Source organism: Peptoniphilus sp. HMSC075B08, from assembly GCF_001815405.1.
In the GTDB taxonomy this organism is placed as follows: Bacteria; Bacillota; Clostridia; order Tissierellales; family Peptoniphilaceae; genus Peptoniphilus_A; species Peptoniphilus_A harei.
In genome coordinates, this window is sequence record NZ_KV820450.1 from 62,242 (window position 1) to 118,144 (window position 55,903).

General features: G+C 36.3%; 37 protein-coding genes and 1 other annotated feature. Of the genes, 21 read left to right on the forward strand and 16 right to left on the reverse strand.

Going from position 1 to position 55,903, the window contains the following annotated elements; genetic code table 11:
• The first annotated feature begins 268 nt into the window (after positions 1-268).
• Entirely contained in the window at positions 269-2,026 is a 1,758-nt protein-coding gene (locus tag HMPREF3023_RS05445; RefSeq protein ID WP_070701507.1) for a copper amine oxidase N-terminal domain-containing protein, read from the forward strand.
• A gap of 282 nt (positions 2,027-2,308) precedes the next feature.
• Here HMPREF3023_RS05445 and HMPREF3023_RS05450 read toward each other — a convergent pair whose 3' ends face one another.
• A complete protein-coding gene (locus HMPREF3023_RS05450; RefSeq protein WP_070701510.1) occupies positions 2,309-3,004 on the reverse strand; it encodes a class B sortase in 696 nt (231 codons plus the stop codon).
• A 10-nt stretch (positions 3,005-3,014) separates the two neighbouring features.
• Positions 3,015-10,829: a hypothetical protein gene (locus HMPREF3023_RS05455; protein ID WP_070701512.1), complete on the reverse strand. Its 7,815-nt coding sequence runs from the start codon at positions 10,827-10,829 to the stop codon at positions 3,015-3,017.
• 325 nt (positions 10,830-11,154) lie between these two features.
• Here HMPREF3023_RS05455 and HMPREF3023_RS05460 point away from each other — a divergent pair, with 325 nt between their 5' ends.
• From HMPREF3023_RS05460 to HMPREF3023_RS05475, 4 genes are all read left to right on the forward strand, one after another.
• On the forward strand, positions 11,155-13,683 hold the full coding sequence (locus HMPREF3023_RS05460; protein ID WP_070701514.1) for a ribonucleoside-diphosphate reductase subunit alpha: 2,529 nt from the start codon (positions 11,155-11,157) through the stop codon (positions 13,681-13,683).
• Between the two features lie 218 nt (positions 13,684-13,901).
• On the forward strand, positions 13,902-14,942 hold the full coding sequence (locus HMPREF3023_RS05465) for a ribonucleotide-diphosphate reductase subunit beta (RefSeq protein ID WP_070701517.1): 1,041 nt from the start codon (positions 13,902-13,904) through the stop codon (positions 14,940-14,942).
• A gap of 75 nt (positions 14,943-15,017) precedes the next feature.
• Positions 15,018-16,850: an ATP-dependent zinc metalloprotease FtsH gene (gene ftsH / locus HMPREF3023_RS05470; protein WP_070701519.1), complete on the forward strand. Its 1,833-nt coding sequence runs from the start codon at positions 15,018-15,020 to the stop codon at positions 16,848-16,850.
• 107 nt (positions 16,851-16,957) lie between these two features.
• Positions 16,958-17,914 carry a glutathione S-transferase family protein gene (locus HMPREF3023_RS05475; protein ID WP_070701521.1) on the forward strand — a complete coding sequence of 319 codons (957 nt, stop codon included), beginning with the start codon at positions 16,958-16,960 and terminating at the stop codon, positions 17,912-17,914.
• A gap of 85 nt (positions 17,915-17,999) precedes the next feature.
• Here the strand turns inward: HMPREF3023_RS05475 and HMPREF3023_RS05480 are convergent, their stop codons facing one another.
• The 5 genes from HMPREF3023_RS05480 to HMPREF3023_RS05500 all read right to left on the reverse strand — a co-directional run bounded on the left by HMPREF3023_RS05480 (position 18,000) and on the right by HMPREF3023_RS05500 (position 23,650).
• Entirely contained in the window at positions 18,000-20,003 is a 2,004-nt protein-coding gene (locus tag HMPREF3023_RS05480) for a C69 family dipeptidase (RefSeq protein WP_070701523.1), read from the reverse strand.
• A gap of 187 nt (positions 20,004-20,190) precedes the next feature.
• Positions 20,191-20,988 carry a metal ABC transporter permease gene (locus HMPREF3023_RS05485; RefSeq protein WP_070701525.1) on the reverse strand — a complete coding sequence of 266 codons (798 nt, stop codon included), beginning with the start codon at positions 20,986-20,988 and terminating at the stop codon, positions 20,191-20,193.
• Positions 20,975-21,649: a metal ABC transporter ATP-binding protein gene (locus HMPREF3023_RS05490; protein WP_070701527.1), complete on the reverse strand. Its 675-nt coding sequence runs from the start codon at positions 21,647-21,649 to the stop codon at positions 20,975-20,977. Before HMPREF3023_RS05490 ends, HMPREF3023_RS05485 begins: the two co-directional genes overlap by 14 nt.
• A 3-nt stretch (positions 21,650-21,652) precedes the next feature.
• The gene (locus HMPREF3023_RS05495; protein ID WP_070701528.1) at positions 21,653-22,948 is read right to left on the reverse strand and encodes a metal ABC transporter substrate-binding protein; all 1,296 of its coding nucleotides are present in this window, start codon (positions 22,946-22,948) and stop codon (positions 21,653-21,655) included.
• Between the two features lie 66 nt (positions 22,949-23,014).
• Positions 23,015-23,650, reverse strand: coding sequence for a ZinT/AdcA family metal-binding protein (locus HMPREF3023_RS05500; protein ID WP_070701529.1), 636 nt, complete (start codon positions 23,648-23,650; stop codon positions 23,015-23,017).
• 394 nt (positions 23,651-24,044) lie between these two features.
• On the opposite strand from HMPREF3023_RS05500, the gene msrB reads away from it, so the two are divergent.
• The 3 genes from msrB (at position 24,045) to HMPREF3023_RS05515 (ending at position 27,588) form a co-directional block, all read left to right on the forward strand.
• Complete coding sequence (msrB, locus tag HMPREF3023_RS05505) at positions 24,045-24,986, forward strand: peptide-methionine (R)-S-oxide reductase MsrB (protein ID WP_070701530.1); 942 nt, start codon at positions 24,045-24,047, stop codon at positions 24,984-24,986.
• Between the two features lie 263 nt (positions 24,987-25,249).
• Complete coding sequence (gene glsA / locus HMPREF3023_RS05510; RefSeq protein WP_070701532.1) at positions 25,250-26,173, forward strand: glutaminase A; 924 nt, start codon at positions 25,250-25,252, stop codon at positions 26,171-26,173.
• 11 nt (positions 26,174-26,184) lie between these two features.
• Entirely contained in the window at positions 26,185-27,588 is a 1,404-nt protein-coding gene (locus HMPREF3023_RS05515; RefSeq protein WP_070701534.1) for an alanine/glycine:cation symporter family protein, read from the forward strand.
• A 121-nt stretch (positions 27,589-27,709) separates the two neighbouring features.
• Here the strand turns inward: HMPREF3023_RS05515 and HMPREF3023_RS05520 are convergent, their stop codons facing one another.
• The gene (locus HMPREF3023_RS05520) at positions 27,710-28,606 is read right to left on the reverse strand and encodes an alpha/beta hydrolase (RefSeq protein WP_070701536.1); all 897 of its coding nucleotides are present in this window, start codon (positions 28,604-28,606) and stop codon (positions 27,710-27,712) included.
• Between the two features lie 213 nt (positions 28,607-28,819).
• Here HMPREF3023_RS05520 and HMPREF3023_RS05525 point away from each other — a divergent pair, with 213 nt between their 5' ends.
• The 4 genes from HMPREF3023_RS05525 to HMPREF3023_RS05540 all read left to right on the forward strand — a co-directional run bounded on the left by HMPREF3023_RS05525 (position 28,820) and on the right by HMPREF3023_RS05540 (position 38,683).
• Positions 28,820-29,404, forward strand: coding sequence for a helix-turn-helix domain-containing protein (locus HMPREF3023_RS05525; RefSeq protein WP_070701539.1), 585 nt, complete (start codon positions 28,820-28,822; stop codon positions 29,402-29,404).
• 247 nt (positions 29,405-29,651) lie between these two features.
• Positions 29,652-30,974, forward strand: coding sequence for a magnesium transporter (mgtE, locus tag HMPREF3023_RS05530; RefSeq protein ID WP_070701541.1), 1,323 nt, complete (start codon positions 29,652-29,654; stop codon positions 30,972-30,974).
• Between the two features lie 229 nt (positions 30,975-31,203).
• Positions 31,204-33,594, forward strand: a complete 2,391-nt coding sequence (locus HMPREF3023_RS05535) for an InlB B-repeat-containing protein (protein WP_070701543.1) — start codon at positions 31,204-31,206, stop codon at positions 33,592-33,594.
• Positions 33,575-38,683, forward strand: a complete 5,109-nt coding sequence (locus tag HMPREF3023_RS05540; RefSeq protein WP_083315527.1) for an S-layer homology domain-containing protein — start codon at positions 33,575-33,577, stop codon at positions 38,681-38,683. Before HMPREF3023_RS05535 ends, HMPREF3023_RS05540 begins: the two co-directional genes overlap by 20 nt.
• Before the next feature lie 349 nt (positions 38,684-39,032).
• Here HMPREF3023_RS05540 and HMPREF3023_RS05545 read toward each other — a convergent pair whose 3' ends face one another.
• From HMPREF3023_RS05545 to HMPREF3023_RS05580, 8 genes are all read right to left on the reverse strand, one after another.
• Positions 39,033-39,512 carry a DUF4825 domain-containing protein gene (locus tag HMPREF3023_RS05545; protein WP_070701545.1) on the reverse strand — a complete coding sequence of 160 codons (480 nt, stop codon included), beginning with the start codon at positions 39,510-39,512 and terminating at the stop codon, positions 39,033-39,035.
• A gap of 160 nt (positions 39,513-39,672) precedes the next feature.
• Positions 39,673-40,419: a 5'/3'-nucleotidase SurE gene (gene surE / locus HMPREF3023_RS05550; RefSeq protein ID WP_070701547.1), complete on the reverse strand. Its 747-nt coding sequence runs from the start codon at positions 40,417-40,419 to the stop codon at positions 39,673-39,675.
• A 16-nt stretch (positions 40,420-40,435) separates the two neighbouring features.
• Complete coding sequence (locus HMPREF3023_RS05555; protein ID WP_070701549.1) at positions 40,436-41,221, reverse strand: MBL fold metallo-hydrolase; 786 nt, start codon at positions 41,219-41,221, stop codon at positions 40,436-40,438.
• A 57-nt stretch (positions 41,222-41,278) separates the two neighbouring features.
• Entirely contained in the window at positions 41,279-42,127 is an 849-nt protein-coding gene (locus HMPREF3023_RS05560) for a hypothetical protein (RefSeq protein WP_070701551.1), read from the reverse strand.
• Between the two features lies 1 nt (position 42,128).
• On the reverse strand, positions 42,129-43,469 hold the full coding sequence (locus tag HMPREF3023_RS05565; protein WP_083315528.1) for a hypothetical protein: 1,341 nt from the start codon (positions 43,467-43,469) through the stop codon (positions 42,129-42,131).
• The gene (locus HMPREF3023_RS05570) at positions 43,450-45,258 is read right to left on the reverse strand and encodes a HAMP domain-containing sensor histidine kinase (protein ID WP_083315529.1); all 1,809 of its coding nucleotides are present in this window, start codon (positions 45,256-45,258) and stop codon (positions 43,450-43,452) included. The genes HMPREF3023_RS05565 and HMPREF3023_RS05570 overlap by 20 nt, the downstream gene beginning before the upstream one ends.
• The gene (locus HMPREF3023_RS05575; RefSeq protein WP_070701555.1) at positions 45,258-45,959 is read right to left on the reverse strand and encodes a response regulator transcription factor; all 702 of its coding nucleotides are present in this window, start codon (positions 45,957-45,959) and stop codon (positions 45,258-45,260) included. The genes HMPREF3023_RS05570 and HMPREF3023_RS05575 overlap by 1 nt, the downstream gene beginning before the upstream one ends.
• Before the next feature lie 22 nt (positions 45,960-45,981).
• Positions 45,982-46,467 (reverse strand): Lrp/AsnC family transcriptional regulator, encoded by a 486-nt coding sequence (locus HMPREF3023_RS05580; RefSeq protein ID WP_070701557.1) that lies wholly within the window; start codon positions 46,465-46,467, stop codon positions 45,982-45,984.
• A gap of 211 nt (positions 46,468-46,678) precedes the next feature.
• Here HMPREF3023_RS05580 and HMPREF3023_RS05585 point away from each other — a divergent pair, with 211 nt between their 5' ends.
• The 9 genes from HMPREF3023_RS05585 (at position 46,679) to pepV (ending at position 55,861) form a co-directional block, all read left to right on the forward strand.
• On the forward strand, positions 46,679-47,251 hold the full coding sequence (locus HMPREF3023_RS05585; protein WP_070701559.1) for a GNAT family N-acetyltransferase: 573 nt from the start codon (positions 46,679-46,681) through the stop codon (positions 47,249-47,251).
• 3 nt (positions 47,252-47,254) lie between these two features.
• On the forward strand, positions 47,255-48,268 hold the full coding sequence (locus HMPREF3023_RS05590) for a DnaD domain protein (protein ID WP_070701561.1): 1,014 nt from the start codon (positions 47,255-47,257) through the stop codon (positions 48,266-48,268).
• Positions 48,243-49,199 carry an ATP-binding protein gene (locus HMPREF3023_RS05595; protein WP_070701563.1) on the forward strand — a complete coding sequence of 319 codons (957 nt, stop codon included), beginning with the start codon at positions 48,243-48,245 and terminating at the stop codon, positions 49,197-49,199. Before HMPREF3023_RS05590 ends, HMPREF3023_RS05595 begins: the two co-directional genes overlap by 26 nt.
• A gap of 25 nt (positions 49,200-49,224) precedes the next feature.
• A complete protein-coding gene (locus tag HMPREF3023_RS05600; protein WP_070701565.1) occupies positions 49,225-50,421 on the forward strand; it encodes a pyridoxal phosphate-dependent aminotransferase in 1,197 nt (398 codons plus the stop codon).
• On the forward strand, positions 50,414-50,695 hold the full coding sequence (locus HMPREF3023_RS05605; RefSeq protein WP_070701567.1) for a hypothetical protein: 282 nt from the start codon (positions 50,414-50,416) through the stop codon (positions 50,693-50,695). Before HMPREF3023_RS05600 ends, HMPREF3023_RS05605 begins: the two co-directional genes overlap by 8 nt.
• A gap of 119 nt (positions 50,696-50,814) precedes the next feature.
• A complete protein-coding gene (locus HMPREF3023_RS05610; protein ID WP_070701569.1) occupies positions 50,815-52,419 on the forward strand; it encodes a potassium/proton antiporter in 1,605 nt (534 codons plus the stop codon).
• Between the two features lie 22 nt (positions 52,420-52,441).
• On the forward strand, positions 52,442-52,846 hold the full coding sequence (locus HMPREF3023_RS05615; protein WP_070701571.1) for a hypothetical protein: 405 nt from the start codon (positions 52,442-52,444) through the stop codon (positions 52,844-52,846).
• A gap of 46 nt (positions 52,847-52,892) precedes the next feature.
• Positions 52,893-53,115, forward strand: a binding site (T-box leader).
• Between the two features lie 70 nt (positions 53,116-53,185).
• Positions 53,186-54,298 carry a 5-methyltetrahydropteroyltriglutamate--homocysteine S-methyltransferase gene (locus tag HMPREF3023_RS05620; protein ID WP_070701573.1) on the forward strand — a complete coding sequence of 371 codons (1,113 nt, stop codon included), beginning with the start codon at positions 53,186-53,188 and terminating at the stop codon, positions 54,296-54,298.
• Between the two features lie 183 nt (positions 54,299-54,481).
• A complete protein-coding gene (pepV, locus tag HMPREF3023_RS05625; RefSeq protein WP_070701575.1) occupies positions 54,482-55,861 on the forward strand; it encodes a dipeptidase PepV in 1,380 nt (459 codons plus the stop codon).
• Positions 55,862-55,903: the final 42 nt, after the last annotated feature.

Genomic DNA, 55,903 nt, shown 5'->3' on the forward strand with positions numbered 1-55,903 from the left:
CATAAAGACTCTAAAGACATTAATATAGGGATATAATTTTAAAAAATTATAAAAATTTAAATAACTTAGACAAAGATCTTTTTTATAAAATAGATTATTAAAGAAAAACACAAAATAAAAGGCAAAATACAATAATAAGTGAGAAATAAGAATAATATATTCTTATATTGACACTTCGCAATTCTTGCAAGTATGCCATTTGTAATAGTCTTTTAGTTGAAATGATTTTTCTTTTATAATACAATAAAGAACAAATAGGAGGTATACTATGAAAAAGAAAATTTTAACTATTTTTCTTGTACTTATTGCAGCCATAACACTTGGTGCTTGTAGTGCAAACACAACAGCCTATCTAGACGCTTCCCAAAAGGTAGCAGACTGGAAGGGCTCAAAAGTTTCTGGACAACTTGAATACAATGTTGAAGTAAAAAACCCAGAAACTCAAGAATTAATGAAGATGAACTTCCCTGTAAGCCTAAAGGGCGAACAAGTGGGAAAAGACAAGGCCCACGTTGTAATGAATATGGACTTCTCAAAGTTCAAAAAAGAAATTGCAAAAATGTCAGATAACCAAGAAGAAATTGCTGGCCTTAACAAAGACGTGCCTGATGTTATCAAGATGGACCTTTATGTAAAGGGCAATGAAGTTATCTTTTCAAAAGACATCTTTGCACTTGGAAACGACTCCTTCAAGGACATCAAGGAAGACTACATCTCAATTGCAGATGAAGAAAATGGTCTTTCACCAAAGGCTGCCCAATACTTCAATTCAGAAGAATTTAAGACTGACCTAATCAATCTAATGAACCTTGCAACAAAGGACCTTAAACAAGAAATTGACTTCAAGGTTGAAGGCAACACTTACACATTAGATGCAAGCAGTGATGCTATAATTGATGAATTCATCAAGTCAGCTGACGGTGTTATGAAAAACTGGGACGCAGTTTCAACATCTGTCCTAGCAATCATTGACAAGGCTGGCCTTCCAATGGATGAAGAAGAAAGAAAAGATTTCAAAGAACTTAACAAGGAATACAAGGCAGAAGACCTTAAAGAAGCAGCTAAGAGCATAAAAGAAATGATCAAGGGATCAAAAATTTCTCAAAAGACAACTTTTGAAGAAAACAAACTTGTCCAAGACCTAGCAATGCAAGTTAATGTTGCAGACTTCGTAAAAGTTTCTGTTAAGGGAAAAATGGACACTGTAAAAGATGAAAATGTAAAGATCAACTTCCCAACTTCAGTTAAAAAATTAACTACAGAAGACTACATGAAGTTAATCATGCCAGAAGTAAGTCTTGTAACAGTAAGAGTAAATGGCGAAGACATCACTTTTGAAGATCCTGAAGCTCTTCCAAAGATTATGAATGACAGAACTATGCTAGCAGCTCGTGCTTTCTATGAAAAAATTGGCGCAAAAGTTGATTGGAATGGAAAAGACAGGACTGTAACAGTTACAAAAGATAATGATAAGATTGTTTTAAAAATCGACTCTAACAAGGCCCTTGTAAATGGAAAAGAAGTTGCACTTGACTCTCCAGCAGTTATTATCAAGGACAAGACTTATATCCCAGTTAGATTCGTATCTGAAGCCTTTGGTTACAAGGTTAAATACGACAAGAACGAAGGAATGCCAATAGTTGACATCTTTAACATGACTGAAAAAGAATTAGAAGCTAAGCTTGCAGAAATCGAAAAAGAAGATAACTACAAGATGATTGCTTCCATGAAGTCAACTGGCCAAAAAGATGAAGAAATTGTTGAAACTTTAAAAGAACTTTATGAAGGCGAAGAATTAGAAAAAATCCTTGCAGCTAAGGCTGAACTTGACAAGAACCCTGAACTTCTAAAGAAATACCAAGAAGAAAATAAAAAAGAATTGGAAGAAATTTTAGGAGAAGACAAGGAAGAAGTTAAAGAAGCTGACAAGAAAGAAACTAAAGAAGTTAAAGAAGAAAAAGTAGCTGAAAAGACAGAAAAATCTGCTGAAAAAGTAGCAAAAGTTCTTTTCTCAGTTGTAAAATAAGTAAAAAATTATCCCAAGAGCAAGCCTCTTGGGATTTTTTATGTCTATTTTCAAGTTACATATTTTTATTTAAAGACAAGTTAGACTTTTTATTTTCATAGTCTTTAACAATTCCTTGATTAGGCTATCTTTCTTATTAAAAAATATCAGGTCGCCATTAATTAATAAAAATCAACAATATGTTAGCTTTTGGATATCTTACATAGACCTAGGAAATATATATAGGACAAATATTAGAGGTTATAAAAAGACAAAGAAAAAGCCCCACACGGGAGCTTTCTTTTAATCTTCAAGGACAGTCACAAGGACTAGCCTTGAATTTCTTTTTTCATAGGTGCAGGTCACAAGGTTTATAAGCTTGTCGTCTTCCTTTAACTCATAGCCTGTGTCGTAGACTGCATGACTTCTTATAAATTTATAAAAGTCCTGCCTCTTGTCAAAGGAAGAGAAATCCCTGGGGTCCAGCATAGTTTCGCCAGATATAATGCCGGCAAGGACTGCCTTTGTCTTTAATTTTGACCCTTCCCTATAAATCGTGAAGTCATCATGACAAGGCTGGCCCTTGAAGTCATTTAGGGACCCAAACATGGACCTGTTCTTTGTCATGTGACCATAAATAAGTACAAAGGGTTCATCTAATGAATTGTTTCTATAATCCAAAAAGATTGCCCCAAAAATATTTGTATCTCCATTAGCTGCAGTGCGAAGATATTTTTCATTATCTTCACACTGAACTAGTGGATAGTCAATACTTCCCTCTCCAGACTTTATCCAAGCGACTATGTCCTTGTTAAGAGTCTTTAAATGCTCAAAATCAATTTCGTCACTTTCGTCCTTTGAGGTATTTTCTATATCTAAATAGATTTCTTTTGACTTTTTGTCATCAGAAAGATTTTTGAAATATGAAAAGACCCTAGTGGCGAAGAAAATCGCCACAATAATTATTAAAATGTTTAATAAAATTTTTTGTCTTTTCATAATTAACCTCTTATCTTTCTAACTTTCTTCTAAAGAAGACTAGGACGCCAAGTAGGATTCCACTTAGATAAAGTCCCATGAGGTCTTCTCTCACACCAGTCTTAGGAATGTTGTTAGTGTCATTTCCTTCCCTAGGCACCTTCTTAAGGTCAGTGATTGTATTTTCACTTTCCTTATTTGGAGTTTTAATAAGATCTTCAGTTTCCTTTTTAGGTTCATCTGAAGGAGTCTTAGGTTCTTCAGGTTTTTCCGGTTCTTCCGGTGGTGTCTTAGGTTCTTCTGGTGGGTTCTTTGGATTTTCAGGTGGATTCTTAGGATCGTGAGGTGGTTCCTTTGGTTCTTCAGGTTTCTCAGGTTTTTCAGTATTCTTTGCCTTAAATACAAAACCAAGTTCGTCTTCGCCCTTGTCCATGATTTCAATTTTTACATCATAGCCATCTGCGTTAACTTCTTTGATTTCATACTTATAGTAAACCACTTCTTCAGTAACCTTTCCATCTTTATCAATACTTACAAACTTCTTGAAGATAGGAAGTCCGTTAACTTTATCTGTGAATGAATTACCTTCATTTGCAATAAGTTGATTTTTAAGTTTAGTTCTTTTTAGAACCTTTCCATCTTTATCAGTTTCAATTTGATAAATATCAAACCTAACCTCAGGTCTGTCCTTTTTGATTTCCTTGCCTTCTGTGTCAAAGAATTCTTTAAAGATCTTAAGGAATCTTTCCTTATCAAGATAAACCTTGACAGTGTTAGAACCCTCAACAGTGTTTTCTGCAATAAGGTCCTTGTCAGCCTTTGTTAAATCTTTAAGATTGAAGAAGTCCTTAGCATCGCCAAGTTCAACCCTTTCTCCATCTTTTCCAATGTAAATAACTTTTCCGTTTTCGATTTTAGCATCAAGTTCAGGAATCATCATTGGAATATCAAAGTACTTAGTTGCTCCTTCAGGGAAACCTTGTTTGCCAGATTTTAAAACTAGGCTTGTAACATCAGATAGTTTAGTAGATTTTTCTTTAATTGCTTTTTCAAGTTCTTCCTTAGTATAAGCTTTTTCACCAATCTTATAAGTTACTTCAAAACCTTCAAGATCAGAAGTAACAAAATCTCTAAGAACAGGTCTTAGGCCCTTATCCTTAACTTTAGGAAGTACATCTTCAATAGTTAGGTCAATATTTCTTGAAGTTTCTCCAGGAACTTGAACTATTCCTGATTTTTTAGTGTACTTAATCCTGTAGTTAAACTTGTCGCCAAACTTAAGCTCAGCACTGCCCTTAAACCATCCTTCTGACTTGTCAGCATCAACAACTTTCCCGTCCTTATCCAAGATTTGCAAGTATTTATTTACATCGCCGCTTGGACCTTCGTGGATATTTACCTTAGTCTTGCCAAAGTAGAATTTTGCCTTGTCACCAAAGGCACCGTGGTTAGTGTAGTCACTTCCAATAATGCCATCATCAAAGTCTTTGAATTTCTTCTTATCTACATATAAGTTTTGAAGTTTAAATGTAAATTGATTTGTAGAACCATGAGGTGCTTCAAAGTCAGGAAGCCAAGCGAGGATAGCTTGAACTTTATCGCCCTTCTTGATATTTGCATCATCAATAGCTTTTTTAAGGACTTCTGCTCTCTTCTTGTCGATTTCCTTATCTGATTTTAGAAGTTTTTGGTATTCAGCATATAGGTCGTCAGTGTAGGCATACTGGATTTGTCCCTTCCACTTGTTAAAGTCTTCATCGTATTCAAAGTCTTTGTTGGCACCATTTGCCATTAACTTTTTCCTATCAACTTCAAGACTTAATTTAGTTCCTTCTTTTACCTTGAAGATTTCTGGAAGGATATCAAGGATTAAGGAATTCTTGTATTCATAGTAGCCATTAGCTTTATAGCTTTCATCCTCAGCTTTAGCCTTAGCTTTTTCTTCTTCAGTCATTTCCTTGTTGTCTTTTTCAGGCTTAAGAGCATCGGATAAATCTCTTTGTTCCTTAGTCATCTTGTCAACAGTAACATCAATTGTAAAGTCAACAGATTTCTCAGCTTCATCACTAATATCAAGAGAAGAATCGCCTTCAACTTTTTTGTCTATGCCAGGTTTTTCTTCATCAGAAGTTGGATCATCAGGTGTGTAAGTTAACTCAAAGTCTGAGTCATTTTGTCCTTTTGCACCAAACTTGCCTGACTCTTCGCCTTCAGCTGGTAAGAAATCTTTTCCGGATTCTTGGATACAGTGTCCAATGATGCCATAACAACATTTACTCTTCCAGTCGCTTTCTTCTCCAAAAATACCTTCTTTTTGAGTAAGGACATCAAGTTTGTAGTTGGCAGAGTTGGCATATTTTGCCCTGTCATAACCCTTATTAGACATGTAGTAGGCTGCAAGATCAATAGATTTGCCCTCAAGCTTCTTATAGTCGTCTCTATTTGAATAGTCTTTGCCGAATTTTTCCTTAAATCTTTCTGCTATTGTTGAATGTTTTTCTCCGTTGCTAATATACCAATGGTTAATTGGTCCGCCTTTTTTGTTTTTAAGGCTTTCACCGTTAACAGCTAGGTCTTCGTAGTCAAGATCGCTGCCCTTTACAACAGAATATTTTTCCCAAGCATAGTTAGATTCATTACCTTCTTCAATTGTTACAAGAGGTTTGATTTTATCTTTTTTAGTATCATTAACTCTCTTGTAGGCTTCAGTCATGATTTCCCTATAATTAGCTTCGTCTTTTAAGTCAGCTTCTTTATATTTTTTATCGCCAATTCCGTTTTTTAAGATTTTTTCGACTTCAGCCTTTACATACATATCCTTGTTTGTAAGAGGTTTTCCAAATTCATCTGTGTAAGGAATGTCGATATCAGGAACTATAACAGAAGTTAGGCCAAACTTTTTAGTATTTTGTGGATTAATTGCCCCACCAATAGTGATGCCAGGCTTTAGTTCCATCCTAATAGCGTTGAAACGCATATCGTTATACTTATAGTCGCCCTTACTCTTATCAAGATAGATTAGAGGAAGCTTTTCAAGTTCTTCTACTAACTTTTTCTTAATATTTTCAAGAGCATCTTGTTTTTCTTGGCCTGTTAATTTTTTACCTTTAACTTCTTTTTCGTCAACTGCCTTCATAAGTTCTTCAAACTTATTAGTCAAGATTCCATAACAATTAGATTTTTCAGAATGGTATTTTTGGATGACATTATCAAAAGAAGTTTTAAAGTTATCAATACTATCTGTCTTGAGATTATCAAGCTCTTTAATAGTTTCGTTGATTTTTTCTTGGTAAGTCTTTTGAGCAGGACTGTAGAATTTGTTTAGTTTATCATCCTTAGGGTCATTTTTCTTATAAAAAGCATTTAAGACCTTAATTCTCACTTGCCCCTTAGACTTATCGCGAGTTATAACAAAATCAATACCATTTTTAGTGATTGTCACCGTATCTTTATCGCCAAGTTCATTGATGATTTCCTTGCCAGTCAACTTGAAATCTTCTCCAAGATCTCCAAATCTTCCTTCGATAAAGCTTGGGTTTACGCCTAATCTAATATTATCGATTTGGTCTAAGAAGAAGTAGGCATCAGAACCTTTAAATTTAGATTTTTCTAAAGCCTTTTCAGCATCTGCTAAAGCTTTTTTAGTTTTATCAGTAGAATTTTCTTCATCAGCTTTTTTAGCTGCATTGTAAGCTTTTTTTGCATCATCATAAGCTTTTTTATACTCATTCCACTTTTCTTCTGTATCATTGACGATTATCTCATCATACACAAGACGGTTGTCCATATTGTGGTCTTCCACAACAATTACATTGTCCTTGTTTTCTGGGAATAGACTGCCTTCAGAGTTATTAAAGCCAATTTCCCAAAGAAGTGAACGGTCGATTTCAACCTTGCGTCCATCTCTTTGAATTTCAAAAGATTTTTTATTATTTTCTTTATCTTCCGTTAAGACAAATTTTGCTCCCTTATAAAGTCTTCCAAGTTCTCCTTGTAGGATTTCAAGAAGATTAAGATTATCCTTGTTCTTTTCTTTATACTTTTCAAAGTCTTTCTTTAATTTTTCTTTCTTTTCTTCAGATTTTTCTTTGTTGATAGCTTCTCTTTTATCATTAGCATCTTTTTCTAGAATCAATAAGTCAGTTATTAACTTATCTCTTTGTCTGTCAGATAGATCTCTGTAGAAAAGATTAAAGAACCTATAATCTGGAGTTTGTTCCAGTTCCTCAGGATGATTCTTAAAGAAAGAAGTTTCTGTAACTTTTTCATTCTTTAGGGTAAAGAATTTGTCAATCCTTTTAGTTTCATCTTTTTCAGATGTGAAGATTGATTTTTCCTCCCACTTACCTTCTTTAGTCTTACTTGGCTCTTCATAAGTTGCCTTTACATCAGCGTGAAGATTGTAGACAATATTTTTTCCTGCTAAGAAGCCAGGGAATTTTAGTCCAAATTTTGCATTTTGGACAGCGTCAAAGATACTTGTTTCATCAGTAACTTTTTCTATTGCATCTTTGCCTTCTCCTAAAGTTTGAACAACTTTTGCAATCTTATCAACTGATAAGATGTCGTCACTAGCCTTAGGGTCTGGGTTTACATAGTAGTATCTTCCATTTTGAGATTTTTTAAGATAGGTTTTCTCACCTAGTGTGAAATAATCTTCTGGATTTGTGCTACCCTCGTAAACATCTTTTTTGTCTAAGTCTTTGATTTCCACATATTTTCCATCTTCAGACTTGTAAGAATTTTTTATTTTCTTATTTAAATCAAAGGATTTATAAGATTCTAGGAATTTATTTCCTTCTAACTTTCCATTTACACCTTCACCTTTTGTCGGCATAAACTTTCCTGCATTGTAGTAGTACTTATCTCCAACGATCTCGTATTTGTTATCAGCATCAACAACTTCATTTTGATTATTGACAAGTATTTGTTCATCTTTAGTAGAAACTTTTATTTCTTTGTCAGAAGATTTTCCTGAACTTACTTTTTCATCCTTAGTTTTACCTTTTTCAGCTGTAGCAACCTTTCTAGTGAAAGTATAGGTTCCATCACCTTCATTTGTAACTTCTACCTTCATCCTCTTGCCAAATTTATCAACGAGAGATAGGCCTTCCTTATATTCAAGTCCGTCGATTAAATAGCCGCCCTTGAATACTGGGTTTGTAACTATACGATAAGTTTTGCCGTCAACTATAACACTCTTGATTCCAGTGTTATTGCCTTCGACAACTTTTGTTGGGTCGTAAGTAACATCTGCTACTGTACCGTCAGAATTAATGACAATATCTCCAGCTTTTCCTTCGTAGTCTGATCCATTAAAGACCTTGCCATCCTTATCAAAGATAGCATTTTCTAGGATAGTTCCACCATAAGATTTTTGAGTATTTCCCTTTCCATCTTTAGTTTCAATAACTACCTGCTTGCCCTTTACTGTAGCACTTACATCAGGATCAGCCTTACCATCTTTATTGACAACATTGCCCTTAAAGACGTCGTATTCTTTAGTGTAAGAAGTTAACTTACCATCCTTAAAGATATAAGTTTTTTCGACTTCATTTCCTGTATCGTCTATTTCTTTAACAAGAACTTTTCCATCCTTATCAAATCTTCCAAGTTCTTGGCCGACTTTATAGAGCTTTCCGTCTTCAACCTTGAAAGTTTTATCTTCGCTTTCAAAGACTTCACCAGAAATAACGTCGTGGGATTTACCGTCTTTATCGACATAAACCTTCTTACCAGCATTTTCTAAAATAACATCAGTTAGTTCAGCTCCTGTAAGTTCTTTATCATCTTTATAAAGCTTTCCATCTTTTTCTACAAGATTTCCACCAAGAACTTTTGTATCAAGCTTTAGTTGGTATCTGCCATCTTCAAGCTTGTGATACTTTAGCCCTGATTTGTGAATCATTTCTGCAAAGTCACCGTTTTGATTCTTAGGAAGTGTGAAAGTAATATCAACTGAAGAAAGTGGAAGTGATTCCCCATTTCCTGAGTTAATAGTTACGTTGTCAATGTAAGTGTTGGACTTCTTTAGGTAAGTGAAGAAGTCAATTACCTTGTCTGTGTCACTTACAACCTTTGAATTTTCTGTCTTGCCTGCATCAACTTCTGGAATATTCTCTGGCTTTTCATCAGTATTTGATCCTGGGCCAGATACCCCAGCATCATCTTCATAACCTTTCTTAGTTATCCTGAATTTTTTTGTAACTGTTTCATTATTAAGCTTCATTTCAAGGTCGAATCCCTTGTGGAAGTCGCCCTTAAAGCCAGGCATATTGAAACGAAGTTGGGCAATACCAAAAGTCTTGTCACTATTTACAGTGAAGGAATAGGTTCCATCTTCATTTTTCACAAGTTCAACAGGTTCTCCATTTAGAAAGGCAAGATTACTTGCACTTCCTTCTGGAATAGAAGCACCTTGTTCTAAAGGCCTAATAGTGAAAGTAAAATTTTGTGGATCATCGTCTTTATTGATGTGAAGTAAAAGGTTGACGTCTGTATTGTCTGGGATGTAGTAAGTATTGTCATGTCCGTCATCTTCTTTTAATTCATCGCCAAGCTTTCCACCAACAAGTGGGAAGACTCTTACAGTAGGACTTCCATCTGTATAGGCAGGTTTTATATCCCCGCTATCTATACCATCTTTCAAGGCTTTTTCAGCATCTTCAAAAGCTTTTACAAGTTCTTGTAATTTTTCTGAAGTTGTTTCACGTGGATTATCAGGATTAAGTGCATCTTGTAATGCTTTCTTTGCATCGTTATAAGCCTTCAACTTATCCTGAGCATCTTCAGTAGCTCCGTCTTGCAGTCTTTTTACATCAACAGAATTGTTGATCTTTTTCTGTGCTTCCGTCTCATCAGACTCTAGGATACGAGGAACTTTAAAGTTTCCAAGCTCCTTATTTAAAGCGTCAAGTTTATCTTTGATTTTTTCAAGATCTTCAGCTTTTAAATCCTCTCTAGCTGCTTCTGCCTTTAGGTTTTCATACTCATCTTTTAGCCTGTAGTACTCTTTTGTTCTCTTTTCATCTGTGAATCGATTTAAAATTTCCTTATTTAGCTTTTCTGATGAGCCAAGAGCGTCAAGATACTTTTGATTGTATTCTTTTTGAAGTTCTGCTTTTTTTGCAGGATCTTTTTCACCTTCAATCTTCTTTGATAAGTCAGCTAAGTCTTTATTATTTGTGTCGACTTCTGGCTTGGATTCTGGCTTGGAATCTTCAGCTGGAGCTTCTGGTTTTTTCTTTTCTTCTTCCTTTGGCTCTTCAGTAGGATTTTCTTCTGTGGCTCCAGTTTCTCCAGCAGGCTTTTCTTCCTCTGTTTTTTCAGGTTTTTCTTCTGGAGTGTCAGCTTCTTCTACTTCAGTTTTGTCCTTTTGGGAAGGATTTGTTGAATCAGCTTGACCTTCTGTAGCTTTAGGATTATTTTCTGGAACTTCATTTTCAGAAGAAGCTTCAGAATTATCTACAGGGTCAGTTTTTTCTGTGACTTTAGGATCTTTTTCAGAGTCAGAGTTTTCTGTGCCCTCAGAATTATCTGCGACTTTAGATTCTTCTACAGCTTCAGAAGTTTCTGTGGCTTTAGAAGTATTTGAAGCGTCAGCTGTTGCTTCAGGCTCAGAAGGATTTTGCTTTTCATCTGAAGTATTTTCTTCAGTATTTCCTTCATCCTTAGCTTCTGTGTTTTGGTCTTTTGTTAAAACCTTTTCATTTGTGGGAGAGTTTTGTGAACTTTCACTAGCAACAGTATTATTCTTGTCACTAGATTCTTCTTCAGCATAAACTCCACCATGCACAAAGAATGTCAATATTAGAATAAAAAATAAGACATTTAGTTTCTTGTTCATTTTTCTCCCCTCCTTTCTTTTGTATATTAAGATAATAGAATTATCTCAATATTATTATACTCCAAAGGCCCTATATTTTGTAGCTATTAAGCCGATTTTATTCTGATAAAATACAAAAATGTTTTAGTTTTAATTAATAAAAATAAAAAATTAAAATTGATGGAGAAATCTTATAAAAAATTAAAAAGTTCAAAGCTTTATAACAAAATAAAATCCTATAAGTTTATTTTTATCGACTTAAAAGCTATTTATAAAATTTTGTTTATGATAATATATAGTAGTATTTGAAAACTTATAAATAAAAATTCTACTATATGGAGGATTTATGAAAATATTAAAAAGAGATAAGAGAGAGGTTGATTTCGACCATTTAAAGATAAAAAATGCCATCGAAAAAGCCTTTGACTCTGTGGGAAAAGATTATGTTGATTCTGTAATAGGCGCCTATGCCCTTGATATCAAAAATAGCTTACTAAAAAACTATGATCCAAAGAATCCTCCAACTGTTGAAGAGATTCAGGACCTAGTTGAGCTAAAGCTAATTGATGAAAAGGAAATTGAAGTTGTAAAGGCCTACATCCTTTACAGGAATAGACACTCTGAAGAGAGACAAATCTTGGACAAGTTCGCCAACTATATCACTGACGACAAGGTCCTAAAGATTTTGAAGTTTGTGAGAAAGAACTACGACCCAAAGGTTTACGAGCTTGAAAAACTTTACAAGAAGTTTGAATCCTTTGTGAAGAAGGACCAAAGTCAAGACGCCTATCTTTCTGAAATTATTAAGGCAGCAAGTGAACTTACTGACAAGGATGCCCCTAGGTGGGAATTTATTGCAGCCCTCTTCCTAAATTACGACCTTGAAAAGAAAATCAAGGCCAATCTGGAAGAGTTTAAGATCAATAATTTCTACGAAAAGATTGTCTTCTTAACTGAAAAGGGTCTTTATGGAGAATATATTTTAGAAAATTATTCTAAGGAAGAGATCCTTGAACTGGAAGAATATATTGATAATTCAAGAAACCATCTCTTAAATTATTCTGGCCTTGACCTTCTAATAAAAAGATATGTTATAAGGAGCCACGACGGCAGGTTTGTGGAATCAGTCCAAGAGATGTTTATGGGGATTGCCATGCACCTTGCCATACCTGAGGAAAACAGGATTTACTGGGCCAAGAAGTTCTACGACATTTATTCTAGCCTAAAGGTAACTGTTGCCACACCGACTATGTCCAACGCTAGAAAGCCTTACAACCAGCTTTCTTCTTGCTTTATTGACACAGTGCCAGACACTTTAAAGGGAATTTATCGTTCTATTGACAACTTTGCCCAAATTTCTAAGCACGGTGGCGGCATGGGACTTTACTTCGGCAAGGTTCGTGCCACCGGTTCTGACATCAGGGGCTTCAAGGGAGTTGCTGGTGGCGTTATAAGATGGATAAAGCTTGCCAATGACACTGCTGTTGCTGTTGACCAATTGGGAGTTCGTCAAGGTTCTGTTGCCTGCTATCTTGATGTTTGGCACAAGGACGTCCCAGAATTTTTACAACTTCGTACAAATAATGGTGACGACAGGATGAAGGCCCACGACATCTTTCCTGCTATTTCCTATCCAAATTTATTCTTTGAATTGGCAGAGAAAGACATCAATGCAACTTGGTATATGTTTGACCCTCACGAAGTCCTAGCAAAGAAGGGTTATGCCCTTGAGGACTTTTACGGCAAGGAATGGGAAGAAAAATACAGGGAATGTATTGAAGATGAGTCCATCTCCCGTCGTGAGATGTCTGTAAAGGACCTAGTTAGACTTATTATAAAGTCACTTACAGAAACTGGAACGCCTTTTGCCTTCTACAGGGACAATGTAAATGAGATGAACCCTAACAAGCACGTTGGCATGATTTATTCTTCAAATCTTTGTACAGAAATAATGCAAAATATGTCTGCCATTGAAACTCTTGAGACTACAATAGAAACTGAAGATGGGGACGAAGTTATTGTGACAAAGACTAAGCCAGGTGACTTTGTTGTTTGTAACCTTGCTTCTCTTGTGCTTGGAAATATTGACCTTGAAGATGACAAGGAACTAAAGGACATTGTTGCAACAACAGTAAGGGCCCTTGATAATGTTATCGACCTAAACTACTACCCAATCCCTTATGCCAAGGTGACAAACAGGAAGTACAGGTCTATAGGTCTTGGAACTTCTGGCTACCACCACGCTCTTGTCAAGGCTGGCATGGCCTTTTCTGATATAGATGAACACTTGAAGTGGGCAGACGACCTTTATGAAAGGATAAACTTCCACGCAGTTACTGCTTCTATGGAGATTGCCAAGGAGAAGGGGTCTTACGACTTCTTTGAAGGCTCTGATTGGGAGAATGGAAACTACTTCGATCTTCGTGACTACAAGGATGAAAAGTGGAATAAGCTTAGAGAAGATGTGAAGGCAAATGGCCTAAGAAATGGTTATATAATGGCAATTGCCCCAACAGGTTCAACTTCAATTATTGCCGCGACAAGTGCAGGAGTCGACCCAGTTATGAACAGGTACTTCCTAGAAGAGAAGAAGGGATCAATCCTTCCTAGGGTGGCACCAGACCTAACTCCACAAACTTTCTGGCTATATGAAAATGCCCACGAGCTTGACCAAAACTTTGTCATCGAGGCTGCTGCCATTAGGCAAAGGCACATTGACCAGGCTCAGTCCATTAACTTCTATATAACAACGGACTTCACAATGAGAAAGATCCTAAACCTTTATATCAAGGCAGCCAAGGAAAAGTTAAAGTCAGTTTATTATGTGAGAAGTAAGTCTCTAGAAGTTGAAGACTGCGACTATTGTGCATCATAAAATATTCTTAAGTGATAAATTTTTATGAAGTCACAAATTTTTATAAAGTCGTGATTTTTTGTGAGGTCACAGATTTTTGTTAAGTGATAAATATTTATAAAGTCATAGATTTTTGCAAAGTCCTAATTTTTTGCAAGGTCATGATTTTTTAAAAAGTCATAAAATTTTATAAAGTCATAAATTATTCTAAAATCGTAAAAATTATTAAAGGAGGAAATATGCAACTTTCAAAAAGAGGTCTCTTTAATGAAAAGGGAGACATTGAAACTTCCAAGAGGAGGGTCATCAACGGCAACACCACAAACCTAAATGACTTCAACAACTTGAAGTACAGCTGGACAAGTGACTGGTACCGTCAAGCCATGAACAACTTTTGGATACCAGAAGAAATTAACCTTTCCCAAGATGTGAAGGACTACAGGGAACTTGATAAACATGAGAAGACTGCCTACGACAAGATTTTATCTTTTTTGATTTATCTTGATTCACTGCAAACTGCTCAAATTCCAAAGCTACAATCCTATGTAACGGCAAATGAAATCAACCTTTGCCTTTCCATCCAGGGTTACCAAGAGTCCATCCACTCTCAGTCCTATTCCTACATCTTGGATACAATTTGTTCGCCAGAAGAGAGGGAAGAAATCCTCTACCAATACAAGGACGACGAAGTCCTCTTAAAGAGGAACAAATTTATTGGGGACCAATACCAAGACTTCTACGAAGATGAGAACTTGGACAACTTTATGAAGGCCCTAATTGCCAACTATATTCTTGAAGGGATTTACTTCTACTCAGGCTTCTCCTTCTTCTACAATCTTGGAAGGATGGGCAAGATGCCTGGCACAGTTTCTGAAATAAGATACATCAATAGGGACGAGAACACTCATCTTTGGCTCTTCAGGAGTATTATCCTTGAGATGAAAAAGGAACATCCAGAGATATTTACAGATGAGAATATAAAGAATTATAAAGAAATGCTTAAAAAGGGTGTTGAGGAAGAGATTGCTTGGGGTAAGTATGTCATAGGCGATGAAATTAAGGGTCTCAATGAAAAGATGATTGAAGATTACATCATGTACCTTGGCAACTTGCGTTCCAGAAATCTGGGTTTTGGCAACCTCTTTGATGAAAATATCGACGAGCCAGAATCAATGAAGTGGGTTAGCGAATACTCTGATCCTAACCAAATTAAGACAGACTTCTTTGAAGCAAGACCATCTGCATATTCCAAATCTTCTGTAATTGAAGATGACCTTTAATAATAAAGATATTTAAGCCGGATTTTTATCCGGTTTTTATTTTTAAAAAATTCATCCCTTAAGGAGGTTTATAAGATGGAAGACAAGGACAACAACAAGAGACCCAAGTATAATTTATTTAGGTACTACTTAATATCAATCTTGGCAGTCTTTGCCCTAAACTGGTTAATTTTGCCAATGGTAACCCAAAACAGCATAGAGGGTTCTTCTTATTCAGACTTTAGGAATAACTTGAGCCAGAATAAAATCGAAGAGGTAAGCTTTAAGCAAGATCAAATCCTCTACAAGCTTAAGGATGACAAAAAAATCTACAAGACTGGGAAGATGGAAGATCCAGAAATAGTTAAGGACCTTGAAGAAAAGGGTGTTGAATACTCTTCTGAAATTCCAGAAAAGCCAAGCTTATTTATGAATTTTATTATGACTTGGGGATTCCCAATCCTATTATTCTTCTTGCTACAAAGAGCAATGACTAAGAGGATGCAAAGCCTTGGCGGCGGTGGAATCCTTGGTGGCGGCAAGAAAATTAAAAAGTATGAACCAAGTGGCGAAACTGTAGACTTCGATGACGTTGCAGGTCAAGAGGAAGCAGAAGAGTCCCTGGTGGAAATCGTGGACTACTTAAAAAATCCAAAAAAATATACAGACATTGGGGCCAAGTGTCCTAAGGGAGCCCTATTAGTTGGCCCTCCAGGAACTGGTAAGACCCTACTTGCCAGGGCTGTAGCTGGAGAAAGTCACGTTCCCTTCTTCTCCATAGCAGGTTCTGAATTTGTGGAGATGTTTGCAGGTCGTGGAGCAGCAAAGGTTAGGGAACTCTTTGAAGAAGCAAAGAAGAATGCCCCATGTATAATTTTTATTGACGAAATTGACACAATTGGTAAGAAGAGAGATGCAGGTGGATTTTCTGGCAATGACGAAAGAGAACAAACTCTTAACCAACTCTTGACTGAGATGGACGGTTTTGACGGCAACATTGGAATAGTAATGCTTGCTGCAACTAATAGGCCAGAGATCCTTGACCCGGCACTTTTAAGACCGGGTAGGTTTGACAGACAAATAAGAGTTGAGCTTCCAAGTCTAAAGGACAGAATTGCAATCCTAAAGGTTCACGCAAGGTCCTACAAGATGGAAGAAGACATTGACTATTCACTTATTGCAAGGTCAACTGCTGGTGCCTCAGGTGCCCAACTTGCAAATATCTTAAACGAAGCTGCCCTTCGTGCAGTTAGGATGGGCCAAGACAAGGTTCGTCAAGAGGACATCCAAGAGTCCATAGAAGTTGTAATTGCAGGTGCTCAAAGAAAGCAAGATATACTTTCTCCAGAAGAAAAGAAGAGGGTGGCCTACCACGAAATTGGTCACGCCCTTGTTGCAGCCCTACAAACTGGATCTGAACCTGTGGAAAAAATTACAATTATCCCAAGGACTTCAGGTGCTCTTGGCTACACAATGCAGGTGCCAAAGGATGAAAAGAATCTCTACACAAGAGAAGACTTGATCAATCACATCACAACTCTTTGTGGTGGACGTGCAGCAGAAGAAGTTATCTTTAACGAAGTTTCAACTGGCGCTGCCAACGACATTGAGAAGGCAACAGAGACTGCAAGGTCCATGATCACCCAATATGGTATGGCTGAGGAGTTTGGCATGGTTAAGTTCCAAGACTCTGGTTCAAGATACATGGGCGACAATGGAAACATGAACTGTTCTGAAGAAACTAGAAAAGAAGTTGACGACCTAATGGTGAAGATTGTGAAATCTGCCCAAGACAATGCAAGAAAATTAATTGCAGACAACAGGGATGCCATGAAGGAACTTTCTGAATTCTTGTTAGAAGAGGAAACAATAACTGGTAAGCAGTTTATGGAAATCCTATCAAAGTACAAGAACTTTGATGAAGAATAAGATTATATAAGAAGGTGGCTTAGGGCCGCCTTTTTTGTTTTCAGAAATTTTTCAAGGGTAAAACTAATTATAGTTAGAAAAATTTAGAGAAAGAAAAGGAGATGAATATGGGATTATTAGTAGAAGGTAAATGGGTTGACCAATGGTATGACACAGAGTCAACTGGAGGAAAGTTTGTGAGAAAGGACTCTTCCTTTAGGGACTGGATAACAAAAGACGGAAAAATAGATGATGAGGACAGGAAGGCCTATCCAGCAGAAAAGGGAAGATACCATCTTTATGTTTCACTGGCTTGTCCTTGGGCAGCAAGGACCCTGATGGTTAGGAAGCTAAAGGGACTAGAAGACATTGTTGGCCTTTCAATTGTGAGTCCTCTTATGTATGACAAGGGTTGGACCTTTGGAGACTATCCAGGTGCAACAGAGGACAAGGTCCATGGCTTTAAGTGCCTTCATGAACTTTACACTCATGTGAAGCCCGACTACACAGGCAGGGTAACTGTGCCAGTTTTATATGATACTAAAGAAGAGAAAATCGTAAACAATGAATCTTCTGAAATAATTAGAATCTTCAACCATGCCTTTGACGACTTGGGGGCGAAGGAAGGCGACTTTTATCCAGAAGAGCTTAGGGATGAGATAGATGAGATAAATGACTTTGTCTACGACAGGATCAACAACGGAGTTTACAAGGCTGGTTTTGCAACTAAGCAAGAAGTCTACCAAGAAGAAGCGAAAAATGTATTTGATGCCCTAGATAAAATTGAAGAAATCTTATCAAAGAATAAATATTTAGTTGGCGACAGGTTTACTGAAGTAGACATAAGACTCTTCACAACCCTAGTTCGCTTTGACCCAGTTTATTTTGGTCACTTTAAGTGCAACATCAGACCTCTCACTTCTTATGAAAATATTTGGAGATACACAAGGGAAATTTACAATATGGAGGGTCTAGCAGAGACAGTGGACTTAGACCACATCAAGACCCACTACTATATGTCACACGATTTGATAAATCCAAATAAGATAGTGCCAGTAGGTCCAGAGATAGACTTCTCACTTTAAGAGAAAATTTAAAAATTCAATAAAGCAAAAAAAGAATCCTAGGTTTTCAAGCCTAGGATTTTTCTATTTACCAAGTATTATTAACTTATTTATCAAGTTTTGAAATTATTTGTGCCACTTCTGCCCTTGTTAAGTTTGCCTTAGGTGAGAACTTGTTATTTGAGGTTCCACTTAGGATTCCCTTGTTAGCTAGGAATTCAACTTCGCCAAAGGCCCAGTCAGAGATTTCCTTTTCGTCGTCAAAGACAATTAATTGTAGAGTTGTAACATCATCGCCCATTAGTTTTAGATAAGATCCCAAAGTGTAGGCCATCTCTTCACGAGTAATATTTTCATTAGCAAGAGCTTTTGAAGTCTTAGGAAGAAGTTTATTTTCTACGGCCCAGTTCATGTATTCAGTGTAGAACTTGCCTGCTTCAATGTTCTTGTCCTTAACTTCAGCATATTTCTTTGTGTCAACCTTGCCAAGTCTGCCAAGGATAGTTATGAATTCTCCTCTAGTGATTTTTTCATTTGGAGAGAATTTTAGGTCAGATGTGCCAACCATTAACTTCTTGTTGATGGCATCAATAATAGGTTTTCTTGCCCAGTGGTCGATTAAGTCAGCCTTAGAAACTTGTGAAAGTTCCTTTTGAAGTCCTTTTTCCATGTCAAAGGCTTCTTTTTCCCATTCCATAGTCTTAGTAGTAGAGAATTCTGCTGCCTTAGCCTTGTCTTTAGAGTAAAGTTCAATCCATTCCTTTTCAACTTGAGGAAGTTCTTTCATAATCTTATCTTCAAAATCTGTAACAGTCTTTCTTGTTGATTCTCCAAGGGCTTCCCTGTTTCCAGATACTAGGTCGTTAACAGATGAGCCAACCCAGTAATAAGAGTTTGGATCATAAACTGGAGAATTATTTTTTGCTTCAGGAGTAGAGTCGTTGATGTCAGGGAAAATTGGAACCCAAGGAATATTAAGTGGACTTCCTAGAGTCATCCACATAAGACCTGGAGCTTCCTTTGGATAGCCTTCCTTGATTTGGAAGATGTGGGCTTGCATTGTGTTAATAGATCCAATTGGTCTCTTGTGAGTCTTAGGATTTGCCTTTCTTTCAGCCTTGTTGTCTGATGGAGTGTATTCAGTTCCATCAAGTCTATTTCTAAAGACATTTAGGGCGTGAGTTATGTCAATTTTTTCGCTGCCTTCTGACAAGTCATTTAACAAGTCAAATCTTTCTGCATCGTAAGGAACTTTTGAGTTAGGGTCAAGGTCGTGGATACCAGACCAAACTCTTGAACGTGATGAGTCTGCAATTTCTTTTGGACCATAAGATCCTGCCATGTCCATAAGGCCGTCAGCAGTTTCCTTATAAGTCTTTGCCTTCTTTGCAACTTCAACAATGTCCTTAGATGCAATTACATTTTCCTTGTCATTAAGGTCAACTCCACCTAGCCAATAATCGTTAGGGAAGATACTAAACTTGTCAGCAGGATATTTAATGGCAACATATTGGTGGCCAGTGTAAATTTCCATGTACCAAACTTCGTCTTGGTCGCCAAAGGCAACAATGTCGCCCATGGATGCACCTTGTTCATCAATAGTTTGTGCAAGAAGTTCAATTGCACCCCTAGCTGATCTTGCGTGAGCAAGTAAGAAAGTAGTCATGCTGGCTTCATTGACACCATCTTTTACAAAGGGATCAGCCTTTAAAACTTCATCTGATGGGTCAGCAGAAACTGTACAGAAAATACCTACGCCTGCTTCGTTGTAGCCAGCTGCATCATAGACACCTTGTTCCATGTCTTTTGGCTTCTTAGATGAGTCTGGAGTTGAGAAGAACTTTAGTGAGTCTTCCTTGTGTATGTATGTAAATCCGTTGTTTACGTCAACTAACTTGTCGCCCTTTTTGATTTCTCCACGTGGGTGAGTTACAAGTCTCATAGTCCTATTTCTTTGGTAGTCTTCAGTCCTTCCAAAGATAAAAGAACCATCAGTAGTTAGGTCCTTGCCGACAATAATACCAGTGCAGGCAAAAGTTGGCACCGCCATGGATAAAACCATGCTAGATGCAAGTCCTGCAATCAATAATCTCTTCTTGCTATTTTTCATAATTACCTCCTTGCCCTCATTAGTAAAATGTTTGCTTTCTCTATAAATGAATAATGAGAGCGTTTTTATAAATATAAATTAACACCTTATAATATAATTAGTCAATGTTTTAATTTTGTACTAAATTTTTTCGATATAACACTTAAAAGCAACAAAGAAAAATCTGCAAGATAACTTGCAGACTCTCTTATTTTTTAATCTTTAATTTTGAAATCAAGAGGCATACGAGCATGCCTAGGGAGGCAATAACCACTATTGCTCCACCTGGTTTTAGGTCAAAGTAGTAGGAGAGGATGACCCCACTTAGGGTGTAAAGGACTCCAAGAACCAGAGTATTAAGGAAGGTTGCCTTGTAGGATTTACTTATTAAGAGGGATGATGCCACAGGCAAAACTATAAGTGATGTTACCATGAGGGCCCCAATTATTTTGGCTGAAAGGGCAATTGTAAGGGCAGATAAAAGTGTGAATATTGAATTAATTCTTCTTACATTTACCCCGCTCATCTTTGCAAGTTGGGGATCAACTGCAATGGAGAGGAGGCCAAAATAGTAAATCAATGAGATTGCCACCACAAGTATAAAGGTTATTAGGACTATTATAAGGTCGGCCCTTGATACTGATGCAATGCTACCAAAAAGATAGGCATCAAAGCTGCTTCCTCCTGGAGAAAAGTCTGACAAGAGGGCGGCAAGTCCTAGCCCCATTGATGTTATTATGGCAGTTGCCATGTCACCAAATTGGGGGAATTTCTTCCTAATTTTTTCAATGGAGAAGGCTCCAATGACACAGGCAAAGATGGCACCAATTAGTGGATTAATGGAGAGGATTAGTCCTAAAGCAACTCCAGCCAGTGAAACGTGAGATAGGGCATCCCCCATCATAGAAGTTCCACGATTTACTATGACAATTCCAATTAAGGGAATGATTATAGAAATCATAAGGGAAACTAAGAGGGTTCTAATCATAAAGCTATACTGTAACAAGTTCAAGACCTCCCTTCTTTAGTTCGTAAAATTTATCCATTTGTAAATTATTTTTCACCCAGTCTAGTTCGTGGGTTATTAAAATTATGGAAACGTCAAAATTTTTGTTTAAGTCTTCAAGGCTTTTGGCGAAGTGTCTCTTTGAAGCTTCGTCAACTCCAGAGGTTGGCTCGTCAAAAATTAAAATTTCTGGATTATTCATTAGGGCCCTTGTGATTACAACCCTTTGTCTCAACCCACCAGACAGATCTCTTAGGGGATAATCTGCGTATTTTTCAAGGTTCATCTTCTTTAAAAGTTCCATAGTTTTATCGTAGTGGATCTTTCTTGGAATCTTTATCATTCCCATGCTTTCATAAAGCTGGAGGGTCACAAGCTCCTTGACAGAAATTGGAAAGTTATATAAATTTTCCTTTTGTGATTGGGGAACGTAGCCAATTTTTTTAAGTGAATTAATATTTAAGTCTTCTTCAAAAATTTTTATTTGGCCAGATTTTAGTTTAAGTTCTCCAATAATTACTTTTATTAAAGTTGTCTTGCCAACTCCATTGCCACCAATTATAGTTATTTTCTCCTTGTTCATCAGGGTCAGGTTTAAGTCCCTAAGGACTGGATCCCTATCGTAGGCAAAGTTGGCATTTTTTATTTCAATAGCCTTCATAAGTCACCTCAATGATTCGTATATATTTTTCAAGTTGTATTCCATCATATCTATAAAATCTTCTCCAATATCTTTTTCAATATCCCTGTTAATGTATTCCATGGATATTAGGCCCCTTAGGTCAGCGTCAATTTCTTCCGCAATTATGTCAGATCCGTTTTTTGGCATCCCATATTCATAAAAAATTGTGTTGATATTTCTATCTCTTGCGTCGTCTATGGCCCTTGTGATTTTCTTTATACTTGGAGAATCTGTACTTGTGAGACCTTGGAGAGGATATTGGATGAGGTCAAAGTCCTTAGCTAGGTAGGCAAAGGCAAAGTGACTCACAATAAACTCCTTCCTCTCAGTTTCCTTAAAGAGGTCCCTGTACTTGTAGTCAAGTTCTGTAAGCTTTCTCAAGGTCTTGGAAGCATTCTTCCTGTAGAGGTTTTTATTTTCTGGATAGAGTTTTGACATCTTGTACTCAATATCATTTACATACCTCTTGGCATTTCTAATACTCATCCAAGAGTGAGGATCGTAGGTAATCTTGTCCTCGCTAGTAGTTGAGGTATCACGAAGGACATGGAGCTTCATGGGGTCGCCATGGGCATCAAGCATCTTATATGAAAGGAGGTCTGTGGAAATTCTGTCGCTAAACATAATCCACCTTCCCTTCTTAGGAAGCTTGTAATAAATTTCTCCATGCTCGTGGCCCATTTCAAGCTTGTAAGTCTTCCTGTCCTCGATCTTAATTAAAGATTTTTGCGGAACATCTTGGCCAGGGTCTTCCATGATCTTTCGTCCCATCTTAACAAGGTCCTTTTCAGAGTAGTCCTTGTCGCAATAGAGGAAGGCAATCCTCATGTTGTCTTCGTGGGTGTGACCAAAGTCAAAGGAGTAGGTTTTCTTGTCAAAGTCGCCAGCCACCATATATTGGAAGTCTCCAATGGCAGCAGCCCCCTTGTAGGAAATTAAATTTACCCCACTGGCAAGATTTAGGACATCCAAATTTGGAAGAGTATTTGTAATAGAGTCTGCCCAGTGTTCCAAGTTGGCCCCATTTATAATTAACAAGTCAGAGTTTGACAGGTCCCTTATCCTTCTTGGAGTAGGTTCCCAGAGATGGGGGTCCTGGTTTTTTGGCATGAGGATCCTTAGGTCCACAGTGTCTCCAACTACACTTTTAGTTAAGCTGTAGACTGGATAAAAGGAAGTGTAGACGACAGGTTTTGCCTTATCATCCTTTTCTGCCTTACAGGCAACTAGAGAAAAAGCCAAGAGAAATACAGTCATAATTTTTATTATTTTTGACATAAAGTCTCCTTTCTCTTAAAAAAATTTATCCCCGATGAAACATCGAGGATAGGAAATATAGAAATATTATTCAGCAACTTCTACATAAACTTGGTCGATAGTTACTGTTGGACTAACAAAGGTTGGATACCAGTCGTCTTTAGCTAACATCTCTTCAGCACTTGCACCAACTCTTAGGTGGAAGTGTGGCATGTGATCTTCGCCATGAACTGGCATTAATAAAATTGTTGGATATTTTCCATTAGAAGAAAACTCGTACCAATAAAGAGTTTTTCCACCGTGTTCCATTGGGTGTTTGTCTACAAGTTTGTAGTCAGCCTTGTCAATTTCGTCTCCTTCAGGTCCAGTTAAGAAAGTTATGCTATCGCCATCAACCTTTAGGGCTCCAAAGTCAACTGCAACGTGGTCGGCAAAATTCTTTTTAGCTTCTTCTTCAGTAATATTGTCTCTCTTGGCAACTTCTTCGTAAGCTCCCTTTAGACCAGGATCATCAAGATAGTTGGCGATGTTATTCCATTCTCCGTCCCAGTCAGCAAGAGCAACTTCATCAGCAGCCTTGTCTTCATTCTTAGCTTCTACATTTTGTTCAACCTTAGCCTTATTTTCCACAGGCTCTTCCTTTGTATCTTCTTTGTTACAAGCAACAAGAAGAGTTGCAGATAGGGCTAATACGCCAAGTGACAGTCTAAATTTTTTATTCATAATTCCTCCTTAATATAAGTTGTGTAATATTTTGTGAAGAATTTAAAGAAATTAGTAAAGAGTTTTATTCTATGGAAGGATTGCAAAATATTCACAACATGTAAATGATTTGTATTATCATTTTATAGAACTAGTATAACAAGCATAAGATTTTTATTTTAAAGAATTTATTTAAATTTATTTAATAAATGCGAAAGATTATTGTTTAGAAAATAAATTATTATTATAAAATTTATTAACTTTGCTTATAAAACTAATTTAAAATCAAAGCAAGACCTTGAAAGTAAAAAAAGATTTGAAGCATAAACCCCTCTCCCAAAAGAGACTTCAAGAAGTCTTTCTATTTATTTGTTTTATTTGTTAATTTTTGGGTAAATGTAAGCTAGGTGATAATATGAAAAATATTAAAGTTATTTATCTTGCAGGTGGATGCTTTTGGGGAACTGAAGGTTACTTCAAGAGATTAAGTGGAATAAAGAAGACTATTGTTGGTTATGCCAATGGACTTAGTGATGAAACAAATTATGAATCTGTGGCAAGGACTGACCACGCAGAGACTGTAAAAATTTATTACGACTTCTCTCGCATTTCTCTTACAGAGATTCTCCTCCACTATTTTAGGATTATTGATCCCAAGTCTATTAATAGGCAAGGCAATGATATTGGAAGACAGTATAGGACGGGAATTTATTGGGAAGAAGGCGACAGTGAGTCAGAAGAAATAGTAAGAGACTTCATGGCCTATGAGGAAGAAAAACTTGGCAAGTTAGCAGTGGAAACTTCTGTCTTAAAAAATTTTGTAAAGGCAGAGGACTACCACCAAGACTATCTCGACAAGAATCCTATGGGCTATTGTCACGTCAACTTGAGCTTGGCAGAAGATCCAATAATTAATGACGACAGAGAATTTTTAAATAAGAGCAAGAGAGAAGAGCTTGATGACATTTCTTATGATGTCATGGCCAATTCTGGAACTGAAAGACCCTTCACAAGTGATTTAAATGATGAATACAGGAAGGGAATCTATGTTGATAAACTTTCAAGAAAACCCCTCTTTGTATCCTCAGATAAGTTTGATGCAGGATGCGGTTGGCCGTCCTTCTCAAGACCAATCATCTCAACCTATCTTGATGAAGAAGTTGATACTTCTTATGGAATGGTGAGGACGGAAGTGAGATCTAAGTCATCAGACTCCCACCTTGGCCACGTCTTTCCCGACGGACCAGCTGACATGGGTGGACTTAGGTATTGCATCAATGGTGCAGCTTTAGACTTCATTCCCTATGAAGACATGGATGAGGAAGGCTACTCCGACTACAAGATTTTTGTAAAATAAAGATTATAAATTTAATAAATATAAATTTTAGGGACCTATTTTAAGTTTGGGTCCCTTTTATTGTATAAACAATTTTTAATTAATAGAAAACCCGAAAACTTATAAGAAAAAGGATAAAACAGGAAATAAAAATGATTTCCTAATAACAAGCTTAAAACATCAGCACTTCAATCTGTGAAATTAGTAATTGAAAAAGACAATTTATTGTGATAATCTAATTATTAAGGAAAACAATTCCAAATATAAAAAAGGAGGTGGAAAAGATGTTTTATTCAGAAGAAGTTTTGGAAAAAGCCCTCAGACTTGGTAGAAAATACCTACACGAAGGGGCTGTTGCAGATTACATTCCAGAACTCGCTAGGGTAGATGCAAACAAGCTTGCTATTTCTACAATTGAAGATGGAAATATCTATAGTGTTGGGGATTCTAAGGTTAGGTTTTCTATCCAGTCAATTATAAAGGTTATCCTTTATGCAATGGCCATGGAAAACTATAAGGTTTCAGAACTTAAGAAATATGTTGGTGTTAGACCGTCTGCAAAACCCTTTAACTCTGTAATCGAGCTTGAGCTTTCAGAAAAGAAGATACCAGTCAATCCCTTTATCAATGCTGGCGCAATTATTATAGTAGCTATTTTATATAATGTTTATAGAGAAAAAACCTTTGATGTAATACTTGAAAAGGCTAGCGAATTTTTAGGTGAAGAAGTTGATTACAGCAGGGAAATTGCCCAGTCAGAAAAGGAATCTTCCTTTACAAATAGGACCCTAATCTACTTGATGTTAGCTAAGGGAATTCTGCCAAGTGACACAAAAGTTGAAGAGGTATTGGATACATATTTTAAAGCCTGTTCAATTCTTGTAAACACAGAAAACTTGGCTCACATGTCCTATGTTATCTCAAATGATGGCGTGGACCTAGAAGGAAAAGAAGTGATAACTCCAAATGAAGCAAGAGTACTAAGATCTCTAATGGCAACTTGTGGTACCTATGACTACTCAGGTGACTTCGCCATAAGAGTTGGACTCCCTGCCAAATCAGGAGTTGGTGGCGGAATTGTAACTGCTTCCAAAAACAAAACAGGCCTTGCAGTCTATGCTCCAAGACTTGACACTCATGGTAACTCCTACTCTGGAGTTAGGATGTTAGAATATTTATCAAAAGAACTAGACTTATCGATTTATTAGAGGAGTAAAAAATGAGAGAATTATTATCAGCCGTCAACGGCGTCTTATATTATCCAATACTAATTATAGTATTACTTGCCTGTGGATTTTATTTCACATTTAGGACAAAATTCGTACAATTTTCATTATTTAAAGAAGCTTTTAGAGTTATTTCAGAAAAACCAGAAGGAGAAGACGACGTATCTTCCTTCCAAGCACTTATGGTATCAACAGCATCAAGAGTTGGTACAGGTAATATAGTTGGTGTTGCCAATGCAATTTGCCTTGGTGGACCTGGTGCAGTATTTTGGATGTGGATCATAGCACTAATTGGTAGTGCTTCGGCCTTTATCGAATCAACACTTGCACAAATTTATAAAAAACGTGGTGATGACGGAGTATCCTATGGTGGACCTTCTTACTACATAGAAAATGCCATTGGATCAAGAGGACTTGGAGTTCTATTTGCAATAGCACTTATTGCAACTTATGCAGTTGGATTTAACATGCTTGCATCCTTTAACCTTCAAGACTCCTTTAGAGTTTATGATTTCTACGTACCAGGAAAAACTTCTTGGATTATAGGTGCAGTTCTTGCCATAATAGCAGGATATTGTATTCTTGGTGGTGGAAAGAGAATTATAAAGTACACATCTTTACTAGTTCCAGTAATGGGCGTTATCTTCGTTATTATGGCCCTTGTAATGATAATTATAAATGCAAAAAATATTCCAGCAATGTTTGGTATGATTTTTGAAGATGCTTTTAACTTTAAGGCAATCTTCGGTGGAGTTGCAGGTTCAGCCCTAGTACAAGGTATTAAGAGGGGACTTTATTCCAACGAAGCTGGTATGGGTTCTGCTCCAAACGCAGCAGCATCAGCATCAGTTTCTCACCCTGTTAAACAAGGTTTAGTACAAATGATTTCTGTATTTCTTGATACAATTGTTATCTGTTCTGCAACAGCATTTATGTCACTTGCATCAGGAATAACTCCAACAGAAGAATTAGCAGGAGCTCCATTTGTTCAAGCATCACTTTCAACAGTATTTGGAAAATATGGTAATTTATTTATCACAATTTCACTTGCCCTATTTGCCTTTACAACACTTCTTGGTAACCTATACTATGTTGACTCTTGCTTAACATATCTTAACAAGAAGATTCCTTCAAAGACATTTATGCTTTGCTACAGAATTATAGCAATCGTCCTAATCTTTGTAGGAGCAGGAATTGAAATGTCACTTGCATGGGACATCGCTGACTTCTTAATGGGAGTTATGTGCTTAATCAACATTCCATCAATTATTATCCTTGGTGGAACAGCCCTTAAGGCTCTTGACGACTACAAGAAACAAAGAGCAGAAGATAAGAACCCAGTATTCAAGGCAAATGCTATTGGCATTGATACTTCAAAATTAGACTACTGGAAATAAGTAGAAAATAATAGAATAATTTATTAATGGATCTAAGTTAGCTTAGGTCCATTTTTTATAAGTTTTATTACGGTTAAAAAAATAGAAAATGCCTGAGAGGGGGGTAAGTCTCTGGCATCTTTTACATTAAAATATTTATAATTTTCTCTTGGGCCTCTTTGCCTTCTGGGAAGATTGACAAGAGTGGATAGCAGTGGCAAAGTCCCTCTCCCACTATTATCTTGTAAGGAGCCCCATATTTTTTTAGGGATTCTTCAAAAAGTGGTGCAAAGGCATAGATCACTTCGTAAGACCCATAGTAAAGATAGGTCATAGGGAAGTTACTAAAGTCTCCCCTGTAGGGATAAAGCATGTAGTCAGGGATGCTTTCTCCCTTAGTCATAATTTCTCGCGCAGTGTCAAAATACTTGTAGTCAACTATTATGTCCTTCTTGTTTAATTCCTTAAGCCTCTCCATGTCAAGGTCCTGAGATAGACAGCCGCCGGCAGATGATGCTATGATTTCTCTTGGCATTTTCAAGTTCAACTTATTTGAGTTTATATAAAGGCCGAGACCCAGGGCGAGTGATGCTCCGGATGAAAATCCTAGAAGAGAAATAGGTTCTTCCCCATAGGTATTTACCATATCTTCATAGACCTCGACTGTTGCAGAATAAGTTTCTACTATGGTCTTGTCAATGCAAAGGGGATAAAAATAAAACCAGACGTCTTTTCCAGTCTCGCGACAAATTTTCTTGGCAAGACTTAAGTCCCTCTTGTCGGGATTTGTTATGTAGCCACCGCCAAAAAGGTACAAAATTGCCCCGGGATTTTTATTTTTTGAATGTATTACAATTAATCTTTGGGACAAAAAAGTCCTATCCTCATAATAAATATCAGCTTCATATTTTAGCTTGAAGCTTGGCTTTTGATTTTGTCTTCTGGCATAATTTAAAATCTTATCCTTTGGCAAGAGAAAAATTTTTTTAATTCTAAGTGCCCTTACTAGACCTGCTATAACTTTATAAGAAACGCTCATAACAACCTCCTATTTTCAAAAAATCATATCACTTTAACAGGAAAAAGATTAAAAATTTTAAGAAAAAGACTCTTCAAAATAAATTTTTTATAAAAATTATGAAAAAGTCCTCCGCAACCAAAAGTTGCGGCCCATTTGCTTGTTAGATAAGGATATTTTTGTTATTATTTCATACATAAATGAATTTACAGATATAAAAAGCGAGTGAAAATTATGTATGGAGAAAAAATAAAAACTAAGAGGAGAGAATTAAATCTTTCCCAAGAAGATCTTGCCAATAAACTTTTTGTGACGAGACAGGCCATATCTAAGTGGGAAAATGACAAGGCCACACCAACAATGACTAACCTAAGGGAACTTTCTGAAGTCTTTGGAGTGGACATGGCTTATTTTATTGGCGAAGCTGATGGTGAAAAGAAATTAGATAATAATAAAGAAGAAACAGATGAAGTTGAAGAAATAAAAGAAGAAAAGCTAAGCAAGAAAAGAATAATTGGCAAGGGACTTTGGGACATCTTTATCTATGCCTGCCTTTGCATCATAGGGATTTTCTTTTACTCAGTCTATTATTATCTATTCATGGAAAGACTTTTGGAGAAAGACCCAAGTCAGATGCCCTACCTAATTTTATCAATCTATATGGTAATTGCAGTTATAGCCTTTCCCCAAGCCTATAAGTTTGTAGAAGAAAAAATAGATGGCCTTGAATACAATTTATTCTCAAAAGTAGTCCTTCCAGTTGTTTACATTATTTCGCCCATTATAGTTGCACATTATATTATAAAAAAGAAAAACTAAGTCCACCAAAGTCGGTGGACTTTTTGCTTGGGAAATAAAAAATAGTCCTGAAGCTCTTTATATGTTAAAATATGAATCATGGAGGTGTTTACATGGATACCAGTCGACCCTGGAAAATATGTACATGCCTAAGCGATAAAGAAACTCTTGTGAGTAAGAGCTAGATAATTTAGTTTTCACAAATCTTTATCGCTAGGCAGCGAATTTTTATGCAAAATTTATTTGTTTGCAAAAAATAGGAGGATTTATGAACAACTTAGATAGAGAAAAATTAAAGCACTTGCAAGAAAAGATCAACAGGATGGACCCTGTTGATATAGCAGAGAACTTAGAAGAACTATCCAAAGAAGATGTGGCAATTTGGATAAAACTCCTAAAAAAGGACCTTTTGGCAGACGCCTTTTCTCTCTTGCCAAGAGATAAGAAGATTGAAATGATAGGTTCACTTTCTGAAGATAGGATCATGAGTCTTATGAAGGAACTTGAAGAAGACGAGGTAGTAGATACCTTGCAAGAGCTTCCTGCCAACATGGTGAGAAAGCTCATGTACCAATACATCGAAGAGGATAGAAGACCAATTATAAACGAACTTCTAGGCTTTCCTAAGGAGTCCGTTGGTTCCATCATGTCAGTTGGTTTTATCTTTGTTAAATCAACAGCTACGCCAACACAGGCTTTAGAGAAAATTATTCATTCAGACTTAGATGCAGACAGGCTAGAACAAGTTTGGGTTACAAACGAATCTTTACTTTTGATAGGTTATGTAAACCTAGCCGACCTTCTTCGTAATAGGGACAAGAAAATTGAAGAATTTATGCACCAAATCAATGCCAGCGTCTATGCAACAGATGACCAAGAAGTTGTTGCTAAGTTAGCCTTCAAGTACGACTTATCAGAAATTCCTGTAACAGATTCTGAAGGTAGACTTGTGGGTATCGTCCCAGCAGAATGGGCCATCGACGTTATGCACGAAGAGTATGAAGAAGACTTGGGTAACATCCACGGTATTAGCGAGTCATCACCAGAGCACTATTGGGACAAGTCAGTCCTAAGACTTGCCAAAGACAGGACAATGTGGCTTATAATTTGTCTTGTTACAGCAACTTTTACAAGTTTTATAATAAAAAGATATGAGACCCTCTTGGCATCATCAGTTGCTCTTGCAGCCTATATCCCAATGCTAATGGACTCAGGTGGAAACGCAGGTACACAATCATCAACAACAGTAATCCGTGGAATCTACACAGGAGAAATTGAATTCAAAGAATTTGTACAAGTTATGTTTAAGGAACTCCGCATTGGATTAATAGTTGGAGCTGTCCTTGTGGCAGTAAATATAGTTAGGATGTCTATCCTCGACAGTGTGGGAATAGGAGTTACCCTAACAGTTTCAGTGACTCTACTTACTACAATAGTCCTATCAAAGATTATTGGAGGGATTCTTCCCCTAATTGCAGAAAAAATAAACGTGGACCCAACAATAATGGCGGGACCACTTATCACAACAATAGTAGATACTTTGGTATTATTTGTATATTTTGAAATAGCAACAATGTTAATTGGTGTTTAAAAATTAATAAAAAGAATTTTCGGAAGTAAGTTATTAATAGTTATAACTTACTTCTTTTTATTATTTGAAAAATTAATGTTATAAAAGGCTATATGAGTGATAAAATACAAAAGTTATATTGAAAAAACACTTGTAATTTAATATAATAAAAGAATAAAGAAAACGTTAACTTAAGACTTATGTATCAGTGTAATTGTATTAATGTGTTTTAAAAAATAAGGAGGAAAAAATGAAGTACACAAGAAAAAGAAAGTTTAAAGACTTTCTAAAACAAGGAATTTGCGGACTTTTAGCATTTATGATGCTAATTACTGCTTTTCCATTACAAGTCCTAGCAGGAGACTTAAATTATGACAAAACAAGAATCACTTCTCAGCAGGATTTAAACAAAGAACCTGTAACAGTTATGCAGGCAGGGGGAAAAGAAGCTGAAGAAATCGTGAAAAATCCTGATATGCCAAAGCTTTACACCATGCGTGCAGACTATAAGCTGCCACGTAATGATGAAGAAGTCATTGGTTATCAGCCCTATATAGCTACTGTCGGTGACGATGAATATACATACACTGACTTTGAAAGCAATGAAGAGCAAAAAGTTTTAACAGGCGAAGAAAAATCTAAGATAAAGAAAAAAATTGATTTGCCAGACATTGATGGCTATACTGCTCCAGCAGAAAGCTTTAATGTAAATTATGACTATATTAAAGAAAACGCAAAAAATGGTAACTTGGATGTAAATGAATATAAGGGTCAGCACCCATATCTTTATGAGCCAAAGCAAGGCACAATAAAGATAAAACACACTTTCCAAAAATTGGAAAATCGTGATGAATATGGTTTAAGAGATGGAGATAATGATTATATCTACACATATCAAACTGGTAAAACAGGAACGTCTGTTACTATAAAGGCTTTAGATGGAGAACAAATTAAGGGTTATGTTCCTGAAGTAAATGTCCTATCGACACAAGTCCCACAAAATTCAAATGATTTTGAAATAGAAATGCGTTACAACCGCGCTATTTATGATGTGAATTTTGATTCTGCTGGTGGAACTGCTTTACCAGGAATGACTCTAATCTATGGACAAACAATACCAAAATTAAACTTTGATATTAAAAAGTCAGGAGCAGAGTTACAAGGCTGGAAGGTAAATAAGAATATAACTTATACTGACCAAGCTGAAAATAAAGAAACTCTTACTACAGATACTCTTATTACAAAAGAAGACTTTGAAACAGGTGGAAAACTTGAAAATGGAATAAAAAATGCCATGCCAGCAGAAAGTCTTACTTTTACTGCTCAGTGGAAGGAAAATGAAACGGCAGAATATGTAATCCAATTTTGGACTGAAAAGCCAGATTACGACGACAAAGACGACACACTTCCTTTGCGTGACCGTTACGACTTTATCGGGTCAAGAAGAGTAGATAATGCCGACACCGGTTCTACTCCGGATCTTACAAACTTAGATATCCACGGAATCACCTTTCCTGACTTAAATGACGGACGATTAGAAAAGGCTCAAGATAACAAAGAAGAATTTGAAAGATATTACTTCTTAAATGAAGACTTGACTAAAAAGCAAAATGCATCAGAAAAAGACCCGAATATTCAAAAATCCGTCTTGTCTACAGGGGAAACGGTCTACAATGTTTACTACAACCGCAGAGTCTATACCATTTACTTTACAGGATTTAATGAAGTAGAATGGGACAAAGATTATGATTATTGGCCTACGATAACAAGAGATGGACAAGTCATAGGGCAAGAAGGATCTCCTTATAAAGTAGATGTTCGCTTCAACCAAAGCTTAGATGGAATATGGCCAAAGGATGCAGAAATTTCTGGCCTTCCAGATGGCGGTCGCGACGAACCATACGGAGATGACGGCTTAATAGGTTGGTATATTAACAATAACGCGAGTGAACTAATTTATCGTGACACGCCACCCTATCGTTTGAGTGCAGAAGATTTTATCGACAGTCAAGATGTAGTGGGTACAGGAGAGTTTGAGGGATATGGTCACGCAGATCAAATACCTATTGGAGAAAATGAAACAAAAGCTAGGGACAAATATGAGATTTCCCTTGGAGCCAGCTACTACGACGGTACCATTGTTCACCATATTGACTTTATAAAGGACGATTTTGAGGGCAAGGAACAAATTGATTACGACATGTCCTATTGGAAGAGCGACACGAATGTAGGCGAAAATTATGACTTCATTTTGCCGCATCTTCAAGGTTTTACCCTTAAAAAAGAGACAAGGAGGGCAGAATGGATAGGACTAGAAAAAGGTCGTGTTGGATCTTGGGACGTAAATAAAACTTTTGATGAATTAAATGCAGAGAGAAATGAAAAGACGCCTTTTAGAAGTGATGCCGACAAGATTGAATATATCGATAAATTTCCTTGGGGCACAAAATCCTTTAATGGTATAAATGCCTACAATTATGCAAACTACACTCGTAACAAGTACAAGTTAAAATTAAACAACGATCCGAAAATAGTAAAAAATGACAGTGAATATGGTGAGGGCAATATTTTAGATGTGCCTTATGAAAAGCCATTGAAAGATTTGAAATTAGATACAACTCATGTTCCAAAAAAAACCTGATTGGGTACCTGAAAAATGGACTTTTAAAGGTTGGGCACTGGATCCTTCTGGTGACAACTTGGTAAAAGAGGGCAATGAAACAAAACTTCATTATGACCAAGTTCTCTTTGCTAAATGGGCAGAACCGGATACTATTTGGAAGGTAAAATTTGATCCAAACGGTGGAAGTTTAAGAGATTTAAGCACAAAAAATATTTCTGATGAATCCAAAAAACTTGAAATAGATGGAGAAGTTCACACTTATCCAGAAAAAGTTGAAGGAGAAAATACTTTCAATTTTGTTCACAAGATGATTTTAAAAGAACCAAAAGATGCTACTAAGAATATCATTGAACCAACAAGACCTGGCTACAACTTTGCCGGTTGGGAATTTGTAAGATATACAAAAGACAAAAACGGCAATGACACAAAAACTGTGGACACAAGTTATAAAGACTTATATAAAGTGCCTGAAATGTACCACTTTGGCAATGAAGTTGTAAGCAATGTTCACCTTAGGGCAGTTTGGAATAAAAATGACCTGATAACAGTTAAGTCTATCCACCACTTCTTAGACTTGAATTATGAAGAAAAATCTAAGGAAGTACAAAATCTTTATAAAAGAAGGGTTGAATCTTATACAACAGGCCTTGGAAGTAGACAAGGAGACAAGTACCTCTTAGTTCCACAAGCTGAGTGGGAAGCTCTTTATAAGGCGAATACTAATTATAAAACTTATAAGGATGAAACAAATAGAGATAACTCTTATAATCAAATTTTAAGAGTTGAGCCAGAAAAAATTCACAATGAGCAAGGGGATCTTGTAGATAACCCTAATTTTGATAACAATCGCTTTGAATTTTTCTATAAGCCATTTAAGGAAAGGGTTTATGAAGTAAATTATCTTGACGAAAGAGGCAAAGAAGAAGTTGAAGCCTTTATGAAAACAGCGAAAGCTGCTTATCAAGAAATTAAAATTAATACTTCTATGACTCCAGAAGACAAGAGCGCTGCATATAAAAAACTTCTTGCAGATAACAAAGCTGCTTTTAAAGAAATCAAAGAAAAATATGTCATTGTTCCTAACGAAACAGTAGTAAACGGCAAGCGCCATTACGATGCAAGAAATTACAGAAGAATTCCTGGTTGGGTTCTAAATGACAAGCCACAACAACAATTATTCTTTGACATTTATGAAGACACAGATACTTTTGCTGGTATAAATGAAACGGGACTTGATGAAATTAATTTCTTCTACAAGGACGTAAGAATTATAGAAGTAAAAAATCCTAAAGACCCAGTGCCAGATGGATATAAGAGAGTAACATTTGTTGCAGATAAGGGCGGAAACTTTACAGATAGTATTGATAATCCAGTTGAGAAACTTTATTACGATGTAATAGTAGGACTAAAATCAGATAATCTTCCAGTTCCAGAAGAAGTAAAGGATGGCGAAGAAAAAGTTGAAGGCAAGTATTATATCACACCAGACAATGGAAAGAAATTTATAAAGTGGGACAAGGAAAAACTTTTAAATAGCAACACTATTATAGATAGGGACTACACATTTACAGCTTATTTCGATTGGTCAGGTTTAAAAGTACATGAACTTGTGAGAACAGAATCCTACAAGGATCCAGATGGAAATTGGACCAATAATTTTGCCCCAACTCTTGATGAATTAAAGGCTCAAGTTAAGTGGGTTAATAAAGATGGCACTATAAGTGACCTGCCAGCAGATGCAACAGTTAATATTGTTGATGAAAATGGAACACCGCTTACTCAAAATGATATCTATGAAAAAGTAAAAGAGTTAGGAAAGCTTGACTCAGATGAACTTGTAAGAACTGTAAAATTCTCTGCGAAAGTAAAATTTGCAGATAATTCAGTGCAAGATATTGAAATACCAGTAAAAATTTACAAAAATGTCTACGAAGGACTTACAACAGGAGCAATGCCAAAAGTTTTAAAAGACGCAACAAGTGCTCCTGATGGAGATTTGGTAAAGGTAACTGGAGATTATGTAAAAGTTACAGTCAATCCAACAGGAAAGCCAGGAGAAAAAGATTCTAAGATTTATTATGTAAATCCAAAAGCTTGGGTAGAAATTCCTGAAATCAAATTGAAAGATGAAGAAAAAGAAAAGTTAGGTTTTACAAATTGGACAGCAGATAAGGAAGCACAAAACGAAAATCAAGAAGCAAATGGAGTTTATGACTTTGCTAAACGTCATAAGTTTATTGAAGACACAGTAATTTCGCCAGGATTTTCTAAAGATGTAGTTCCTCAAGATGGTGAGGACAAGCCAAAAGTTCCAGATAACTTTGTAAAGGTTATTGTTAAGACAACAGACAAGGCCACAGATGAAACAGCCTTCGAGAGAACTTTCTGGGTAAACCCTACTAAGGAAGTAACTATACCAGTAACAAACCCAACTGGAAAAGAAAATCAAAAAGTTACAATTGAAGGTCTTGGAGAAAAAGAAATAAACTATATCTTTAATGAATGGCAAAAGGTTAAAACTGGAGAAGCTGATGATAAGTTAACAGATATTACACCAGTAAAAATTGACTTAAGTAAGAACCAATACACTGATAAGGTAACTATCATAGAAGCAGCTTATAAAAAGTCAATTCAAGCGGAAAAAATTGATGATCCACTAAATACTAATAAGTTAGATGTGCCACAAGGCAAGGAAATTGAAGACAAAGACTTAATTGATAAGATTACACCTCAAAAGGGAAAAGAAATTGATTCAATTACTGTTATTGAAAACCCTGACACATCAGAGCCAGGATCAAAAGAAGCAAAAGTAATAGTTAAATACAAGGATGGAACAAGTCAAGGAACTAATGACAATCCAGTTATAATTCCAGTTGAAGTTCACAAAAACATAATTCCAGAAGCACCTGGAGGACAAAGACCAAAAGATGCTTTAGAAAATTATGTGAAAGTAACCTTTAAGGCTGGCGAAGGTGGAAGTCTATCAGGCAACTTAGTTTACTATGTATCACCAGAAGTTGAAGTCGATATGACTGAATCAGCTGGTAAAATTACAAAGACACCAGATGTTGGCTACACTTCTAATAGTGGAACTTGGTCACCAGAAATAAAATCTGAAATGATTACAGAAGAAAAAACTTATACTTTTAATTTTGTTAAGTCTGATGACATAATTGAAAAAACTGGAGATCCTAATCAAGTTATTCCTGATAATTATGTGACAGTAATATTTAGAGCTGAAGCAAATGGTAAGCTTGAAGGAAATGTCACAGAAAAAATTTATTATGTAAATCCAAAGGCAGACATCAAGCTTGTTGAACCTGGAGAAGGACAAACAGCTAACGAAAAAGAACTTGCAGTTCCAAAAACTATTCCTAATAAAGATTATGGATTTGCTTCTTGGTCAGAATCTCTAGATTTAACTAACACAATTACAGGTAATAGAGAATATGTTGCCCACTTCACAAAGGGTCAAGTTACCTTAACATATGATGCAGGTGGTGCTATAGGATCTGTACCTAATCCAGAATCTACTAGCATAGGTGGAAGAATAAATCTTTCTTCTCCAAGTGGACTAATTAATGGAAATAAAAACTTTATAGGCTGGATGGTTGATGGAAACCTATACCAAGCAGGAAGTCCTTTGATATTAACAGATAATAAAACAGCTGTGGCTAAATGGACAGAAGACATTTACCCAGCAGACGGAGATGGAAATAGGACAGAAGAAACACCTGCAAATTATGTTAAGGTTACCCTTGTTCCAACAGAAAAGGCCGTAGATTATACTGATAAGATTTATTATGTAAATCCAGATAAATACCTTAGAATACCAGCAGAAGTTCCTAAAGTAAAGATAGAGTATCAAGAAAAGGGATATAGTTTCTCACATTGGAATCAATCACTATTTGGAAAATTTGTTGACGGAACAGTTATAACAGCTAAGTACAAAATATCATCAAGTCCAATTACACCATTGGACCCTGATGCAGGAATTGTTGAAACCAGAGTTGGAATTGAACCTAAGGAAGAGGACTACAAGGATAAGATCACTCCTCCTAAGGGAAAGACAATTGAAAATGTTGAAATAATTGAAAAGCCAGATGTAAGTAAAGAGGGAGTAAGCAGTGCTAAGGTTAAGGTAATCTATACAGATGGATCTTCTAGCACAGTTGATGTTACAGTTGTGGTTTATGGAAAGATACCAGAAAAACCAGAAAGACCTGACAAGCCTGAAGAACCAGATAAGCCTGAATATCCACCTTATCCTGAAAGGCCAGATTATCCTTACTATCCAGAATATCCAGACAGACCTTATATACCAATGTATCCTGAAGTAAGGTACGAAACTATTATTCAAGAAAAGATTGTCAAGGTTCCAATGCCTATTTCTGATGACAACTACTTTAAAGAAGTAAGGTATATGCAAGGATTCAAGGGTTACTTTAGACCTAATGATGGACTTACTCGTGCTGAAGCTGCGCAAATTCTTGCTAACGCTCTTGTTGAAGACGGCTACAAATACAATCCTGACTTCAAGCTTTCTTATAAGGATATTGGAGAGGCTTGGTACACTAGGGCTGTTAAGATTGTAACTGAAGCAAGAGTCTTCGAAGGTTACGATGATGGAAACTTCAAGCCACAAGGAAAGATCACAAGGAATGAATGGATTGCAACTCTTAAGAGATTCCAAGAACTTGGAGATGCTAGTGGCAACGACATGAAGCTAAGAGATAATCACTGGGCTAAGGCCGAAATCCAAGCGGCTTTCAATGAAGGTTGGCTAAAGATTTATACTGACGGACTTGCAACTTATAAGGGAGATGAATTTATTCCAAGACAAGAAGTTGCTGCTGTATCTAACAAGGCCTTCAATAGAATTGTTGACAAGACTTACATTGGTAAGAACAACCCAAGTCTTGTGACTTACAAGGATGTTAATACATCTATGTGGGCTTATGAAGACATTCTCTGTGCAAGTAACACTTTCTTAGACAAGAAGGACCTTTACAGGGCCCACTGGGTTAAGGAAGACAAGAATCAATTTAATATTGACACTAGTGATTTTGTTATAGTTCAAAAGAATTTCCAAAGAAATCCTAGATAAAAAATTAGAGAAGGCTTAGTTCTTCTCTTTTTTATGTACATTTTTATACTTGCTTGTGTATAATTTTATTTGTAAGTATTTTTAAATTTATTTTCACAGCTTTATAAGCTTTAAAATTTTTAGATGGGTTAATTCTAATAAACTTAAGGTGAAGGAAGCCTAATTTCTATTTTTTGATTTGTGCCAGGAGGATAAAATAATTTATGAACTTATTCTTATAAAAACTTGTATGGCAAGGATATATTTATAAATACTAGATTAGACTAACTAGCAAATTAAATATATTTATTGAAGTTAAATAAAATGAAAGAAGAGAAGGCCTTGTGTAGTTACCACAAAGCCTTCTCTTTTATTTATTCCAATTATTTACAAAGTCTTCAAAGCTTTCTCTGTCCTTGGATATTTCTTCTATGCTAGTATTTTTTTCTTCTAAGATTTCTTCTATTTCTTTTCTGTAGAAGATGAAGATTTTATCTTTTAGTTCCTTATTTTTTTCTTCTTCAAAGTCTCTGCCACTTTCTACATAATAAATCCTGTCTAGGTTTTTTATAAGGGCGAAACTTTCTATGGCGTTGATAAAAAGGTCTTCTCTATTTATGTTAGATGTGTCCTTTACAAAAATTTTAAGTCCGTAGGGTGACTTGCTTGAAAGGATTTCAATTGCGCCTACCTCGAAGCCCTTTGGGTAGTCTTGTCTCGACACAATTTGTGAGACGCTTGAGTTGTCGCCAACATAGTCTGTTTTGTAATTGTATAGACTATCTATTCGTCTATTTTGGCAGCCACAAAGGACAAGGACTAGGCCCAAGAATATATAAAGTTTTTTCAAACACATCACCTCTTTCATAGATTATATCAAAAAAATAAAAAGTCACTAGGACTTTTTAAATTCTTTTATTTACATTATTGTTCTAAAAAATATTCCAAAAATCAAAAAGATTAAAAATAATAAGGTAAATTTATAGTTCACGATTTTTCCTTTCGAGACTTTATTTTAGCATTTGGCTTAACTCATTGATTAGAGTTAGGTTAGTTACGTCGTAAAGAAGTGGACTCACTGTTGCATAGCCTTGGCCCAAGAAGTGGATGTCTGAATCCTTTTCGTTGTTATCTTTTGGGAAGCCCTTTAGTCTCATGTTGTAGCCTTCACCTTCTTCTGAAATGTCGTAGATTGACATTACGTCGGCTCCAACCTTGCAAACTTCTACTCCCTTTAGTTCTTCGTAGTCAAGGTAAGGTACGTTTATATTTAGGACTTGAAGTCTCTTTAAGTCGTCAAGCTTGTTAAATACCTCTACTGCAACTCTTGCTGCTGTTTCAAACTTTGAGTGACCCTTCACCCATTGGGATGAAACTGCAATGGCAGGTATGTTAAATAGGTTGGCTTCAATTGCTGCAGAAACTGTGCCTGAGTAGAGGACATTTGTCGCTGCGTTAAAGCCAGAGTTTATACCTGAGAAGCAGAAGTCAAACTTTTCATCTAGTAGGTGGACTGCTGCCCTCACACAGTCAGCCGGTGTTCCATATACGCAAAGGCTCTTCACATCTTCAAGGCCTTCTAGTTTTGTTTCTTGAACCATTAGTGGGCTCTTAAAGGTAATGGCGTGTGATTTGCCAGAGTTTTCAACATTTGGCGCAGCGATTGTGATCTTGTGGCCTTCCTTTATTAGGGCCTTGGCAAGGACTTCTATGCCTTCTGCATTTATTCCGTCATCATTTGTAAGTAATATGTTCAAATTATTCCTCCCTTATTTAAAGTTCAAAGACTTTTGATGGGTCTGACCTTGGAGCCACATCTATAGTGTAGTCTGTGTTTTCTTTTTTGTGTTCTGATGCAAGCAAGTCATTTATTGTCCTTAGGGCTAGGTCTGGCAGATTGTTGTCAGTAGACAAGTGACCTAGGATAACTTGTTCTTGTTTCTTTTTTAAGATCATTGCAAGAACTTCGCCTGCATTTTCATTTGAGAGGTGGCCCTTGGTAGAAAGGATCCTCTGCTTAGTTGGATAGGGGTAAGTCCCATTTATTAGCATGTCGACGTCGTGGTTGGACTCTAGGTAAATTAAGTCTGACCCGTCCATTTTTTCCATGGCATCTTGGTTGACCCAACCTGTATCTGTTAAGAGAGAAAGTTTTTTGTCTCCCTTAACTACAAAGCCACAGCCACTTGCACAGTCGTGGAAGGTGGATATGGGCAGGATGTCTAAGTCCTTAAAGGTAAAGCCCTTGCCATTCTCAAAGATAAAAGTATTCTTTGGGTCTAGCTTCTTAACAGTGGGAAGCATGGCATCAAGGGTCATCATGTTGGAGAAGACTTTTAGGTTGTGTCTTCTCGATAGGACTCCAACTCCCTTGACGTGATCAATATGTTCATGAGTTACGAAGACTGCGTCAAGCTCTGATGGATTTACACCTATCTTTTGCAAGTTTTCTTCAATTTTTTTGCCAGAAAGTCCGGCATCTATAATAATTTTTGTATCTTTATATTCAATGTATTGGCAGTTGCCACTTGAGCCACTTGCCAAAGAGCAAAATTTCATAAAAACCTCCACACATATTCTAACATAGGGATTTGAAATTGTTAAGCTTATGAGTCTTTAGTAGTTTGATAGAACTGTGTATTCCCCGTCAGAAAACTTGACCTTCCAACCAGGTATGGCACGACCATTTACTGCACGAGTAATGTCTTCGATGTAGCCTTGGTCTTCTGGGTTGAAGTAGAAGCAGGGGATGATTTTTTCGATTGTCTTGTTGTAGTACTCTGTCTTATTTAGTAAAGATAGGAGTGCCCTAGGAGCAGGAGATAAAAATATCTTTTGGTCTGACTTGTCAAGGACATTGAGCCAAAGCCTATCCATAGACATTACTCCCCTCTCGTCAATAATGAAGTTGGTGTAGGAGGACTCAACTGGAATATTTTCAAAGACCTTTGTGTAGTTTAAGAAATATTTGCCATTTTGCTCTTTGTAATAACTTAGGTAGATGTCTCTTGTATCGTACTTCTTGTCCAATAAAAACTTAGTAGCAATTTTTTGTGCCTCATCTAGGTTTTTAATATTGTATTTCTTATCTTCTTTTCTGTTTTCGTAGTAGACCCTGCGACCATTGACAAGGTTTATATACTCGTCATTGAGTGAGATCTCTGCCAGGTCTGTGCTTGGCCTTTCAACTGTTCCCTTGCCGTCAAAGTACCTGTTCTTTATGTCTTCTTCAGAAGATGTCTCAAAGGAAACTAGGACTGAAGGAAGCTTTTTTCTTCTTCTTGGTATTTTTGTATCTAAGATAATATTTTTTTCTTTTAATAGATCAGTGACCTCTTTTACAAAGTCAATCCTTGTGGACTCGTCCCTCATCTTAAAATTTTTGTAGTTGCTATAGCCAAAGAGGCCCACATTGGCAACTATAAGGGCGATTATTAAGATTTTTTTAATTTTATTCCAATCCATACTATCTCACCATCATCAAACTTCCGTCTTCAACATCAAAATAGTAGACGCTGCCCATGTAGGACATTTCATAAACAAGGCTAGGCTCCTCTGCCTGAGAACTACTGGAAATTAAGTAGACAAGACTTAGGTTATCTATGGATGATAAGATATCCATTACTGGCTTGTAGTCAAAAGTCTCCTTGTTCTTTTTTAAAATCTTGTGGATTCCCTCTATGTTAATTTTTTCCTTTTTATAAATTGGGTTGTTGTCTTTACGGATGTAGTATTCTCTATAATTTTTTACAAACTCAGAGTAGACGTCAATCTCTATAAAGCTGTGGTCCTTAGATGGAAGGACTAGGGGAATTTGCCCGTCCTTTAAGTTGAAGAAGAACCTGTAACCCAAATTGTCGTTGTAGTCGCAGGGCTCGATCTTCTCGAGATAAATCCCAGAGCTTATCCCAGTCTTTTGTGCAATAAATTCCACGGCCCTATCGAGAGACTTGTTGAGATCACGAGACTTGACATCAAAGAGAGACTCTAGAGAGTATTCAATGATCCCATCACTTGATAAAGACAAGTATTCATTTTCATATACATAGGTATTTTTTCCGTCTACAGACATTTCCCTAATGTAGTCAATGGGGATCCCCAAAAATCTCTCGGCCAAGTTGGACTTCATGCTCTCTTCCAAGTTGCTTAGACCAGAGACATAGGCAACCTTTTGTAAAGAGATGTAGTCTTCGTCGGGAATGTAAATATCCTTTTTTATACCATAGGCCTCGTAAAAGTTGACGGCCCTTATGCCCTTGGATTTGACTTCCTTTAAGATTTCTCCTATATCAAAGTCCACCTTAATGTCCACAAGCTTGTAGAAGTTTTTGCTGCCAGAAATATAAATTTCTCCAAGATTTGAAATGTAAATGGAGTCCACACTTAGGTTTATGTCGTTGGAGTTTCTCTTGTCTCCAATTAGGTTCACAAAAACAGAACCTGAAAGGGGAGAATTAAATTTAAAAACCAGGGATTCCTGTCTTTGGAGGTTTAAATACTCTTCTGTATCAATGAGTTTTAAATTTTCTGAATTTGCCTTTTGAAGCTTCTCAGAAATATTTTCTCCCGTCATTTTCCAATAGGGTCCAAGATCTGTTGTCATGTAATGGTCCCTGTCCCCAAAGTTTGCAATTAATCTTTGAGGAGTAAGAATCTCTTGCAAGAACTCATCTACTTCACCAATCTTCGCCTGGTCTTCAGACTTTGTGTCAAAGGAGAGCCAGAGGTTCTTGGATTGGAAGACCAAGAGGATCACTAGGCCTATTAAGATGAAGGTAGATGTTGGCTTAGGCAATTTCTTCATCATTGTCATCACCTTCACTTGCCTTAAAGAGGAGGGTAACAATAGTTCCCTCGCCAAATACAGAATTAATCTTTAGGCTTCCACCAAAGGATTTTATCATCTCGCTGGCAATGGAAAGACCAAGACCTGTTCCACCCATTTGCCTGCTCCTGCCCTTTTCAACCCTGTAAAATCTTTCGGATATCCTTGGAAGGTCTTCCTTAGGGATACCAATTCCATTGTCTGCTACCTTGATTTCTACAAGGTCATCTTTGTTTGTGGCATCAATTACAATTTTTCCATTTTCAGGAGTGTACTTGCAGGCATTGGAAATAATATTTGTGAGGATTTGGTCGGCGCCATTTCTTTCAGCGTAAATGTCCTTTATATCCATATCAATATTTAATTCAATCTTGTGATTTTTTTGAACTATTAAGATGGATTGAGACTCAATTGCTTCAGCAATAAACTCATAAGTGTCAATAGATTCCAGGCTAACATTGTCCTTGTTGTAGTCAATGTTAGAAAGATATAAGAGGTCTGTCACAATCCTAGACATCCTGGAGTTTTCCCTGTCAATAACCTTTAAAAAGTTTCTTTGTGAATCCTTATCAAGGTCGCTGTCAAGGAGGGTTTCTGTGTAGGACTTAATAGTTGTAATAGGAGTCTTTAACTCATGAGAGACGTTGGCAACAAATTCCTTACGCATAATATCTAGCATGTGCTCCTTGTCCACGTCTTGCAAAACAATAATAAGGCCTGAATTTATAAAGGTATCAGACTTGTAGGGAGCGTACTTGATCTTGTAAAAGGAGTTGGCAATTTTTGTCAGCTCTTCCCCCCTAAGGCTCTCCTCATTTTTGTAGTCAATATTATTAAGGTTAATGGACTTTAAGTTTATAACCCTATAAAAGTCCTTTTCTGAAATATTTAAAATCTTCTTGGCAATGGAGTTTGCGTGGATTAACCTGTTGTTTCTATCAATGGCAATTACACCTTCAGCCATATAATTGAAAATTGTGTCAAGCTTTGACCTCTCAAGGTCCATCTTCTCTATGGACTCACGAAGCTCCTTGGTTAAGAAGTTAAACATCATACCAAGTTCTCCAATCTCATCCTTGCTCTTGACCTCAATACTTTGGTTAAAGTTACCCTTGGCAAGGGCCTTGGCCTTCTTAGTGAGGGCACGAATAGGTCCAGTGATGGAATTGGCAATAAAATAACCAAGTATAGAAGTTGTGATAAGTGAGATCAAGGTTGCATAAGTAATAATAACCTTGGAGTCGTCTATTACAGAATAGATTGAGTTAAGGTTTCTCGTCATATAAATAATTGCAAGGATACTTCCGTCGCCAGATAGGATAGGTCTTGCAATATGTTTTTCCACGTCTTTTTGGTTTTCGTATTCCACAATTTTTTCCCTGGTCTTGCCAGAAGCTGCATCCATTACAAGTTTTGGTTCGATAAATTTTACTGAGTAAGCATCTTCTGATTCCTTTGGAGAAATATTTTCTGTACTGGCGAGAATCCTTGGAGCCTTATCTGGTGAAATAATATAGGCAGATTCTTCACTGGAAATACCCCAGTCTTTAAGCGTTGCGTCAAGCTGGGGTAGTGTTTCATAATTATTATCTTTAAAGAATGCCGATGTAGTTGTGGCAAGTGTATCCATGGTCCTAACCATAGAGGAAGTTGCAGTTTCTATTTGCACATTTTCCAGCCTATCGATGATAAAGGTAGACGCGATAAACATGGAAATAAGAACTAGGACTACATAAATCAAAATAAATCTAGACTTAATGGAGTGGTTCATTAGGATTCACCATTGTCTGATGCAAAGAAATAGCCAACTCCTCTTTTAGTCTTGATGTACTTAAAGCCCTTCTTATCATCTTCGATTTTTTCACGGAGTCTTCTAACAGTGACATCAACTGTTCTTATGTCGCCATAATATTCATACTCCCAAACTTCTTCAAGGAGCTCTTCTCTTGAGAAGACCCTACCTGGGTAGGAAGCCAAAAACTTTAGGAGTTCAAACTCACGAAGGGTAAGCTCAATCACTTCGTCGCCTCTTATGACTTGGTACTTGCTAAGGTCAATTTCAAGATCCATAACTTTTAAAATTGAAGGATCGTCATTTTTGTCTGGGCTATCAAACCTTCTTAGGACTGCCTTAACTCTTGCAAGGAGCTCCCTCATGGAGAAGGGTTTTACAACATAGTCGTCAGCCCCAAGCTCAAGGCCCAAGACCTTGTCAACCTCATCTTCTCTAGCTGTAAGCATAATCACAGGGACGTCTGATGTTTTTCTTATCTCCCTAAGGGCCTCAAAGCCGTTTAACTTTGGCATCATTATGTCAAGAATTATAAGGTCGTAATTATTTTCTTCTGCAAGGGCAATGGCTTCTTTTCCATTGCAACCTGTCTCAACAATATAGCCTTCCTTTTCAAAATTAAATTTAATAATATCAGATATTGCAGATTCGTCGTCTACAACAAGTATTTTCTCTTCCATTTAAAATCATCCTCTTTGTTAACTATTCAGTATCAACCCTGGTAAAAATTTCATCATTTCCCTTTTCAGAATAAAGGATAAGAAGGGTTTTAGTATCAAGTATTCCATCGATTTTTAAAATCATATCATAAAACCTTGTTAAGTCTGAAGTATTTATGGTCTTAATCCTTAACATTATACAGTGCTCGCCTGTAACCCTGTAGCATTCAAATATTTTAAATTTCTCGTCCTTTATCTCCATAATCTTTGAGATAAGTCCCTTGAAATCGTTGGTGTTGACCTTGCAGAGAACATAGGTGTCCACGTTGTAGCCAATCTTTTGCCAGTCCACAAGGACCTTATAGCCCTTGATGTAGCCAGCGTCTTCCATCTTATATATTCTTCTATGGATAGCAGGTCTTGTTAGATTTAATTTTTTTGAAATATCTTCGTGGCTCATGCGTCCATTTTTTCTCAAGAGCTCAAGGATTTCAACATCAATTTCATCTAAATTGTCATTTTTTCTCATAAAAAATCTCCCCTGTTACGAATTGTACAAATTTATTTATTAAGTGTAATTTTATTTTAACATAAATCACAAGAAATGAAATAAATTTAAACATTGTAAATATAAAAAAATATCTTTTTGATAAAGAGATAAAAATTTTTGTAGAATTTGAAAAAACTATACTTCTTTATAGACCAGTTAAAATAGTATATAATAATCAAAGGAGGCTCTTATGGAAAATAATCCAAAGCTTAGTTTTAGAAAGATGAACTTAGAAGATGTTTTTACTTTTAGAAATTGGGGCCGCAATGATTCGCCCCTCTTCATGGAGTATAATTTTATAGAAGAGTCTGAAGAAGATATAATAGAATGGTTTAAATGGAAGACTAAAAGGCCTCTCTCAGAATATTTTGTAATAGAAAGCGACGAGAGAATAATTGGTTACTTGTCACTAAAAAATATAAATAAAATTTTAAAGAAGGCAGAGCTTGGTGTGGTCTTAGACCCCAACTACATAAATCAGGGTATTGGAAAAAAGATTCTTGGCCTTTTTTTAACTTATTTAAAGGACAGGGGCTTTAAAAAAATAATTTTATTTGTTGCAGACTACAACAAGAGGGCAAAAAGATGTTATGAAGGGCTTGGTTTTAAAAAATCTTACAGCTTTCTCATGAAGTTTCCCAATGGGTCTTATGATGAAAATATACCTGACTTCTATGAGAACAAGTCTTCCTTTAAGATTATTTTAAATAAAACCTTTAACTACGCAATAAAGATGGACATAGACTTGGAAAGAGATTGGTGAAATATGTTTTTACTTGAAAGAAATAAATACGACCTTGGAGAGACTTCCATAGAGAATATATTTTTAAATGATTTTATGCCGGGAGCCAATGGCGAATTTGTAAAAGTTTATCTCTTGGGTTACAAGTTTGCCAAGGAAGGGAGAACTGGCATTACTAGCGAAAATCTTGCCGACTATCTTGGAATCCTTGAGTCCGATGTCAATAGGGCCTGGGCCTATTGGAAGAAGATGGGCATAGTTGAAATAGAAGATGACAAGGTTAAGTTTGTAAACCTAAAGGAACTTTACATCAAGAATGTCTACAACCTAAAGTCGGAGGAAAAGAAAAAGGACAAGGGTTATTCAGAAGTTGTGGAAAACCCAACCTATGCCAACCTTCTTACAAGGGCAGAGTTCCTCATGAGGGAACCCATTGCCCCCATGAAGAAGATTGACATAATAAATTGGATCACGGCCTACAACATGCCAGCCGATTTAATTGAAGAAGCCTTTTTTTATACAACAGAGATTAAGGGGATCTACAACATTTCTTATGTGGAACAAGTTGTGAGAAACTGGTCTAGAGATAACATTAGGACTATGGAAGATGTTGAACAGTCCTACATTGAGCATGACATAAAATATTATAGGTACAAAAAAATCATGAGATACATTGGAGTGGACAAGAAGTTTAGTCAAGTTGACTTTAACATTATTAACTCTTGGTTTGATGAATTTAAATTCTCAAAGGACTTGATCTTGGAAGCCTGCAAGAGGACTTCAAAGATTTCAAAACCCAATGTCAATTATGTTGATGCCATCCTTATGAAATGGAAAGAATTAGATATTAAGTCGCCAGAAGATGTTGAGGAAAAGGACCAAAAGAAAAGGAAGAGAAAGCCCACAGCCTTTCACAACTTTAAGCAAATAACAGATAATTATTCAGAAGACGACCTCTTTGATGTTGCTATGAAAAAGCAAAGAGAAGGTTTTAAAAAGCTAGGTGTTGATTATGGAACTGACGGCAAAGATAAGTAATTATTATGAAAACTTGAGGAGAAAAAATTCTGAAATCCATGAGAAAAGGCTAGAGGAAATTTACAAAAAAATTCCTGAAGTTAGGCAAATCGATGGTCTAATAAGGGACATTGCCCTAAGAGCGTCTATGGACCAGATTAAAAATCCCAATGCAGATAAGTCCCTTGAGGCATCAGAAAAGATATATAACTTAAAAATAAAGAAGATGGACTTCTTGGAAAAGAATGGCTATCCAAGGGACTACCTAGAAGAAATATATTCTTGCAAGGATTGTCACGACACAGGCATAAACGAAGATGACGAGAAGTGTCACTGCTTGAAGAAGTTAATTGTCTCAGAGCTTTATGACATGTCCTCAATTTCCTATATGCTTGATAGGGAGAACTTTGACAAGTTTGACTTAAATGTATTTTCTGAAAAAGTTTATGAAAAATATGATATGTCGCCAAGAGAAAACATGAAGAATATCCTGGCAATTTCTAAAAAATATATTAGAGACTTTGACGAGAAGAATGATTTAAACCTACTTCTTTGGGGGCCAACAGGCCAAGGCAAGACTTTTTTATTAAATTGCATTGCGTCTGAACTTATAAAAAAAGACGTCATTGTAATTTACCAGACAGCCTATGAGATTCTAAAGACCATAGAGGATAGGAAGTTTAAAAATATTGACGACGATAAGTACAATCTCTATTTTGAGGCAGACCTCTTAATAGTGGATGACTTGGGGATTGAGTTTGTAAATTCTTTTACAACCTCAGAGATTTTTAATATTATAAATACGAGACTTTTGCGTGGCAAGAAGACATTAATTTCTACTAACTTGTCACCAAAGGAATTGTCAGAAACCTACACTGACAGGGTATTTTCAAGAGTTTTTCAAAAATTTGTCCCAATTAAATTTTTTGGGCCAGACTTAAGATGGCAATGAGATAGAAGTATTGAAGGGAGAAAACATGAAATTATCAAAGAGAATTCAAAATGTTGAATATTCAGCAGTTAGAAAGTTGACGCCTTATGCAGATGCTGCAAAGGCAAGGGGAATAAAGATTTACGAATTAAATATTGGGGCGCCAGACATTGAGGTTCCAGATGTTTATTTTGATTCCTTTAAAAATGTTAAGAAGGGACCACTTCCTTATGCCCACGCCCAAGGCCTAGTTGAACTTAGGGAGGCAACTGCAAAATATTATAAAAACAGGGGAATAAATTTTGATGCCAAGGACATCTACATCACAAATGGTGCCAGTGAGGCCCTTTTATTTACCTTCCAAACAATTTGTGACGAAGGTGACGAGGTCCTAACAACTGACCCTTTCTATACAAATTACATGACAGTTTTTGAGCAACTTGGTATTGAACTTGAAGCCTTTAAGACTGATCCAAAAGAAGGTTTTGCCCTTCCAGAAATTGAAGAAATTGAAAAACACATCAATGACAAGACTGTGGCAATTTTGCTTTCAAACCCAACTAACCCAACAGGAGCTCTTTACTCTGAAGAAGAGATAATGAGGATAGTTGAGCTTGCAAAAAAACACGACCTATATATTGTTGCTGACGAAGTTTATAGGGAGTTTGTTTACGATGGCAATGCCTACAAGTCTTTTGGAGAAGTTAGTGGAATAGAAGAAAATCTAATTTTACTTGACTCTATATCCAAGAGATTTGGAGCTTGTGGTGCAAGAATTGGTTCCATTGCAACAAAAAATGATGAAATCAAGGATGCTATAAATAGACTTTGCAACTGCAGACTTGCATCACCAACTCTTGAACAAAGGGCAGCGGCAGAATTATATGGTATAGACAAATCCTACTTCGAAGAAGTTAACAAGGAATACCAAAAGAGACGTGACGTAATCTATGAAGAACTTATTAAGATTCCTGGAGTGACTGTAGAAAAACCAAAGGGAGCCTTTTATGTTATGCCTAAGCTTCCTGTTGACGACACAGAAAAATTTGCAATTTGGCTAATTGAGAACTTCCAAATTGATGGAGAAACTCTTATGTTTGCACCGGCTGCAGGCTTCTTTAAGAACAAGGAAGAAGGAAGGCAAATGGTTAGACTTGCCTTTGTCCTAAATGTAGACGATATAAGAAAGAGTATGAGAATTTTAAGAGAGGGCATGGAAGCCTATGCGAGGGAAAATGAATAGGGACAAGATTTTAAAAATTTTAGAGAAAATAATAATATTTTTAGTTACTCTTATAATGATTTCTGTCCTCGCAAATAATTATATAAAAGTGAGTCAGGGAGCCATAAAATCTAGCCTCAGGATGGCACAAATTGTTTTATCAGTTGCCATAGTTATCCTTACTTTAATTATGGCTGGCCTTACAAAGAACAAGAAGCTTTTCTTTGTCCTAGTTGGATTTTATATTTTGACTGGAGCCCTCTTCTATATATTTAAATCGGCAAACAGAATTTAAAAAATGAAATTATTTTTCACTTTAACAAGATAAAAATGTTATAATCACATTAAGAGGGGACTGCCTTTTGGCAGTTCCTTTTTAAAAATAGATTTTTCAAATTAGAAAGAGGAGAATTTATGAATCTATTATTAATAACAGTGATTCTTTTGTTGGCTATGATTGCCACAAAAATATCCAACAAGTCGGGTCTTCCTGCCCTACTACTTTTCTTGGCCTTGGGAGTTATCTTCTCGGCCTTGGGATATGATTTTAACAATTATAAGATTGCAGAAAATATTGCAACAATAGCCCTTATGATAATAATTTTTTATGGAGGATTTGGTACCAATTGGAATATGGGACGTGAAAGGGCAAGGGAGTCAATTATACTGGCAAGCCTTGGAGTCCTTGCAACTGCAATTATAACAGGAGTCTTTTGCCACTATGTCTTGAAGTTTGGCTTCTTAGAGTCCATGCTACTGGGTTCAGTTGTGGCATCAACAGACTACGCATCTGTATCAAATATACTTGTATCTAAAAACCTAAACTTAAAATACAAGACGGCATCCCTACTAGAAATCGAAAGTGGATCCAACGACCCCACTGCCTATACCATGACTATGGTCTTCTTATCCATGCTACTTGGCAGCGACCTTTCAGTCCCAATAATGGTATTAAAGCAAGTTGTCTTTGGACTTGCTGGTGGTTTCCTATTGGGATTTGTATTTATGAAACTTATAGAAAAACTCTCCCTTGACGAAGATGGACTTTTTTCAGTTTTTATAGCAACGCTAATGATAGGGACTTATGCCCTTACCCAAACACTTGGAGGAAATGGATTCTTGGCCCTTTACGTTCTTGGAATTTACATTGGTAATCATGAATTTAAGAAAAAGAGAGACGTTGTATTCTTCTTTGACGGACTATCAACAATTTTTCAAATTGCCATGTTCTTCTTATTGGGATTACTATCAGATATACATTTAATTGGTCAAGCCCTACCTATTGGTTTTATACTTGCAATCTTTATGCTAATAGTGGCAAGACCACTTTCAGTATTTGGATTAATGGCACCCTTTAAGCTTAAGAAGAACCAACTTACAATAATTTCCTTGGCAGGACTAAGGGGAGCAGCTGCCATTGCCTTTGCCATAATGGTGGTAAACAGTGGAGTGACTTTATCCATAGACATCTTCCACATAGTTTTTGTAATTTGTATTTTTTCACTCCTTATCCAAGGGACAGTCCTTCCCTTTGCGACTAAGAAGGTGGACATGTATGATCCAGACGACTCAGTCTTGAGGACCTTTAACTATTATTCAGACAAGACAGATATTGGATTTATCAAAACTCAGGTTACAAAAATATCGCCTTGGGTAAATAAAAAAATATCAGACATTGAACTTGCCTTTAACGTCATAATTGCAAAAATAGAGAGAGACCACAAGAGCATTGTCCCAAGAGGCAACACCTACCTAAGAGATGGAGATATACTTGTCCTTGGAGGAGAAACTTACTTTGACTACGCAGGAGAAGACCTTCTTGAGATAAAAATTTCTGAAACTCATGATTGGGCAGGCAAGAGGGTCAAGGACCTTCACATAAGAAAAGATGAACTCATAATTATGGTTCAAAGACCAGGTGGAGAGATAATTGTCCCAAGGGGAGATACCCTTCTAAATCCTGGTGACAGGGCAATAATCTCTAGGGAGATAAATGAAATAGAAGATCCAGCAAAGTAAAGATAGTTAGAAAGGAGAAAATATGTCACAAGAAAAAGAACTTAGAGAAGCGAGAGAAAGCTTATTAGACCTTAAAAATGAAATCGACAAGACTATTAAGCTCACAGAAAGCGCATCAAGGTGGGGAATCTTTGACCTTTTTGCAGACTCTGGAATAGTTGGCATGGTAAAGAGGGGTAAGATAAAAGACATCAACAGAGGCCTTGACCGAGTTAGAGATAAATTATTAGTGGCAAAAAATGAATTAAATGATATTAGGATTGATCTTGACGATGAGATCTCTGATTCAACTTATGATTTTTTTGTAGATGTAATTTTTGACAACATCTTTACAGACCTTCGTGTTAACAGAGAAATAAAAGAAATTAGAGGAAATTTGGAAGACTTATCTGACAGGGTTGACGAACTTCTAAATAAAATTAATTAAAAAAGTCTTGACAGGTAAAATTAATGATGCTAACATTATAGAAAATTTAAACCATTTGAAGAGAAGAGTAATCCATCTTGGAATTTTACAGAGAAGCCCGTTTAGCTGAGAGGGTCAAAGGAAGATGTGGATGAACATGGCCTCTGATGGGATTAGTCGATATTAGACTTTTCCGGGAGCTCCCGTTATAGAGATAGAGTATGTTGGTACTTGAGAGTGGCATTCCTTATGCAAAATAGGTGGTAACGCGGAAATAATTCGTCCTTATTGTTTTTTATAAACAGTAAGGACTTTTTTTTATACATTCTCAAGATGGATTTTAGAAAAAGGAGAAAGAAAATGACAAAAATTTTAGCACCAAGTAAGTTCGACGTTGTAGGATCTTTTTTGAGACCAAGAGATTTAAAAATCGCAAGAGAAAAGTTTTCTAAGGGAGAAATTTCAGGAGAAGAACTTAAAAAAGTAGAAGATAGAGAAATCGAAAAGCTTGTGAAAAAGCAAAAAGAAGCAGGACTTAAGATTATTTCTGATGGAGAGTTTAGAAGATCCTGGTGGCACTATGACTTCTTCTGGGGACTTGAAGGGATAGAAAAATACACATTGAGCCAAGATGAACTCATCCACTTCCATGGAGAAACCCTAAGACCTGACGGAGTAAAAATTGTCGGAAAAATTGGAGGTAAAAACCACCCCTTCCTAGACCACTACAAGTTTGTAAAAGAGTTTGAAGATGAAAATACTGTGGCAAAACAAACAATTCCATCACCTGCCCAACTTTTAAGGGGAGTTTACAATCAAATAAAAAAAGGCAATCCTTACGAAGATGTAGAAGAATTTATCAAGGATGTGGCAGAAGCCTATGGAGAATTTTTTCAAGAAATTTATAACATTGGCTGTAGAAACCTTCAACTTGATGACTGTGCTTGGGGAAGTGTAGTAGACCCAAACTTTGCAGAAAGATTTCATGTTGATGCCAAAAGCGTAGAAGAATTAAAAGAAGAATACTTAAAAATAAATAATGATGCAATAGAAAAAGCACCAGAAGGACTTAACATCACAACACATATTTGTAGAGGAAACTACAAATCACATTACGCATCAGAAGGATCCTATGACTCAGTTGCAGATTATGTCCTAGCAAGAGAAAAGGTATCAGCCTTTTATCTAGAATACGACGACGAAAGATCAGGAGACTTCAAGGCCCTTGCCAAAATTCCAGCAGGCAAGAAAGTTGTCCTTGGCATAGTTACATCAAAAAGACCAGAACTTGAAGACAAGGATGAGTTAATTGCAAGAATTAAAGAAGCCGCAAATTATATTCCTCTAGAAAATATTTGTATCTCACCCCAATGTGGATTCTCATCAACAGAAGAAGGCAACGCAGTGACAGAAGAAGACCAATGGAAGAAGATAGCCCTATTAAAAGAAGTTGCAGAAGAAGTTTTTATTTAATAATTGACAATTAAAAAAAAACATAATATAATTAATTTAACAAGTTAAAGAAGCACTGCTTCAAATTGCATGGATTATTAACACTAATTCAATAAACAATTTGAGACCCAGTAGAATATTTAGGTTATGCCTATTATTTTGCTGGGTTATTTTATTATTGATTGTAATAAAGGAGTCTGAAAAGTGGAACTACAAAAATTTGTTGATAAAGAAAAGGAACAGATGATAAATACTTTATCAGAAGTTATTAAAATTGATAGTGTTAGAGGTGAAGAAAGAGAAGGTGCACCTTTTGGAGAAGGACCAAAAAATTGTTTGAATTTTGTCTTAGATAAATCTAAAGACATGGGTTTTAAGATTGAAAATGTAGACAATTATATGGGATGGGCAGAATATGGTGAAGGTGACGAAAGTATTGCTGTTTTGGGTCACCTTGATGTGGTACCAGCAGGAAATGGTTGGTCTAAGAATCCTTTTAGTGGTGATATTGAAAATGGAAACATACATGGAAGGGGCGCCGTTGATGATAAGGGTCCAATAATTGCATGTTTATACGCATTAAACGCAATAAAAAAATCAGAGCTACCTTTAAAAAGAAGAATAAAGATTTTATTCGGAACTAATGAAGAAACAGGATCTGAAGATATTAAGTATTATTTAAATAATGGTGGGGAAATTCCTGTTTGCGGATTTACACCAGATGGAGAGTTTCCGTTAATCAATGGAGAAAAAGGAATAATAAACGTTACTTTTAGAAGAATATTTAAACAATCGGGTAAACTAATTCTAAAAAAGATAAGTGGTGGAACTGCTTTTAATGTAGTGCCAGCTGAATCAATAGCAGAATTTTTGTGTGACAATGAATTAAAAGAAGATGCCAAAAAAATTTTTAAATCCAATGACAAGGTTTGCCTAAAAGAAACAGAATCTGGATTCATATTGATAGCTAAAGGAGTTGAAGCTCATGCTTCAACACCAGAAAAGGGAGAAAATGCTATTGGGAATTTATTAAGTGCCATAAAAAAATTGCCACTTGATAAAGATTTAAGAGGAGTTATAAGTTTTGTTTCTGAAAGCATAGGGTTGGAAACTGATGGAAAATCATTGGGTATTAGCTTATCTGATGATATTTCTGGAAAACTATCTTTAAATCTAGGTTTAATTGAGGGAAATAGTGACCATATAGATATAAAGATTAACTACAGATACCCTGTTACAAAATCTTATGAAGATTGTGCACCATTATGCGATCAAAAATTTAAACAAGCTGGATTTGAAAAAATCTCTGAAACTCATAAAAAATCATTATATATTGATGAAAACTCAGACTTTATAAAAATTTTGTTGAGTGTTTACGAAGAAAAAACTAGTCTAAAAGGAGTGACTAAAAGTATAGGAGGTGGTACTTATGCTAAAGCTATTCCAAATGTAGTGGCTTTTGGACCTATTTTTCCAGGAGATGTAATCAGGGAACATCTACCGAATGAATTTTTAGAAATAGAAAAACTACATTTGTGCATGGATATTTATGCAGAAGCTATGTATAGATTGGCTAATAAATAATAAATTTGTAAAGGAGGTAAAAATGAAAATTACAGACGTAAA

Bases quoted from the DNA above. Each gene is read 5' to 3' on its own strand.
- HMPREF3023_RS05445 (WP_070701507.1), top strand. From the start codon at position 269: ATGAAAAAGAAAATTTTAACTATTTTTCTTGTACTTATTGCAGCCATA.
- HMPREF3023_RS05450 (WP_070701510.1), bottom strand. From the start codon at position 3,004: ATGAAAAGACAAAAAATTTTATTAAACATTTTAATAATTATTGTGGCG.
- HMPREF3023_RS05455 (WP_070701512.1), bottom strand. From the start codon at position 10,829: ATGAACAAGAAACTAAATGTCTTATTTTTTATTCTAATATTGACATTC.
- HMPREF3023_RS05460 (WP_070701514.1), top strand. From the start codon at position 11,155: ATGAAAATATTAAAAAGAGATAAGAGAGAGGTTGATTTCGACCATTTA.
- HMPREF3023_RS05465 (WP_070701517.1), top strand. From the start codon at position 13,902: ATGCAACTTTCAAAAAGAGGTCTCTTTAATGAAAAGGGAGACATTGAA.
- ftsH (WP_070701519.1), top strand. From the start codon at position 15,018: ATGGAAGACAAGGACAACAACAAGAGACCCAAGTATAATTTATTTAGG.
- HMPREF3023_RS05475 (WP_070701521.1), top strand. From the start codon at position 16,958: ATGGGATTATTAGTAGAAGGTAAATGGGTTGACCAATGGTATGACACA.
- HMPREF3023_RS05480 (WP_070701523.1), bottom strand. From the start codon at position 20,003: ATGAAAAATAGCAAGAAGAGATTATTGATTGCAGGACTTGCATCTAGC.
- HMPREF3023_RS05490 (WP_070701527.1), bottom strand. From the start codon at position 21,649: ATGAAGGCTATTGAAATAAAAAATGCCAACTTTGCCTACGATAGGGAT.
- HMPREF3023_RS05495 (WP_070701528.1), bottom strand. From the start codon at position 22,948: ATGTCAAAAATAATAAAAATTATGACTGTATTTCTCTTGGCTTTTTCT.
- HMPREF3023_RS05500 (WP_070701529.1), bottom strand. From the start codon at position 23,650: ATGAATAAAAAATTTAGACTGTCACTTGGCGTATTAGCCCTATCTGCA.
- msrB (WP_070701530.1), top strand. From the start codon at position 24,045: ATGAAAAATATTAAAGTTATTTATCTTGCAGGTGGATGCTTTTGGGGA.
- glsA (WP_070701532.1), top strand. From the start codon at position 25,250: ATGTTTTATTCAGAAGAAGTTTTGGAAAAAGCCCTCAGACTTGGTAGA.
- HMPREF3023_RS05515 (WP_070701534.1), top strand. From the start codon at position 26,185: ATGAGAGAATTATTATCAGCCGTCAACGGCGTCTTATATTATCCAATA.
- HMPREF3023_RS05520 (WP_070701536.1), bottom strand. From the start codon at position 28,606: ATGAGCGTTTCTTATAAAGTTATAGCAGGTCTAGTAAGGGCACTTAGA.
- HMPREF3023_RS05525 (WP_070701539.1), top strand. From the start codon at position 28,820: ATGTATGGAGAAAAAATAAAAACTAAGAGGAGAGAATTAAATCTTTCC.
- mgtE (WP_070701541.1), top strand. From the start codon at position 29,652: ATGAACAACTTAGATAGAGAAAAATTAAAGCACTTGCAAGAAAAGATC.
- HMPREF3023_RS05535 (WP_070701543.1), top strand. From the start codon at position 31,204: ATGAAGTACACAAGAAAAAGAAAGTTTAAAGACTTTCTAAAACAAGGA.
- HMPREF3023_RS05540 (WP_083315527.1), top strand. From the start codon at position 33,575: ATGTTCCAAAAAAAACCTGATTGGGTACCTGAAAAATGGACTTTTAAA.
- HMPREF3023_RS05555 (WP_070701549.1), bottom strand. From the start codon at position 41,221: ATGAAATTTTGCTCTTTGGCAAGTGGCTCAAGTGGCAACTGCCAATAC.
- HMPREF3023_RS05560 (WP_070701551.1), bottom strand. From the start codon at position 42,127: ATGGATTGGAATAAAATTAAAAAAATCTTAATAATCGCCCTTATAGTT.
- HMPREF3023_RS05565 (WP_083315528.1), bottom strand. From the start codon at position 43,469: ATGATGAAGAAATTGCCTAAGCCAACATCTACCTTCATCTTAATAGGC.
- HMPREF3023_RS05570 (WP_083315529.1), bottom strand. From the start codon at position 45,258: ATGAACCACTCCATTAAGTCTAGATTTATTTTGATTTATGTAGTCCTA.
- HMPREF3023_RS05575 (WP_070701555.1), bottom strand. From the start codon at position 45,959: ATGGAAGAGAAAATACTTGTTGTAGACGACGAATCTGCAATATCTGAT.
- HMPREF3023_RS05580 (WP_070701557.1), bottom strand. From the start codon at position 46,467: ATGAGAAAAAATGACAATTTAGATGAAATTGATGTTGAAATCCTTGAG.
- HMPREF3023_RS05585 (WP_070701559.1), top strand. From the start codon at position 46,679: ATGGAAAATAATCCAAAGCTTAGTTTTAGAAAGATGAACTTAGAAGAT.
- HMPREF3023_RS05590 (WP_070701561.1), top strand. From the start codon at position 47,255: ATGTTTTTACTTGAAAGAAATAAATACGACCTTGGAGAGACTTCCATA.
- HMPREF3023_RS05595 (WP_070701563.1), top strand. From the start codon at position 48,243: ATGGAACTGACGGCAAAGATAAGTAATTATTATGAAAACTTGAGGAGA.
- HMPREF3023_RS05600 (WP_070701565.1), top strand. From the start codon at position 49,225: ATGAAATTATCAAAGAGAATTCAAAATGTTGAATATTCAGCAGTTAGA.
- HMPREF3023_RS05605 (WP_070701567.1), top strand. From the start codon at position 50,414: ATGAATAGGGACAAGATTTTAAAAATTTTAGAGAAAATAATAATATTT.
- HMPREF3023_RS05610 (WP_070701569.1), top strand. From the start codon at position 50,815: ATGAATCTATTATTAATAACAGTGATTCTTTTGTTGGCTATGATTGCC.
- HMPREF3023_RS05615 (WP_070701571.1), top strand. From the start codon at position 52,442: ATGTCACAAGAAAAAGAACTTAGAGAAGCGAGAGAAAGCTTATTAGAC.
- HMPREF3023_RS05620 (WP_070701573.1), top strand. From the start codon at position 53,186: ATGACAAAAATTTTAGCACCAAGTAAGTTCGACGTTGTAGGATCTTTT.